Source organism: Mycobacterium sp. BK086 (genome assembly GCA_004362315.1).
Taxonomy (GTDB): Bacteria; Actinomycetota; Actinomycetes; order Mycobacteriales; family Mycobacteriaceae; genus Mycobacterium.
The window spans coordinates 1,939,604-1,997,274 of sequence record SNWL01000003.1; the positions used below are offsets into that span (position 1 = coordinate 1,939,604).

The 57,671-nt window shown below is 67.2% G+C and carries 55 protein-coding genes, 1 tRNA gene and 1 pseudogene (2 of these 57 running past the window's edge); 35 read left to right on the plus strand and 22 right to left on the minus strand.

Going from position 1 to position 57,671, the window contains the following annotated elements; genetic code table 11:
* From rpsK to infA, 4 genes are all read right to left on the minus strand, one after another.
* Nucleotides 1-118, minus strand: partial view of a 30S ribosomal protein S11 gene (gene rpsK / locus EV580_RS09620; RefSeq protein ID WP_005140014.1) — the start only. Its footprint begins 299 nt before the window's first position; only the first 118 of its 417 coding nucleotides appear in the window; its start codon is at nt 116-118; the stop codon falls past the left edge of the window.
* 6 nt (nt 119-124) lie between these two features.
* Entirely contained in the window at nt 125-502 is a 378-nt protein-coding gene (gene rpsM, locus EV580_RS09625; protein ID WP_133690790.1) for a 30S ribosomal protein S13, read from the minus strand.
* A gap of 163 nt (nt 503-665) precedes the next feature.
* Nucleotides 666-779, minus strand: a complete 114-nt coding sequence (gene rpmJ, locus EV580_RS09630; protein ID WP_003879483.1) for a 50S ribosomal protein L36 — start codon at nt 777-779, stop codon at nt 666-668.
* A 68-nt stretch (nt 780-847) separates the two neighbouring features.
* Nucleotides 848-1,069 carry a translation initiation factor IF-1 gene (infA, locus tag EV580_RS09635; protein WP_005140011.1) on the minus strand — a complete coding sequence of 74 codons (222 nt, stop codon included), beginning with the start codon at nt 1,067-1,069 and terminating at the stop codon, nt 848-850.
* 239 nt (nt 1,070-1,308) lie between these two features.
* On the opposite strand from infA, the gene EV580_RS09640 reads away from it, so the two are divergent.
* Genes EV580_RS09640 through EV580_RS09660 form a run of 5 tightly spaced genes read left to right on the plus strand, consistent with a single transcriptional unit; the run spans nt 1,309 to nt 7,125 of the window.
* Nucleotides 1,309-3,009: an NAD(P)/FAD-dependent oxidoreductase gene (locus tag EV580_RS09640; RefSeq protein ID WP_133690791.1), complete on the plus strand. Its 1,701-nt coding sequence runs from the start codon at nt 1,309-1,311 to the stop codon at nt 3,007-3,009.
* A gap of 4 nt (nt 3,010-3,013) precedes the next feature.
* Nucleotides 3,014-4,498 (plus strand): ATP-binding protein, encoded by a 1,485-nt coding sequence (locus EV580_RS09645; RefSeq protein ID WP_133690792.1) that lies wholly within the window; start codon nt 3,014-3,016, stop codon nt 4,496-4,498.
* Nucleotides 4,499-4,527: 29 nt separating this feature from the next.
* Complete coding sequence (locus EV580_RS09650) at nt 4,528-5,361, plus strand: LLM class F420-dependent oxidoreductase (RefSeq protein ID WP_133690793.1); 834 nt, start codon at nt 4,528-4,530, stop codon at nt 5,359-5,361.
* Nucleotides 5,362-5,395: 34 nt separating this feature from the next.
* A complete protein-coding gene (locus EV580_RS09655; protein WP_133690794.1) occupies nt 5,396-6,271 on the plus strand; it encodes an LLM class F420-dependent oxidoreductase in 876 nt (291 codons plus the stop codon).
* Nucleotides 6,268-7,125, plus strand: a complete 858-nt coding sequence (locus EV580_RS09660) for an LLM class F420-dependent oxidoreductase (RefSeq protein ID WP_133690795.1) — start codon at nt 6,268-6,270, stop codon at nt 7,123-7,125. Before EV580_RS09655 ends, EV580_RS09660 begins: the two co-directional genes overlap by 4 nt.
* Here the strand turns inward: EV580_RS09660 and EV580_RS09665 are convergent, their stop codons facing one another.
* Nucleotides 7,126-7,806, minus strand: a complete 681-nt coding sequence (locus EV580_RS09665; RefSeq protein ID WP_133690796.1) for a type III PLP-dependent enzyme domain-containing protein — start codon at nt 7,804-7,806, stop codon at nt 7,126-7,128.
* 290 nt (nt 7,807-8,096) lie between these two features.
* Here EV580_RS09665 and EV580_RS34200 point away from each other — a divergent pair, with 290 nt between their 5' ends.
* The 7 genes from EV580_RS34200 to EV580_RS09705 all read left to right on the plus strand — a co-directional run bounded on the left by EV580_RS34200 (nt 8,097) and on the right by EV580_RS09705 (nt 16,423).
* Entirely contained in the window at nt 8,097-8,186 is a 90-nt protein-coding gene (locus tag EV580_RS34200; protein ID WP_102808100.1) for a potassium-transporting ATPase subunit F, read from the plus strand.
* A 15-nt stretch (nt 8,187-8,201) separates the two neighbouring features.
* Nucleotides 8,202-9,872, plus strand: a complete 1,671-nt coding sequence (gene kdpA / locus EV580_RS09680) for a potassium-transporting ATPase subunit KdpA (RefSeq protein WP_133691124.1) — start codon at nt 8,202-8,204, stop codon at nt 9,870-9,872.
* Nucleotides 9,873-9,874: 2 nt separating this feature from the next.
* A complete protein-coding gene (gene kdpB, locus EV580_RS09685; protein WP_133690797.1) occupies nt 9,875-11,998 on the plus strand; it encodes a potassium-transporting ATPase subunit KdpB in 2,124 nt (707 codons plus the stop codon).
* A 1-nt stretch (nt 11,999) separates the two neighbouring features.
* On the plus strand, nt 12,000-12,872 hold the full coding sequence (locus EV580_RS09690; protein ID WP_133690798.1) for a potassium-transporting ATPase subunit C: 873 nt from the start codon (nt 12,000-12,002) through the stop codon (nt 12,870-12,872).
* 45 nt (nt 12,873-12,917) lie between these two features.
* Entirely contained in the window at nt 12,918-15,473 is a 2,556-nt protein-coding gene (locus EV580_RS09695) for a DUF4118 domain-containing protein (protein WP_133691125.1), read from the plus strand.
* Nucleotides 15,474-15,478: 5 nt separating this feature from the next.
* The gene (locus EV580_RS09700) at nt 15,479-16,156 is read left to right on the plus strand and encodes a response regulator (RefSeq protein ID WP_183504786.1); all 678 of its coding nucleotides are present in this window, start codon (nt 15,479-15,481) and stop codon (nt 16,154-16,156) included.
* Between the two features lie 75 nt (nt 16,157-16,231).
* Nucleotides 16,232-16,423 (plus strand): ferredoxin, encoded by a 192-nt coding sequence (locus EV580_RS09705; RefSeq protein WP_133690800.1) that lies wholly within the window; start codon nt 16,232-16,234, stop codon nt 16,421-16,423.
* Here the strand turns inward: EV580_RS09705 and EV580_RS09710 are convergent.
* Nucleotides 16,416-17,102, minus strand: coding sequence for a response regulator transcription factor (locus tag EV580_RS09710; RefSeq protein ID WP_183503028.1), 687 nt, complete (start codon nt 17,100-17,102; stop codon nt 16,416-16,418). The genes EV580_RS09705 and EV580_RS09710 overlap by 8 nt on opposite strands.
* 36 nt (nt 17,103-17,138) lie before the next feature.
* On the opposite strand from EV580_RS09710, the gene EV580_RS09715 reads away from it, so the two are divergent.
* The 4 genes from EV580_RS09715 (at nt 17,139) to EV580_RS09735 (ending at nt 21,711) form a co-directional block, all read left to right on the plus strand.
* On the plus strand, nt 17,139-18,431 hold the full coding sequence (locus EV580_RS09715; RefSeq protein WP_286171509.1) for a sensor histidine kinase: 1,293 nt from the start codon (nt 17,139-17,141) through the stop codon (nt 18,429-18,431).
* Nucleotides 18,432-18,582: 151 nt separating this feature from the next.
* On the plus strand, nt 18,583-19,857 hold the full coding sequence (locus EV580_RS09720; RefSeq protein WP_133690801.1) for a cytochrome P450: 1,275 nt from the start codon (nt 18,583-18,585) through the stop codon (nt 19,855-19,857).
* 22 nt (nt 19,858-19,879) lie between these two features.
* The gene (locus EV580_RS09725; protein WP_133690802.1) at nt 19,880-20,986 is read left to right on the plus strand and encodes an NDMA-dependent alcohol dehydrogenase; all 1,107 of its coding nucleotides are present in this window, start codon (nt 19,880-19,882) and stop codon (nt 20,984-20,986) included.
* 266 nt (nt 20,987-21,252) lie between these two features.
* Nucleotides 21,253-21,711, plus strand: a complete 459-nt coding sequence (locus tag EV580_RS09735; RefSeq protein WP_255496769.1) for a DUF4383 domain-containing protein — start codon at nt 21,253-21,255, stop codon at nt 21,709-21,711.
* A 3-nt stretch (nt 21,712-21,714) separates the two neighbouring features.
* On the opposite strand, the gene EV580_RS09740 is transcribed toward EV580_RS09735, so the two are convergent.
* From EV580_RS09740 to EV580_RS09760, 5 genes are all read right to left on the minus strand, one after another.
* Nucleotides 21,715-22,596, minus strand: a complete 882-nt coding sequence (locus tag EV580_RS09740; RefSeq protein WP_255496898.1) for a Ppx/GppA phosphatase family protein — start codon at nt 22,594-22,596, stop codon at nt 21,715-21,717.
* A 62-nt stretch (nt 22,597-22,658) separates the two neighbouring features.
* On the minus strand, nt 22,659-23,156 hold the full coding sequence (locus EV580_RS09745; RefSeq protein ID WP_133690804.1) for a DUF501 domain-containing protein: 498 nt from the start codon (nt 23,154-23,156) through the stop codon (nt 22,659-22,661).
* Nucleotides 23,149-23,814 carry a septum formation initiator family protein gene (locus EV580_RS09750; RefSeq protein WP_133690805.1) on the minus strand — a complete coding sequence of 222 codons (666 nt, stop codon included), beginning with the start codon at nt 23,812-23,814 and terminating at the stop codon, nt 23,149-23,151. Before EV580_RS09750 ends, EV580_RS09745 begins: the two co-directional genes overlap by 8 nt.
* Nucleotides 23,815-23,834: 20 nt before the next feature.
* Nucleotides 23,835-25,121, minus strand: coding sequence for a phosphopyruvate hydratase (gene eno / locus EV580_RS09755; protein ID WP_133690806.1), 1,287 nt, complete (start codon nt 25,119-25,121; stop codon nt 23,835-23,837).
* Nucleotides 25,122-25,199: 78 nt separating this feature from the next.
* Complete coding sequence (locus tag EV580_RS09760) at nt 25,200-25,931, minus strand: lytic transglycosylase domain-containing protein (protein WP_133690807.1); 732 nt, start codon at nt 25,929-25,931, stop codon at nt 25,200-25,202.
* Nucleotides 25,932-26,109: 178 nt separating this feature from the next.
* On the opposite strand from EV580_RS09760, the gene efeU reads away from it, so the two are divergent.
* The 3 genes from efeU to efeB all read left to right on the plus strand — a co-directional run bounded on the left by efeU (nt 26,110) and on the right by efeB (nt 29,523).
* Nucleotides 26,110-27,060 carry an iron uptake transporter permease EfeU gene (efeU, locus tag EV580_RS09765; RefSeq protein ID WP_133690808.1) on the plus strand — a complete coding sequence of 317 codons (951 nt, stop codon included), beginning with the start codon at nt 26,110-26,112 and terminating at the stop codon, nt 27,058-27,060.
* A gap of 62 nt (nt 27,061-27,122) precedes the next feature.
* Entirely contained in the window at nt 27,123-28,223 is a 1,101-nt protein-coding gene (gene efeO / locus EV580_RS09770) for an iron uptake system protein EfeO (RefSeq protein WP_255496897.1), read from the plus strand.
* Nucleotides 28,224-28,239: 16 nt separating this feature from the next.
* The gene (gene efeB, locus EV580_RS09775) at nt 28,240-29,523 is read left to right on the plus strand and encodes an iron uptake transporter deferrochelatase/peroxidase subunit (protein WP_133690810.1); all 1,284 of its coding nucleotides are present in this window, start codon (nt 28,240-28,242) and stop codon (nt 29,521-29,523) included.
* Here the strand turns inward: efeB and EV580_RS09780 are convergent.
* The 4 genes from EV580_RS09780 to EV580_RS09795 form a co-directional block, all read right to left on the minus strand.
* Complete coding sequence (locus EV580_RS09780; RefSeq protein WP_133690811.1) at nt 29,496-30,629, minus strand: nucleoside triphosphate pyrophosphohydrolase; 1,134 nt, start codon at nt 30,627-30,629, stop codon at nt 29,496-29,498. The genes efeB and EV580_RS09780 overlap by 28 nt on opposite strands.
* A complete protein-coding gene (gene mfd, locus EV580_RS09785; protein ID WP_133690812.1) occupies nt 30,626-34,288 on the minus strand; it encodes a transcription-repair coupling factor in 3,663 nt (1,220 codons plus the stop codon). Before mfd ends, EV580_RS09780 begins: the two co-directional genes overlap by 4 nt.
* An 85-nt stretch (nt 34,289-34,373) precedes the next feature.
* Entirely contained in the window at nt 34,374-34,901 is a 528-nt protein-coding gene (locus EV580_RS09790) for a GAF domain-containing protein (RefSeq protein WP_133690813.1), read from the minus strand.
* 71 nt (nt 34,902-34,972) lie between these two features.
* Complete coding sequence (locus EV580_RS09795; protein WP_036420722.1) at nt 34,973-35,566, minus strand: TetR/AcrR family transcriptional regulator; 594 nt, start codon at nt 35,564-35,566, stop codon at nt 34,973-34,975.
* A 93-nt stretch (nt 35,567-35,659) separates the two neighbouring features.
* Here EV580_RS09795 and EV580_RS09800 point away from each other — a divergent pair.
* The 9 genes and pseudogenes from EV580_RS09800 to EV580_RS34485 form a co-directional block, all read left to right on the plus strand.
* Nucleotides 35,660-35,731 (plus strand) — tRNA-Gln (locus tag EV580_RS09800).
* A 15-nt stretch (nt 35,732-35,746) separates the two neighbouring features.
* Nucleotides 35,747-37,210 carry a bifunctional UDP-N-acetylglucosamine diphosphorylase/glucosamine-1-phosphate N-acetyltransferase GlmU gene (glmU, locus tag EV580_RS09805; protein WP_133690814.1) on the plus strand — a complete coding sequence of 488 codons (1,464 nt, stop codon included), beginning with the start codon at nt 35,747-35,749 and terminating at the stop codon, nt 37,208-37,210.
* A 94-nt stretch (nt 37,211-37,304) separates the two neighbouring features.
* On the plus strand, nt 37,305-38,285 hold the full coding sequence (locus EV580_RS09810) for a ribose-phosphate diphosphokinase (RefSeq protein WP_133690815.1): 981 nt from the start codon (nt 37,305-37,307) through the stop codon (nt 38,283-38,285).
* Nucleotides 38,286-38,627 (plus strand): arsenate reductase (glutaredoxin), encoded by a 342-nt coding sequence (gene arsC, locus EV580_RS09815; protein WP_133690816.1) that lies wholly within the window; start codon nt 38,286-38,288, stop codon nt 38,625-38,627. It abuts the gene before it with no gap.
* Nucleotides 38,624-39,277, plus strand: a complete 654-nt coding sequence (locus tag EV580_RS09820; RefSeq protein ID WP_286171510.1) for an LpqN/LpqT family lipoprotein — start codon at nt 38,624-38,626, stop codon at nt 39,275-39,277. Before arsC ends, EV580_RS09820 begins: the two co-directional genes overlap by 4 nt.
* Nucleotides 39,278-39,306: 29 nt before the next feature.
* Complete coding sequence (locus tag EV580_RS09825; RefSeq protein WP_133690817.1) at nt 39,307-40,173, plus strand: oxidoreductase; 867 nt, start codon at nt 39,307-39,309, stop codon at nt 40,171-40,173.
* Nucleotides 40,174-40,308: 135 nt separating this feature from the next.
* Nucleotides 40,309-40,974: a 50S ribosomal protein L25/general stress protein Ctc gene (locus tag EV580_RS09830; RefSeq protein ID WP_133690818.1), complete on the plus strand. Its 666-nt coding sequence runs from the start codon at nt 40,309-40,311 to the stop codon at nt 40,972-40,974.
* A 6-nt stretch (nt 40,975-40,980) separates the two neighbouring features.
* Entirely contained in the window at nt 40,981-41,556 is a 576-nt protein-coding gene (pth, locus tag EV580_RS09835) for an aminoacyl-tRNA hydrolase (protein WP_133690819.1), read from the plus strand.
* Nucleotides 41,557-41,641: 85 nt separating this feature from the next.
* A pseudogene (locus tag EV580_RS34485) lies at nt 41,642-42,043 on the plus strand (DUF6611 family protein); the annotation flags it as partial.
* Nucleotides 42,044-42,081: 38 nt separating this feature from the next.
* Here the strand turns inward: EV580_RS34485 and EV580_RS09840 are convergent.
* A complete protein-coding gene (locus EV580_RS09840) occupies nt 42,082-42,738 on the minus strand; it encodes a DUF998 domain-containing protein (RefSeq protein ID WP_133690820.1) in 657 nt (218 codons plus the stop codon).
* A 9-nt stretch (nt 42,739-42,747) separates the two neighbouring features.
* The gene (locus tag EV580_RS09845; protein WP_133690821.1) at nt 42,748-43,773 is read right to left on the minus strand and encodes an epoxyqueuosine reductase; all 1,026 of its coding nucleotides are present in this window, start codon (nt 43,771-43,773) and stop codon (nt 42,748-42,750) included.
* A 136-nt stretch (nt 43,774-43,909) separates the two neighbouring features.
* On the opposite strand from EV580_RS09845, the gene EV580_RS09850 reads away from it, so the two are divergent.
* Nucleotides 43,910-45,922 (plus strand): universal stress protein, encoded by a 2,013-nt coding sequence (locus EV580_RS09850; RefSeq protein WP_133690822.1) that lies wholly within the window; start codon nt 43,910-43,912, stop codon nt 45,920-45,922.
* On the plus strand, nt 45,919-46,569 hold the full coding sequence (locus EV580_RS09855) for an O-methyltransferase (RefSeq protein ID WP_286171511.1): 651 nt from the start codon (nt 45,919-45,921) through the stop codon (nt 46,567-46,569). The genes EV580_RS09850 and EV580_RS09855 overlap by 4 nt, the downstream gene beginning before the upstream one ends.
* Here the strand turns inward: EV580_RS09855 and EV580_RS09860 are convergent, their stop codons facing one another.
* Nucleotides 46,570-48,204 (minus strand): fatty acyl-AMP ligase, encoded by a 1,635-nt coding sequence (locus EV580_RS09860; RefSeq protein WP_133690823.1) that lies wholly within the window; start codon nt 48,202-48,204, stop codon nt 46,570-46,572.
* Nucleotides 48,205-48,545: 341 nt separating this feature from the next.
* A complete protein-coding gene (locus tag EV580_RS09865) occupies nt 48,546-49,490 on the minus strand; it encodes a 4-(cytidine 5'-diphospho)-2-C-methyl-D-erythritol kinase (RefSeq protein WP_133690824.1) in 945 nt (314 codons plus the stop codon).
* Nucleotides 49,491-49,558: 68 nt separating this feature from the next.
* Here EV580_RS09865 and EV580_RS09870 point away from each other — a divergent pair, with 68 nt between their 5' ends.
* On the plus strand, nt 49,559-50,368 hold the full coding sequence (locus EV580_RS09870) for a serine/threonine-protein kinase (RefSeq protein WP_133690825.1): 810 nt from the start codon (nt 49,559-49,561) through the stop codon (nt 50,366-50,368).
* On the opposite strand, the gene rsmA is transcribed toward EV580_RS09870, so the two are convergent.
* The 3 genes from rsmA to EV580_RS09885 form a co-directional block, all read right to left on the minus strand.
* Nucleotides 50,356-51,270: a 16S rRNA (adenine(1518)-N(6)/adenine(1519)-N(6))-dimethyltransferase RsmA gene (gene rsmA, locus EV580_RS09875; protein ID WP_133690826.1), complete on the minus strand. Its 915-nt coding sequence runs from the start codon at nt 51,268-51,270 to the stop codon at nt 50,356-50,358. The two genes, EV580_RS09870 and rsmA, sit on opposite strands and share 13 nt — an antisense overlap.
* Nucleotides 51,267-52,388 (minus strand): resuscitation-promoting factor, encoded by a 1,122-nt coding sequence (locus EV580_RS09880; protein WP_133690827.1) that lies wholly within the window; start codon nt 52,386-52,388, stop codon nt 51,267-51,269. Before EV580_RS09880 ends, rsmA begins: the two co-directional genes overlap by 4 nt.
* Before the next feature lie 126 nt (nt 52,389-52,514).
* On the minus strand, nt 52,515-53,342 hold the full coding sequence (locus EV580_RS09885) for a TatD family hydrolase (RefSeq protein WP_208114582.1): 828 nt from the start codon (nt 53,340-53,342) through the stop codon (nt 52,515-52,517).
* A gap of 28 nt (nt 53,343-53,370) precedes the next feature.
* Between EV580_RS09885 and metG the strand changes: the two genes are divergently transcribed.
* The 4 genes from metG to EV580_RS09905 form a co-directional block, all read left to right on the plus strand.
* Nucleotides 53,371-54,924, plus strand: coding sequence for a methionine--tRNA ligase (gene metG, locus EV580_RS09890; protein WP_133690829.1), 1,554 nt, complete (start codon nt 53,371-53,373; stop codon nt 54,922-54,924).
* Between the two features lie 82 nt (nt 54,925-55,006).
* Nucleotides 55,007-56,179 (plus strand): NAD(P)/FAD-dependent oxidoreductase, encoded by a 1,173-nt coding sequence (locus tag EV580_RS09895; RefSeq protein ID WP_133690830.1) that lies wholly within the window; start codon nt 55,007-55,009, stop codon nt 56,177-56,179.
* On the plus strand, nt 56,176-57,069 hold the full coding sequence (locus tag EV580_RS09900) for an RNA polymerase sigma-70 factor (protein ID WP_133690831.1): 894 nt from the start codon (nt 56,176-56,178) through the stop codon (nt 57,067-57,069). The genes EV580_RS09895 and EV580_RS09900 overlap by 4 nt, the downstream gene beginning before the upstream one ends.
* Nucleotides 57,070-57,109: 40 nt before the next feature.
* Nucleotides 57,110-57,671, plus strand: the start of a protein-coding gene (locus EV580_RS09905; protein ID WP_133690832.1) for an aminodeoxychorismate synthase component I. It continues 674 nt past the right edge of the window; the window shows 562 of its 1,236 coding nt (coding positions 1-562); its start codon is at nt 57,110-57,112; the stop codon falls past the right edge of the window.

Consider the following 57,671-nt stretch of genomic DNA (forward strand, 5'->3'; position numbering starts at 1 on the left):
TCGTGTTGTTGAACGTGCTCTTGATGTGAGCGGCGCCGTGCGGGACGTTCTTCTTTTCCCGGCGACGGGTCTTCTGCCCCTTCTTGGGTGCAGCGCCGCCCTTCTTTGCTTGTGCCATCCGGGGTTACCTGGCCTTCTTCTTGCCGGCGATGGTGCGCTTGGGGCCCTTGCGGGTACGCGCATTGGTCTTGGTCCGCTGGCCACGCACCGGCAGGCCACGGCGGTGCCGCAGGCCCTGGTAGCAGCCGATCTCGATCTTGCGTCGGATGTCAGCCTGAACCTCGCGGCGCAGGTCGCCCTCGACCTTGAGATCGTTGCCCTCGATGTATTCGCGGAGCTGGGTCACCTGATCGTCGGTGAGGTCCTTGCTGCGCAGATCCTTCTCGATACCGGTCGCGGCGAGGATTTCCTGCGAGCGGGTACGGCCGATGCCGTAGATGTAAGTCAGCGCGATCTCCATGCGCTTGTCGCGCGGGAGATCAACGCCCATGAGACGTGCCATCAGGCAGTGATTCCTTCTTCTATGCGGAGGTCTGTTCCCAGTCCGTTCCCGACTGCGTCGGGGCCCGGCCTCCGTTCCGGGCGTAGCTGAGGGCCGTATGCCTTCAGTGGTACTGGGAGGTCTGCATTCAGTTGTGGGTAGTGCTCGCCGTCAGTGGCAGGGCTCAGCCCTGACGCTGCTTGTGGCGCGGATCAGAGCAGATCACCATGACCCGCCCATGCCGGCGGATCACCCTGCACTTGTCGCAGATCGGCTTGACGCTCGGGTTCACCTTCACGGCTGTTCGATCCTTCTAGTTCTCGGTGGTTGTCTTGTTCGTGCGTGCTGGTTCGCGGTCGGTAAGGCTTACTTGTACCGGTACACAATGCGACCCCGGGTCAGGTCGTAGGGAGAGAGCTCCACCACCACCCGGTCCTCGGGAAGGATGCGGATGTAGTGCTGCCGCATCTTGCCGCTGATGTGAGCGAGTACCTTGTGTCCGTTCTCCAGCTCAATGCGAAACATCGCATTGGGCAGGGGCTCGACCACGCGGCCCTCGACCTCGATGGCACCGTCTTTCTTGGCCATAACCTCTCAGATCCTGCATTGTTGGTTTGGGACAGCGTTTGCCCCGACTTCAAAACGTGAGCCGGGATCAGGAAATTCCGAAAATTCCAGGACGAGGCACGCAAGAGTCGGCGCGGATGCCGCACCGCCGGTCTACGATACCCGCTTCGGCGCGCTACTCCAAAACCGTCGCGCAGCCATGCTGACCAGGGGAAGCCCAGCCTCATAACCACTGGACACCCGGCGCATACTGGACAGTGATGACTGGACCCGCCCCCCAGCCCCGCAAACCCGTCATTCTCACCGTTGACGACGACCCGGCCGTGTCGCGCGCTGTCGCTCGCGATCTTCGCCGCCATTACGGCGAGCGATACCGGATCGTCCGTGCAGAATCCGGGCCGGACGCGCTGGAGACGATCAATGAACTGAAGCTCCGCGGCGAGACCGTCGCGGTGTTCGTCGCCGACTACCGGATGCCGCAGATGAGCGGTATCCAGTTCCTCGAAGAGGCGATGGACGTCTACCCGATGGCGCGGCGCGTTCTGCTGACGGCGTACGCCGACACCCACGCCGCGATCGACGCCATCAACGTCGTCGACCTCGACCACTACCTGCTCAAGCCGTGGGATCCGCCGGAGGAAAAGCTGTACCCGGTGATCGACGCGCTGCTGGAGGCCTGGCACGCCACCGGCGACCGGGCGATCCCGCACACCAAGGTGGTCGGGCACCGGTGGAGTGAGCGGTCCTGGGAGGTCCGCCAGTTCCTGGCCCGCAACCAGCACACGTTCCGCGCGTTCAACGCCGACGAACCCAAGGGCAGGCAGCTGCTCGACGCCGCCAGCCTGGACGGAATGCAGCTGCCGGTGGTCATCAGCGAGAAGGGCGAGATCCTGGTCGACCCGACCAACGCCGAACTCGCCACCATGCTGGGACTGTCCACCAACCCGTCGCTGGAGATGTACGACCTCGCCGTCATCGGCGGCGGGCCTGCGGGCCTGGCGGCCGCGGTGTACGGCGCGTCCGAGGGACTCAAGACCGTCCTGATCGAGGAGACGACGACCGGCGGCCAGGCCGGCCGCAGCTCCCGGATCGAGAACTACCTCGGATTCCCCACCGGGGTCTCCGGCGCCGAGCTGACGACGTCGGCCCGACGGCAGGCCGAGCGGTTCGGCGCGGAGGTCATCACCACCCGCAAGGCGGTCAAGCTGGCTGCCGGCGAGGCCGGGACCGCCAGGACCATCGTCTTCGAGGACGGCGGCAGCATCGCCGCGCGAGCGGTCATCCTCGCCACCGGCGTGTCCTACCGCCAGCTCCAGGTCACCGGCTGCTGGGACAACCCCGACGATCCCGCCTGTAACTACGTGGGACGCGGCGTCTACTACGGCGCCTCGGTGTCGGATGCCTCCGAATGCAAGGGCGAGGACGTCTACATCGTCGGCGGGGCCAACTCCGCCGGACAGGCCGCGATGTTCATGTCCCGCGAGGCGAACTCGGTCACCATGCTGGTGCGCGGGCCCTCGCTGGAAGCGTCGATGTCGCACTACCTGATCCAGCAGATCGAGAAGAACCCCAACATCTCCGTGCGCACCTGCACCGAGGTGATCGACACCCTCGGCGAAGACGACCACCTGACCGGTCTGGTGCTGGAGAACCGGCAGACCGGTCAGCGCGAAACCGTCGAGTCCACCCGGATGTGCTGCTTCATCGGCGCCGAGCCGCGGACCAACTGGCTCAAAGAGGTCGTCGCCGTCGACGACCACGGTTTCGTCCTGGCCGGACCCGATCTGGCCAACGTCGCCGGATGGGGCCTGGACCGGCCGCCGCATCACCTGGAAACAAGTGTGCCCGGTGTGTTTGTTGCAGGAGACGTGCGCGCCGAGTCCGCCAAACGGGTGGCAGCCGCCGTCGGCGAAGGGTCGATGGCGGTCATGTTGGTGCATAGGTATCTCGCGGAGGCGTAGTGACATGGGCCAAAACTGCATGCCCGACGAACTGAGGACCCTGTTCCTGTTCGAGAAGCTGTCCGACACACAGCTGCAGACGCTGTGCGACAACGGGCACATCGCAGTGTTCGAGCCCGGTCCCGTGGTCGTCGAGGGTGAGCCGGCCACCTGTTTCTACGTGCTGCTCGACGGCGAGTTGGTGATGTCCAAGCGCTCCGGCGGTGTGGACGTCGAGACCAATCGCACCTCGCAGCGCGGCGTGTACTGCGGAGCCTGGTCGGCCTACATCCCCAACGAGGAGCAGGTGTACCAGGCGTCGGTGCGGGTCACCGAGCCGTCGCGGTTCTTCGTGCTCGACGCCGAGGTGTTCTCCAGCTTCATGAAGTCCGAGTTCCCGATGGCCGTGCATCTGCTCGAGGGCCATATGGTCGGCGGCCGGCGGCAGAGCCAGATCATCGGCCAGCGCCAGAAGCTGCTGGCGCTCGGCACGATCACCGCGGGACTGACCCACCAGCTGAACAACCCGGCAGCGGCCACCGCACGTGCGGTGGCCGATCTGCGCGAGGGCGTCGGCAAGATGCGCTACAAGCTCTCGATGCTGGCCGACGGCAAGTTCACCCCCGAAGCGCTGCGGATGCTGGTCCGGATCCAGGACGAGGTGGCCGAGCAGGTCGCCAAGTCCAAGGCGCAGGAACTGTCCGCGCTGGAGACGTCCGACCGTGAGGATCAGGTCGGCGACTGGCTCGAGGACCACGGCATCGCCAGTGCCTGGGACTACGCGCCGACGTTCGTCGAAGCCGGGCTGGACACCGACTGGCTGGAACGTATCGAGGCGTCCATCGACTCGGTCGACTGCTCGGCCACCCTGCAGAGCGCGATCGGCTGGCTGAAGTACACGATCGACACCGAGCTTCGGATGAACGAGATCGCCGACGCCAGCGAGCGCATCTCCGGCCTGCTCGCCGGGGCGAAGAAGTACTCCCAGATGGACCGGGCCGAATACCAGGTCACCAATGTCCACGAGCTGTTGCACAGCACGGTGAAGACTCTCTTCGGCGACAAGGTAGGCCCCGACAAGCCCATCAAGCTGGTCAAGGACTGGGACAAGTCGATTCCCGAAATCGCTTGCTACCCAGGAAGTTTGAACGAAGTCTGGGATGTGATCATCAACAACGCCATCCAGGCGATGAAGGGCCGCGGCACGCTGACGATCACGACTGCCCGCCAGGGCGATGACATGATCCGCGTCGAGATCGGCGACGACGGCCCGGGGATCCCCGACGAGATCATCGATCGGATCTTCACCGCGTTCTTCACCACCAAGCCGTTCGGCGAGGGCGACGGGCTGGGTCTGGACCTCGCGCGCCGCATCGTTGTCGAGATGCACCAGGGCGATATCCGGGTGCAATCGCAACCCGGCAATACCCGCTTCACCATCCTGCTGCCGCTGGTCGCGATCCCCCCGGTCGCGGCCACGCCAGGTGAACTTTCCGCCGCCGCGGAATAGCCGACCGCGGGCCGCGGGTTGTAGCGGCCATGAGCGCCAAGCCCGATCTCGGCAGGTTCGCATCGTTCGGTATGGGGGTCACCCCCGACGAGGCCACGGCAATCGAAGCGCTCGGCTACGGCGCCGTATGGGTCGCCGGATCGCCGCCCGCGGAACTCGACTGGGTCGAACCGACCCTGGCCGCGACCAGCACGCTGAAAGTCGCCACCGGTATCGTCAACATCTGGACCGCCCGGCCCGACGCGGTCGCGTCGTCCTTCCATCGCATCGAAAGTGCTTATCCCGGACGGTTTCTGCTGGGCGTCGGCGTCGGCCACCCCGAAGCTGATGCACAATTCGCCAAGCCCCTGACCGCACTGAACGACTATTTGGACGTGCTGGACGAGCACAACGTCCCCCGGGAACGACGGGTGCTGGCCGCGCTCGGCCCGCAGGTTCTGAAGCTGTCCGCGCGCCGCAGTGCCGGGGCGCACCCGGTGCTGATCACCCCCGAGCACACCGCGCGGGCACGCGAATTGATGGGCCCGGACGCCTTTCTCGCGCCCGCGATCCCCGTCGTCCCCACCACCGACGCCGAGCAGGCGCGCGCCGTCGGCCGCAAGATGCTCGAGCTTTACCTCGGGCTGAGCAATTACCTCAACAACTGGAAGCGCTTGGGCTTCACTGATTCCGACATCACCCGCCCCGGCAGCGACCGACTGGTGGACTCTGTGCTCGTGTACGGCACGCCCGAGGCCATCGCGTCCCGGCTGTCCGAACACCTCGACGCCGGTGCCGACCACGTGCCGATTCAGCTGTTGACGTCGCCGGACAAGGTCATCGGAACCTTGGCCGAACTCGCCGGCCCGCTCGGGCTGCGCTGACCGGAAGACTGAGTTGATGGAAGAAGGAAGGTCGATGACGGACGCCAAACCAGACCTGGGCCGCTTCGGCTCGTTCGGCCGCGGGGTCACCCCGGCCCAAGCCAAGGAGATCGAGGCGCTCGGCTACGGCGCGGTCTGGGTTGGCGGCTCCCCGCCGGCCGAATTGGACTGGGTGGAGCCGATTTTGGCGAACACCACCACGTTGAAGGTGGCCACCGGAATCGTCAACATCTGGACCGCGGCGCCGGGCCCGGTGGCCGAGTCGTTCCATCGGATCGAGAGCGCTTACCCCGGCCGGTTCCTGCTCGGTATCGGTGTCGGGCATCCCGAAGCCACGAGCGAGTACCAAAAGCCGATCGACGCGCTGCGCGGCTACCTCGACAAACTCGACGAGTACGGCGTCCCCAAGAGCCGGCGCGTGGTCGCCGCGCTCGGGCCGCAGGTACTCAAGCTGTCGGCGGCGCGCGGTGCCGGTGCGCACCCGTACCTCACCACCCCCGAGCACACCGCCGAAGCGCGTGCACTGCTGGGCCCCGAGGCGTTTCTGGCGCCCGAGCACAAGGCGGTCCTCACCACCGACGCGGATCAGGCGCGGGAGGTCGGCCGCAAAGCCCTGGACATCTACCTCAATCTGCAGAACTACCTCAACAGCTGGAAACGCTTGGGATTCACCGACGACGACGTGGCCAAGCCCGGCAGTGACCGGCTGGTCGACGCGGTCGTGGCGTATGGCACACCCGAACAGATCGCGGCCCGGCTCACCGCGCACCTCGACGCCGGGGCCGACCACGTGCCTGTCCAGGTGCTGACGTCTTCTGACAAGCTGGTGGATGCGCTGGCCGCATTGGCCGGCCCACTGGGTCTCAAACAGTTTGGGACTCAAACAACCGTAACGAGAGGTAACTCGTGACCAACCCGTCGCTGCTCAAACCGGACCTCGGCCGCTACGGAGTGTGGACCGGCGGCCCCGTGTCACCGGAGCAGGCCCAAGAGATCGAGCGCCTGGGCTACGGCGCGGTGTGGGTCGGCGCCTCACCCGCGGCGGAGCTGGCATTCGTCGAGCCGATCCTCGAGCGCACCGAGAACCTGACCGTCGCCACCGGGATCGTCAATATCTGGAACGCGCCGGCCGAGGACGTCGCGGCATCCTATGAGCGCATCGAAACTGCTTACCCCGGGCGGTTTTTGCTCGGTGTGGGCGTGGGCCATCCCGAACGCACGCAGGAATACCAGAAGCCGTACGACGCGCTGGTGAGCTACCTCGACAAGCTCGACGACAAGTGCGTGCCGACCAGCCGCCGGGTGATCGCCGCACTCGGCCGCAAGGTGCTGCAGCTGGCCGCGCATCGCAGCGCCGGTGCGCATCCGTACCTGACCACCCCCGAGCACACCGCGCAGGCCCGCGATCTGGTGGGAGCGTCGGTGTTCCTGGCCCCTGAGCACAAGGTGGTGCTGACCACCGATACCGACGAAGCCCGCGCGCTCGGCCGCGACAGCGTCGGCTTCTACTTGGGGCTGAGCAACTACGTCAACAACTGGAAGCGGTTGGGATTCACCGACGCCGACGTCGAGCAGCCGGGCAGCGACAAGCTGATCGACGCGGTGGTGGCCTACGGCACACCCGAGGCGATCGCGGCGCGGCTGAACGAACACCTCGACGCCGGCGCCGACCACGTGACCATCCAAGTGCTGGGCGGTGCGGACAGGTTGTTGCCGACCTTGACCGAATTGGCCGGGCCGCTGGGGTTGACCGCGGACCGGTGATCACGCAGCCATGACGACGGCCGGGCGCGGAAAGCGCAGTGTGGCACAGGCGTCGTCGACAGATTCATCGATCTCCTCGGCAAGATCGCGACGAACGATCGAATTCCCCGCGGCCGCCACGACCAGTCGGGTCAGCACGACGTTGTGACGGCGGCGGATGTCAGCCATCTGGGCGATCATGGCGTCGATCGCAGCCGGACAACTACCGAAATCGTCAGCAGCCGTGCCGATCTCGCAGAGCAGTCCGATGAGGGTGGCCGAGCGGCAGCCGATCACCGCGTCCACCGCCGTCACGCGTGCACTCGGCGACGCGGCATCGGTCATGCGCAACAACACATTCTGCGTCCGGCCGGTCCGCAACGACACGATCTGGTCAGGGCAGCTCAGTACCACCCGGCCCACTCCGGCAGCGCTTGCCCGCCGGATATCGCCGGTGGCCAGATGATCGGCATGGACGGTCATCAACACCGGATGGATGCCGACCGAGATGGCCGAATGCAGCTCGGCGAGAGTACGCACATCGACGCCCAATCGATGTTCACGCAGCCAGCGCGCCACCCTGATGTCGCCCAGCGAGGCGGCCGGGAACGACACCTCAGCGGGTAGGCACGAGTCCCGGTAGCCGATCATCCGGCGTATCTCGGGGTGCTCGGGCTGCAGAAGTTGACGTCTGAGGACCATAGACCGAAATCGTGTCGAGCGTGTCACCGTAAAACCTTCTTCCTGACGCTATCTCGACGGTGCCCGCCCAAACCTTGACGCGGCTCTGACCTGGCTGTGGGCTCGCTGAAACACCGCAGGTGGCAGGAGTCCGTCAAGACGACCGGTCCAGGCGTAAAGAAACCGTCAACGTCGGCGGTAGAGCGCCTTTTCCGGACTTAGCTTCACCACATGAGTGTCCTCATATTCGTCGTGCTGACTGTCGCGATCTTCGCCCTGCTCGGCCTGGTGCAGAAGCTGGTCGAGCGGCTGTGAGCTACGAGAACGTCGTCGGCCTGATCTTGTCCGTGCTGCTGGCCCTGTTCGTCGCCGCGGCCCTGTTGTTCCCCGAGAGGTTCTAAGTGACCACACCACCTTTGACTTCCGGGCTCGCGGGGTTCGTGTTTCTCGTCTTGCTGATCGTCGCGCTGGTGGCCGTACACGTGCCGCTCGGCGACTACATGTTCCGGGTGTACACATCGGAGACGGACAGTCGTGTGGAGCGGGGCATCTACCGGGTGATCGGTGCCGACCCGAAGGCCGAGCAGACCTGGGGCGCGTATGCCCGCAGTGTGCTGGCGTTCTCGGCGGTCAGCATCCTGTTCCTGTTCGTCTTCCAGCTGGTGCAGGGCAGGCTGCCGCTGCACCTCAACGACCCCGCCACGGCCATGACCCCGGCGCTGGCGTGGAACACCGCGGTCAGCTTCGTCACCAACACCAACTGGCAGGCCTATTCCGGTGAGTCCACTCAGGGCCACCTGGTGCAGATGGCCGGGCTGGCGGTGCAGAACTTCGTGTCGGCCGCCGTCGGCATGGCCGTCGCGATCGCCCTGGTGCGCGGGTTCGCCCGCCGCAACACCGGTGAACTCGGCAACTTCTGGGTCGACCTGGTGCGTGGCACCCTGCGCATCCTGCTGCCGATCTCGGTGCTGGCGGCCATCATCCTGCTGGCCGGTGGCACCATCCAGAACTTCCACCTGCACGACCAGATCGTCGACACGCTGGCCGGTGGCCACCAGACGATCACCGGCGGCCCGGTGGCCAGCCAGGAGGCCATCAAGGAGCTGGGCACCAACGGAGGCGGCTTCTACAACGCCAACTCGGCGCATCCGTTCGAGAACCCCACCACGTGGACGAACTGGGTCGAGATCTTCCTGCTGCTGGTGATCAGCTTCTCGCTGCCGCGCACGTTCGGCCGGATGGTCGAGAGCAAGAAGCAAGGCTATGCGATCGCCGCGGTGATGAGCGTGCTCGCACTGATCAGCGTGACCCTGATGCTGAAGTTCCAGCTGCAGGCCCACGGCACGGTGCCCACTGCGGTCGGATCGGCGATGGAAGGTGTGGAACAGCGCTTCGGCGTTGCGGATTCGGCGATCTTCGCCGACGCCACCACCCTGACGTCGACCGGCGCGGTGGACTCGTTCCACGACTCCTACACCAGCCTCGGCGGCATGATGACGATGTTCAACATGCAGCTCGGCGAGGTCGCACCCGGCGGCACCGGATCGGGTCTCTACGGCATGCTGATCCTGGCCGTCATCACGGTATTCGTCGCCGGTCTGATGGTCGGACGCACCCCCGAATACCTGGGCAAGAAGATCACCCCGCGCGAAATCAAGCTGGCGGCAAGCTATTTCCTGGTTACCCCGCTGCTCGTGCTGACCGGCACCGCAGTCGCGATGGCCATGCCCGGCCAGCGGGCCGGCATGCTCAACTCCGGACCGCACGGACTGTCGGAAGTGTTGTACGCCTTCACTTCCGCGGCCAACAACAACGGCTCGGCGTTCGCGGGCATCACCGTCAACACCGAGTGGTACAACACCGCACTGGGATTGGCGATGGTGTTCGGCCGGTTCCTGCCGATCGTGTTGGTACTGGCACTGGCGGGATCGCTGGCCAAACAGGGCCGCACACCGGAGTCGATCGGCACGCTGCCCACCCACCGTCCTCAATTCGTCGGAATGGTCGCCGGGGTGACGCTCATCTTGGTGGCACTGACGTTCCTGCCCATGCTCGCGCTCGGGCCCCTCGCTGAAGGAATCCACTGACCATGGCTGTGATCGAGGCAGACATCGTGCAAACACCCAGTCCCACAAAGAAACAGGTACAGGGCGGTCTACTCGACCCCAAGATGCTCCTGACGTCGCTACCCGACGCGCTGCGCAAGCTGGACCCGCGCACGCTGTGGCGCAACCCGGTGATGTTCATCGTCGAGATCGGCGCCGTCTGGAGCACAATCCTGGCTTTCACGAACCCGAGCTGGTTCGGCTGGCTGATCGTGTTCTGGCTCTGGCTGACTGTGGTGTTCGCCAACCTGGCCGAGGCCGTCGCAGAAGGCCGCGGTAAGGCGCAGGCCGAATCGCTGCGAAAGACCAAGGCCGACACCATGGCTCGGCGACTGACGCCGTCCGGTGCCGAAGAAGAAGTGGCCGCTCCCCTACTGCGCCAGGGCGACATCGTCGTGGTCGAGGCCGGCCAGGTCATACCGGGTGACGGCGACGTGCTGGAAGGCATTGCCTCGGTGGACGAGTCGGCCATCACCGGCGAATCCGCACCGGTGATCCGCGAGTCCGGCGGTGATCGCTCCGCGGTGACGGGCGGCACCACCGTGCTGAGTGACCGCATCGTCGTGAAGATCACCCAGAAGCCTGGTGAGAGCTTCATCGACCGGATGATCGCGCTCGTCGAGGGCGCGAACCGGCAGAAGACACCCAACGAGATCGCGCTGAACATCCTGCTCGCCGCGCTGACGATCATCTTCATCTTCGCCGTCGCGACGCTGCAGCCATTGGCGATCTTCTCGAAGGCCAACAACCCTGGTGTGCCGGACTCGCTTTCGCTGACCGCCAACGGGGTGTCCGGGATCGTGATGGTCTCGCTGCTGGTGTGCCTGATCCCGACGACCATCGGGGCCCTGCTGTCGGCCATCGGCATCGCCGGCATGGACCGGCTGGTGCAACGCAACGTGCTGGCCATGTCCGGCCGCGCCGTCGAAGCCGCAGGCGACGTCAACACGCTGCTGCTGGACAAGACCGGCACGATCACGCTTGGCAACCGGCAGGCGTCGGATTTCGTTCCGCTGGAGGGGGTTTCCCCCGAACAGCTGGCCGACTCCGCGCAGCTGTCCAGCCTTGCCGACGAAACCCCCGAAGGTCGCTCGATCGTGGTGTTCGCCAAGTCGAACTTCGGACTGCGAGCCCGCACCCCGGGTGAGCTGGTCAACGCGCACTGGGTGGAATTCTCCGCCGCCACCAGGATGTCCGGTGTCGACCTGGACAACGGGCACCTGCTGCGCAAGGGCGCGGCCAGCACCGTCGCGCAGTGGGTGCGCGACCAGGGCGGCACGGTGCCCACACAGCTCGGCACCCTGGTCGACGGGATCTCCGCCGGCGGTGGCACCCCACTGGTGGTCGGGCAGGTGGCCGATGGCAAAGCGGAAGTGCTGGGCGTCATCCATCTCAAGGACGTCGTCAAGCAGGGCATGCGGGAACGCTTCGACGAGATGCGCAAGATGGGCATTCGCACGGTGATGATCACCGGCGACAACCCGTTGACCGCCAAGGCGATTGCCGACGAAGCCGGTGTTGACGACTTCCTCGCCGAAGCCACCCCCGAGGACAAACTCGCGCTGATCAAAAAGGAGCAGGCCGGCGGCAAGCTCGTCGCGATGACCGGCGACGGCACCAACGACGCACCGGCACTGGCGCAGGCCGATGTGGGCGTGGCGATGAACACCGGCACCTCGGCGGCCAAAGAGGCCGGCAACATGGTCGATCTGGACTCCGACCCGACGAAGCTCATCGAGATCGTCGAAATCGGCAAGCAGCTGTTGATCACCCGCGGTGCGCTGACCACGTTTTCGATCGCCAACGACATCGCCAAGTACTTCGCCATCATTCCGGCGATGTTCGTGGCCCTGTTCCCCGGCCTGGACCTGCTGAACATCATGCGGCTTCACAGCCCGCAATCGGCGATCCTGTCGGCGGTCATCTTCAACGCGCTGGTCATCATCGCGCTGATTCCGTTGTCGCTCAAGGGTGTTCGATACACCCCGAGCAGCGCGTCCAAGCTGCTGAGCCGCAACCTCTATATCTACGGCCTCGGCGGGATCATCGCCCCGTTCATCGGGATCAAGCTGATCGACCTCGCCATCCAATTCCTCCCAGGGATGTGACATGAATTTCTCGTCTCTCGTTCGTCAACACTGGGCGGCGCTGCGTGCGCTGCTGGTGCTCACCGTCATCGTCGGGATCGGCTATCCGCTGTTTATCTGGCTGGTCGGCCAGATCCCGGGGCTGAACGACAAGGCCAACGGCTCGATCATCGAGTCGGGCGGTAAACCGGTGGGCTCCAGCCTGATCGGTCAGGCCTTCACCGATGACAAGGGCACCGCGCTGCCGCAGTACTTCCAGAGCAGGCCCTCGGCCGCGGGTGACGGCTACGACCCGCTGTCGACCAGCGCGTCGAACTTGGGCCCGGAGAGCATCGTCGACTCTCCTGACAAGCCGAGCCTGCTGACCCAGGTCTGCACCCGCAGCAAGGACATCGGCGAACTGAACGGCGTCGACGGCGCCCGTCCGTTCTGCACCGGCGGCGGCGTGGGTGCGGTGCTCTCGGTCATCGGCCCGCGCGACGCCAGTGGCACCGTGGTGCACCCGACCACCGTGGTCAGCATCAACGAGCCGTGCGACACCACCGCCCGTCCGTTCCTGGACAGCTACGAAGGCGTTCAGGTGCAGTGCGCCAAGCCGGGTGAGGATTATGCGGTCGGCCAGATCGTTCCGGTCAAGGGCGCTGTGCGCACTCCTGTGGTGCCCGCCGACGCGGTGACCGCCAGCGGCAGCGGCCTGGATCCGAACATCTCCCCCGCCTATGCCGATCTGCAGATCGCCCGGGTGGCCAAGGCCCGCGGTGTCGGCGCCGACCAGATCCAGGCCCTGGTGGCCCAGTACACCGACGGCCGCACGCTCGGGTTCTTCGGCGAACCACGGGTCAACGTGCTGAAACTCAACATTGCGCTGGACGAGAAGTTCGGGGCCAAGAGCTGAGAACCGGTGAATGATGATCGTGTGGATACCGTCCATCCGCCCCGGGTGACCAGCGGCGGTGAAGCGCAGCCCGCCTCCTCGAGCCCCCAGCCGAAGCGAGGCGAGTTGCGTATTTACCTCGGCGCCGCACCGGGCGTGGGTAAGACGTTCGCGATGCTCGGTGAGGCGCACCGCCGGCTGGAACGCGGAACGGATCTGGTGGCCGCCGTCGTGGAGACGCACGGCCGCAAGAAGACCGCCGAGTTGCTCGACGGTATCGAAACCATCGCGCCCCGCTACATCGACTACCGCGGCGGCAGCTTTCCCGAACTCGACGTGCCCGCCGTTCTGGCTCGCAAACCGCAGGTGGTCCTGGTCGACGAACTGGCGCACACCAACACCCCGGGCAGTAAGAACCCCAAACGCTGGCAAGACGTCGAAGAACTGCTCGACGCGGGCATCTCGGTGATCTCCACGGTCAACGTCCAGCACCTGGAGAGCCTCAACGACGTCGTCGCGCAGATCACCGGTATCGAACAGCAGGAGACGGTGCCCGACGAGATCGTCCGCGCCGCCTCCCAGATCGAGTTGGTGGACATCACTCCGGAAGCATTGCGGCGCAGGCTTTCTCACGGCAACGTCTACGCACCGGAGAAGGTGGACGCCGCGCTGTCCAACTACTTCCGCCGGGGCAATCTGACCGCGCTGCGCGAGCTCGCCCTGCTGTGGCTGGCCGACCAGGTCGACGCCGCCCTGGCCAAATACCGTGCCGACAACAAGATCACCGCGACGTGGGAGGCCCGCGAACGGGTCGTCGTCGCCGTCACCGGCGGGGCGGAGTCGGAGACGTTGGTGCGCAGGGCATCCCGGATCGCCTCGAAGTCCAGTGCCGAGCTGATGATCGTGCACGTGGTGCGCGGTGACGGACTGTCAGGCGTCTCGGCGCCGCAGATGGGTAAAGTCCGTGAGCTGGCCGCCAGTGTGGGGGCCACCGTGCACACCGTCGTCGGCGACGACGTCGGAAAAGCGTTGCTGGACTTCGCCCGTGAGATGAACGCGACACAGCTGGTGATCGGCACCTCGCGGCGATCCCGGTGGGCCCGGGTGTTCGACGAGGGTATCGGCGCGGCGATCGTCCAGCAGTCCGGCAAGATCGACGTGCACATGGTCACCCACGAGGAGGCCAAGCGCGGGTTCTCGCTGCGGTCCGCCTCGCCGAGGGAACGCCGGGTGATCTCCTGGCTGGCCGCCGTCATCGTGCCCTCGGTGATCTGCGCGGTAACCGCCCTGGCTTTGGACCGATACCTCACCATCGGCGGCGAGAGCGCGCTTTTCGTCGTCGGGGTGCTGGTCGTCGCGCTGCTCGGCGGTGTGGCGCCGGCGGTCCTGTCGGCGATGCTGTCCGGCCTGCTGCTCAATTACTTCCTGACCGAGCCGCGCTACACGTTCACCATCGCCGAGCCCGACGCCGCGATCACCGAGCTCGTGCTGCTGATGCTGGCGGTCGCGGTGGCCGTACTGGTCGACCGGGCGGCCAGCCGGCAGCGCGAGGCCAGACACGCCTCCCAGGAAGCCGAACTGCTGGCCCTGTTCGCCGGCTCGGTGCTGCGCGGCGCGGACCTGGCGACGCTGCTGGAACGGGTGCGGGAAACCTACTCCCAGCGCGCGGTGAGCGTGCTGCGGGTGCGCGGACACGACGAGCAGATCGTCGCGTGCGTAGGCAAGGATCCCTGTGTGACAGTCGATTCCGCGGACACCGCGATCGAGGTCGGCGACGACGAGTTCTGGATGCTGATGTCGGGGCGCAGTCTGCCCGCCCGCGATCGCCGAGTGCTCACCGCGGTCGCTAAACAGGCGGCCGGCCTGGTCCGTCAGCGGGAGCTGGCCGCCGAGGCCAGCAAGGCCGAGGCCATCGAGAAGGCCGACGAACTGCGTCGCTCACTGCTCTCGGCGGTCAGCCATGATCTGCGCACCCCGCTGGCCGCGGCCAAGGCGGCGGTGTCGAGCCTGCGCTCGGACGATATCGGGTTCTCCGAAGAGGACACCGCCGAGTTGTTGGCCACCGTCGAGGAGTCCGTCGACCAGCTGACCGCACTGGTGGACAACCTGCTGGACTCGTCGCGACTGGCTGCCGGTGTCGTACGCCCCGAACTGAAGCGGGTGTACCTCGAAGAGGTGGTGCAGCGCGCACTGCTGAGCATCAGCCGCGGGTCGACGGGGTTCGCCGCCTTGCGGCTGGACCGAATCAAGGTCGACGTCGGGGATGCCGTCGCGCTGGCCGACGCCGGCCTGCTGGAGCGGGTGCTGGCCAACCTGGTGGACAACGCGTTGCGCTACGCACCGGAATCGATCGTGCGGATCAACGCGGGCCGGGTGGGGACCCGGATATTGATCAACGTCGTCGACGAAGGCCCCGGGGTGCCCCGCGGCACCGAGGAGCAGCTGTTCGAGCCGTTCCAGCGCCTTGGCGATCGGAACAACAAATACGGTGTCGGACTGGGGCTTTCGGTGGCCCGCGGGTTCGTCGAGGCGATGGGCGGGACGATCTCGGCCACCGACACCCCCGGCGGCGGCCTCACCGTGATCGTCGACCTCGCCGCACCTCCGGGGGCCGGCCAGTGAGCAAGATCAAGGTGCTGGTGATCGACGACGAGCCGCAGATTCTGCGGGCGTTGCGGATCAATCTGAGTGTGCGCGGCTACGAGGTGATCACCGCCGCGACCGGTGCCGGCGCGTTGAAGGCCGCCGCCGAGCAGCGGCCCGACGTGATCGTGCTGGACCTCGGGCTGCCCGATATGGACGGGATCGAGGTGCTCGGCGGACTGCGCGGGTGGCTGAGCGCACCGGTGATCGTGTTGTCGGCCCGGACCGACTCGGCCGAGAAGGTCGACGCTCTGGACGCCGGCGCCGACGACTACGTGACCAAGCCGTTCGGAATGGACGAATTCCTGGCCAGGCTGCGCGCTGCCGTGCGCCGCGCGGCGTCGGCCTCGGAGACCGACGAGCCCGTGGTCGAAACCGATTCGTTCACAGTCGATCTGGCCGCCAAGAAGGTCGTCAAGAACGGCGCCGAGGTACACCTGACCCCCACCGAGTGGGGCATGCTCGAGATGCTGGTGCGCAACCGCGGCAAGCTGGTGGGCCGCGAGGAATTGCTCAAAGAGGTGTGGGGCCCGGCCTATGCCAAGGAGACCCACTATCTGCGGGTCTACCTGGCGCAGCTGCGCCGCAAACTGGAGGACGACCCGTCACATCCGCGCCACCTGCTGACCGAGGCGGGCATGGGTTATCGCTTCGAGGCCTGAGGTCTGGCCCGCGCAGGCCACAACTGGCTCGCGCGGTCCGCCCGCCGAGCCGTAACCGCTGCCGATACTGACGCTATGCACATCACCGTCGACTACCAGCTGTGTGAGGGCCACGGGCAGTGCCTGATGGCCGCACCCGAACTGTTCGACCTGCCGGACGGCGCCGAGCAGGTTGTGGTGCTCGATCCCGACCCGCCAGAGTCCGAGCGGGATCGTGCGGTACGAGCCGCTGCGATGTGTCCGGCGCTGGCGATCGAAATCAACTGAGCCCCTGGGTATCTGCGAGGTCGTCGAGTAAACGATAGCGACCGGCCATGGCAGCGGCGGCAATCCGGTTCGTCACGCCGAGCTTGTGCAGCAGACCGGCGACCATCCGTTTGGCCGTGCGTTCCGACACCACCATCCGCGCGGCGATATCGGTGGTCTCCATTCCGGTGGCCAGCAGCGTCCACAGCCGCAGGTCCTGGTCGGACAGGCTGTCCAGCAATGTCGACGGCGGCTTGCGGTTACTGGTCAGCAGCGCATCGAGCAGCGTTCGGTCCACAACGCACAGACCTTCGGCGACAGTCCAGAGCGGGCCGGCCAGCGCCTCCGGCCGGGCTGTCTTGGGCAGGAAGCCGTCGGCCCCCGCCCGCAGAGCCTCCTCCGCCAGGCTCGGATCGTCAGTTCCCGACAACGCCAGAATGCGGGTCGCCGGACGGCGCGCCTTGACATGTCGGATCGCGGCCACCCCACCCAACGGCGGCATGGTCAGGTCGATGATCGCCACATCGGCGTCGCAGCTCGCGACCAGGTCGGCGGCCTCCTCCACATATGTGGTCTGGCCACCCACGCTGAACATCTCTCCCCATTCGCGAGTGAGGAGAAGCGCCAACCCCTGGGCGAAGAGCTCATGGTCATCGACGATCACGACGACGATCTTCTTGCCGCCGACGATGCCGCTCATTGCCGCGATGCTAGTGCCAACCCTATGGTCAGCCGGGTGAGACCGCTCGATCACGTCACCGGCATGGCCAACCGGGACGACTTCACCCTGGCCCGGATCGTGGTCGCGGTGCGGACGGTGGTGGTGCTGTCCATCGGCGTCCTTCTCCTCATCGGTCCCGCCTGGGCTCGCCACCATGCGCCGATCACGTTTGCGGTGCTGACCGGTGCGCTTATCTATGCGGCCGTGATGCTGGCGAATCCACAGCTGGAAGTGCGCCGCACCCGCTACTCCTGGCTCGTCAGCGTGTTCGACGGGGCGTTCACCCTGGCGATCATCTGCCTGACGGGCGGTGTGTACAGCCCCGTCCTCTCGGTGCTCGTGCTGGTGCTCGTGGCATCGGCGGCCCGGCTGTCGTTCACCGAGACGCTGGTGGTGGCGGTGCTGCTCGGAGCGGCGCTGGTTCCCGTGGCGATGCTCTGGTCCCCGCCGGCGCCGGTCGGCATCTCCCCGGCGCTACAGGCCGGCTGGTCGGCGCTGTTCCTGGTGTTCGTCGCCATCATCACCGCGGGACTCTCGGCGCTCGCCGAACGCGAACATCGTTCTCGGATAAGCGCTTTGGTGGAGGCCGAGGCCGAGCATGCGGCTGCCGAGGAGGAACGCGACCTCCGGGCCCGGCTGCTGCGGTCCTACGAATCACAGCAGGACGGGCTGCAGGTGCTGGTCCACGAATTCCGCACCCCCATCGCCTCGTTGGAGGCCCTGACCGCAGCACTGACGTCGGGGCGACCGATGTCCCGCTCCGACCAAGAAGTCAGCCTGCAGTTGGCGGATCGCCATGTGCACCACCTGCGCGACATGCTGGACGCGCTGTCCGATGTGGCGTTGAGTCGCCGCCCGACCTTCTCGGACGGGCGCGTGCGCCGGGTCGACGTCGCCGATCTGATCGCGGCCACCGCCGATGCCGTCGGCCTGGCACCGCCACGGCTGCGCCTCATCGTCAACGGCGAGGTGGGTGCCGTGCTCATCAACGCTCAAGGGCTGCGCCGCGTGCTGACGAATCTGATGGAGAACGCGTCCCGGCACGGCAGGGGCGAGCCGGTCGACGTCGTCTGCGATCGCGACGGCGACGAGCTCGTCATCGGGGTACTCGACCGGGGCCCGGGCATTCCCGCCGAGAGCCTTGGTGAATTGACCGCCAAATACGTCAGTGCCGGTGGTCAGCGGGGCACCGCCGGTCTCGGTCTGTGGATCGTGCAACAGATCGTCGAGGCGATGGGCGGACGGGTCGACTTCACTGCGCGCGACGGCGGCGGCCTGGCGGCGACGTTCCGCGCACCCGTCGGGTGACCGCGATGTGCTGATGCTGGCCCGCGCAGGCCAGTGATTGGCACGCACGCCGGTGCCGCAGGCCGGGTTCACCCAACACGATGGGTTCGAACGCCGCAGTGACGCGCACCACAGGTCAGTGCTGTCCCGGCGTGGACTGGAAAGGACAGCCATGACGACAGCCCTGCCCGACACCACCCACGGTGACATCGACCTCAGTGCCCGGTCGTTCTGGACGATGCATCCCGACGAACGCGATCAGGCCTTCGCGGTCCTGCGCAAGGAGAACCCGGTGCCCTGGAGCCGGCCGGCCGAGTCCGACCTGCTGCCCCCGGAGCTCAACACCAAAGGCTTCTGGTCGCTGACCAAGCAGGAGGACATCCGGATGGCCAGCCGGCATCCGGAGATCTTCTCCTCCGCACAGGGCATCACGATGGAGGACTTCGCCCCCGAGGCGATCGAGGTCGCCCAGTCCTTCATCGCGATGGATGCGCCGCGCCACGCCCAATTGCGCGGCATCACGATGGACGCGTTCAAGCCGAAGAACATGCGCCGCCTCGAGGGCTGGATCCGCGGCCACGCACGGGATCTGGTCACCGAGATGGCCCACCTCGGCGAGGGCGACTTCGTCGAACTCGTGTCGGTGAAGTTGCCCGCGCGCATCTTCGGCAGCTTCTTCGGTCTGCCCGAAGGCGAGATCCTTTACAAGGCCACCAACGCCGCCCAGCGCCTGCTGGGCTGGACGGATCCGCGCGTTCGCGGTGACCAGAGCGAGCTGGAACTGTTCATGGGCGCGGTCATGGACCTGCACGCGGTGGCCGGGGAACTCATCCCCCAGCGTCGAGCCAACCCCGGCGAGGATCTGCTGACCTGGATGGTGCAGGCCGAGTTCGACGGCAAGAAGATGACCGATGACGAACTCAAGGCGTTCTTCGTCCTGCTGGCGGTCGCCTCTAACGACACCACCCGGCACGCCTCGGCCCACGCCATCTACGCCTTCTCTCGTTTTCCGGATCAGAAGGCACTGCTCATCGAGGACATCGAGGGACGGATCGATACCGCTGTCGAGGAGGTGCTGCGGTGGTCCTCGCCGCTGCTGCACATGCGGCGCACCGCAACCCAGGACGTCACCGTGCGCGGCTCGCAGATCAAGGCCGGCGACAAAGTCGTGTTGTGGTACATCTCCGGCAATCGCGACGAAGACGTCTTCACCGCCCCGTTCACATTCGACATCCTGCGTAACCCCAATCCGCACATCGCATTCGGTGGCGGAGGCCCGCACTTCTGTCTCGGCGGGGCGCTGGCACGAACGATGCTGCGTTCGTTGCTGACGGAGGTGTACACCCGCATCCCGGACATTTCCGCACCCAATCCCGAGTTTCAGATCGCCAACTTCATCAACGGCATCAACAGCCTGCCGGCGACCTGGACACCGGAAAAGCGCTGAGACACAAGGAGACGACAAGAACATGAAGACCAAGGCCGCAGTGCTGTGGGGATTGCATCAGAAGTGGGAAGTCGAGGAAGTCGATCTCGACGGGCCCAAGGAGAACGAGGTATTGGTCAAGTTGACCGCCAGCGGCCTGTGCCACTCCGATGACCACCTGGTCACCGGCGACATGCCCATGCAGCTTCCGGTCGTCGGTGGTCACGAGGGCGCCGGGGTGATCGTCGAGGTCGGACCTGGCGTCAAGGAAGTCACTGAAGGTGACCCGGTGGTACTGAGCTTCATTCCGGCGTGCGGTCGCTGTGAGCCGTGCGCACGCGGGATGAGCAACCTCTGCGTCCTGGGCGCGGCGATCATCGCCGGTCCGCAACTGGACGGCACGTTCCGTTTCCACGCCAGAGGTCAGGGACTGGGCCAGATGTGTGTGCTGGGAACGTTTTCGGAGTACACGGTGGTTCCGGTGTCCTCGGTGGTCAAGGTGGATCCGGCGATCGCGTTGGACACCGCCGCACTGGTCGGCTGCGGCGTCACCACCGGTTACGGTAGCGCCGTGCGCACCGGCGAAACTCGTGACGGCGACACCGTGGTGGTCATGGGTGTCGGCGGTATCGGCATGAACGCGATACAGGGTGCCCGGATCGCCGGTGCCCGGGTGATCGTCGCCCTCGACCCGATCGAGTACAAGCGCAGCCGGTCACTGGAGTTCGGCGCAACACACACGGCCGCCAGTCTGGAAGAAGCGCAAGCGCTCGTGACCGATCTGACTCGTGGGGCGATGGCCGATGTATGCGTGGTGACAACCGATTCCGCGGAGGGCGCCTACGTGGCACACGGCTTGAGTCTCGTCGGCAAGCGGGGCCGGGTGGTGATGACGGCGATTCCGCATCCGACCGACACAACCGTGGACATGTCGCTCTTCGATCTCACGCTGTACGAAAAGCAGGTTCGCGGATCGCTGTTCGGATCCTCCAACCCGCGGCGCGACATCCCGCGACTGCTCGATCTGCACCGGGATGGCCAGTTGAAGCTCGACGAGCTCGTCACCCGCGAATACACCCTCGAAGAGGTCAACCAGGGCTACGCCGACATGCACGCCGGGGTGAACATCCGAGGCTTGATCCGGTTCTGATCAGGCCCTCGCGATAAAGGCCGCGCAGATCCACCGACTCCCTGACACGCCGGATGCCGCGAACTATCGTGAGGCCATCAGGGCGAAGGAGATGATCTGTCATGAACGAGCCCAAACACACCGGTGGTTGTACGTGTCGCTGTAACGCCTGCGACGGCGGCCATCACTGTCACAACATCGGCAGCGGCTGCAAGGTCAAGCTTTAACCCCGAATTTCCATGCACGTCCCGGGTTGACCGCCGGAATTGACGGGTATGCCAACGGCCATGGAGACCACCCATATCGGCTGGCTCCAGCGACCCCGGGTAGGCCTGCTGGCAGTCCAGGTTGCCGCGTTGCTGGTCGCTGCGGCATTCGTCTTGATCGCGATCGCCGGATTCATCCCCGGCCTGACGGTCCGGGGTGAACTGTTCGGGGTATTCAGGATGTCGGTGCTGCACAACGTGGCGCACCTGGTTTTCGGTGTGGCCGGCCTGCTGCTCGCCCGCACGTTCGCATGTGCCCGCGCCTACCTCATCGGCGGCGGCCTGATCTACCTCGGGCTGTGGGTGTACGGACTGCTGGCCGATCCATCCGCGCTGCCAAATATCTTGCCGCTCAACAATGCCGACAACTGGTTGCATCTCTCGATCGGCGTGGTGATGACGGTGCTCGGCCTCACGCTGGCGGGCAGCCGGGTTCCGACCGGCGCCGACGGTGAGCCGTTGATCGATCCCGAGGAGTGACGCTCAGGCGATCGACAGCGCGATCCCGTCCAGGATGTCGTGCTCGCTGACCACCAATTCGGTGATACCGGCCCGCTGCCCCAGCGCATCCGCCAATTCTTCGACGACGATCGAACCGCCACCGATGACGTCGACGCGGCCCTCGTGCATCGGACCCAACGCCGCGCGCTGCTTGCGCGTCATCCCGATGAGCTGCTCACACACGGCGAGCAGATCGCCGAAACCGACGCGCGACAGGTGGATGGCGTCGGGGTCGTAGACGGTCATGTGCTGGGCCAGCGCCGCGAGCGTGGTGAAGGTTCCCGCCACGCCAACCCAGGTTGTGGCCTGGTCCACCGGGACCACTCGCAACGCCTCACCAAGGCGTTCCCGCACCACCTCTCGCGCGGCGGCCACCTCCGCGGCCGTCGGCGGATCCGAATGCAGGCAGCGCTCGGTGAGCCGCACGCAGCCGATATCCGCCGAGAAGCTGGCGTGCACACCGCCGCCGTCACCCAGCACCACTTCGGTGGAGCCGCCACCGAGATCGACCACCACGAATGGTGCTGCGGCACTGTCGAGTTCACCGACCGCACCGTTGAACGACAGCTCGGCCTCCTCCTGCCCGCTGATCACCTCGGCGATCGCGCCGGGAACCGCGGGATCCAGCACCTCGGCGGTCATCGCGAAGAACTCGTCGCGGTTGGACGCGTCGCGGGTCGCCGACGTCGCCACCATGCGCACCTTGGCGACGTCGAAACGTTTCATCAGCGCGGCGTAGTCGGCCAGTGCCGCCCGGGTGCGAGCCAGCGCGTCGGGCGCGAATTGCCCTGTGGCGTCAACACCTTGGCCGAGTCGCACGATGCGCATCTCCCGGTGGACATCGTGCAGGCGCCCGCCGGCCATGTCGGCGATCAGCAGCCGGATGGAGTTGGTGCCGCAGTCGACGGCCGCCACCCGGTTGGTCTCTACGTTGATGTCCACTCCCCCTTGTCCAGAATTCCCGCCATCCCGGGCTCGACGGCCAGCACCGCCAACGCCTCGTCGCCGAACGGGTTGACACCCGGCCCTTTCGCCAGCGAATGGGCGATCAACACGTGCAGGCACTTGATCCGGTCGGGCATGCCACCGCCCGAGAACGTCGTCCCCAGCGGCTCGATCGCATCCCGCTCGGCCAGATACGACTCGTGGGCCCGGCGGTAGGCCTCGGCCACCTCCGAATCCTGTTGCAGCCGTTCACTCATCTCCCGCATCAGCCCGTCGGATTCCAGCCTGCTCGCGGCGGCGGTCAGCGCCGGATGAGTGAGGTAGTACAGCGTCGGGAACGGGGTGCCGTCGGGCAGCCGCGGGGCGGTCTTGACCACGGCCGGTTCACCATTGGGGCAGCGATAGGCGATCTCCAGGACGCCGCGCGGCTCGCGCCCCAGCTGCCGCGCTACCGCGTCGAGATCGGCGGGATCAACCACCGGGCGCCGGTGGTGGAGCGCCGGGATCAGGCGGCGGCGCCTCCGGTTGGGCCGGGTCGACGGCGGGAGCCACCGGCGGAGGGCCGTGCGGGGTATCGGCGATGGTGTGCCACAACGAGGTGTACCACGGGTCGGTGTTGCGCACCGCCGTCGCCTGCGGGCCGGTGTCGGTGGTGACGGCGGCGCCCGCAGGCAGCTGCACCTGGTACGGAATGTCGCCTGGCATAACGAATCCCAGCCGCTCGCGGGCCTGCGCGGCGATGTACACCGGATCGCCGAGCTTGGTCTTCTGCGACTCCAGGTCGGCGATCTGCTTGCGCAGCGCCTCTTCGGAGGCGTGCAGTTGCTTCATCTCGGTGCGCTGGGCGAAATATGTGCGAACCGGTCCGGCGATGGTCAGCGTGAGCACGCAGACCAGTGCCGCCAAGATCGCCGCGCGGCGTGCGGTGAAACCCAGCCGCTGTTCGCTCTGCTGCTCCACCGCCTCCGCGACCGCACGCCTGATCGGCTCGATGACGCTCACCGGCTCCGCGACCGTGCGCGCCTCAGCGGGTTTCGGCTTGGCCACGGGTGACGTGCGCGAGCGGACTCGACCCGAACCCCCCGGCCGGGAGGCCGGGGAGCGTCGCTTCGAGTCGGGCCGCTTGCTTTCCGCCACAATGACGTCCTACGCGGCGCCTACTCGCCGACCGCGAACCGCGGGAAGGCCAGATCGCCTGCGTAGCGCGCGGCGTCGCCGAGCGCCTCCTCGATACGAAGCAGCTGGTTGTACTTGGCCACCCGCTCGCTACGGGCCGGAGCGCCGGTCTTGATCTGACCGCTGCCGACAGCCACCGCCAGATCGGCGATCGTGGTGTCCTCGGTCTCGCCGCTGCGGTGGCTCATCATCGTGCGGTAGCCGCTGTTGTGGGCCAGCGCGACGGCGTCGAGCGTCTCGGTCAGCGTGCCGATCTGGTTCACCTTCACCAGAAGTGCGTTGCCCGCACCTCGCTCGATACCTTCCTCGAGCCGCTCGGGGTTGGTGACGAACAGGTCGTCGCCGACCAGCTGCACCCGGTCGCCGATCGCGGTGGTGAGCTCGATCCAGCCGTCCCAGTCGTCCTCGGACAGCGGGTCCTCGATCGAGACCAACGGGTAGGAGTCGAGCAATCCGGCGTAGAACTCCGCCATCTGCGCGGCCGTGCGAGTCTCCTTCTCGAAGGCGTAACCCGTTCCGGCGGTGAAGAATTCGGTGGCCGCGACATCGAGGGCCAGCGCCACCTCGGTGCCGACCTTGAGACCGGCTCCCTCGATCGCGGTGCCGATCAGATCCAGCGCGGCCTTGGTGCCGGGCAGGTCGGGGGCGAAGCCGCCCTCGTCGCCCAGCCCCGTGGACAAACCCTGCTTCTTGAGCACCGACTTCAGCGAGTGGTAGACCTCGGCACCCCAGCGCAGCGCCTCCTTGAAGCTCGGCGCGCCGATCGGGGCGATCATGAACTCCTGGACATCGACGCCGGTGTCGGCGTGCGCGCCGCCGTTGATGATGTTCATCATCGGCACCGGCAGGATGTGCGCGTTGGGCCCGCCGAGGTAACGGAACAACGGGAGCCCGGCACTGTCGGCGGCAGCCTTGGCCACCGCCAGCGAGACGCCGAGGATCGCGTTGGCGCCCAGCCGCGACTTGTCGGGGGTGCCGTCCAGGTCGAGCAGCGCCTGGTCGACCAGCCGCTGATCGTCGGCGGACAGTCCGATGACGGCCGGAGCGATCTCGTCGAGTACCGCCTCGACGGCCTTCTCCACGCCCTTACCGCCGTAGCGGGCGGCGCCATCGCGCAGCTCGACGGCTTCGTGCTCGCCGGTCGACGCGCCGGACGGGACAGCGGCACGGGCGAAGGTGCCGTCGATCAGGGCCACCTCGACCTCGACGGTCGGGTTGCCGCGGGAGTCGAGAATCTCGCGGGCCGCGACCTGCTCGATGATGGGCACTTGGCTGTCTCCTTAGCGTCGAGGTGTGCGACGAATAGCCTAGATGGTCAACGGTGCGGAAGCCGCTTGGAGCTTGGGTTAGAGCGCATGGCCCTGGGCGTACGCCGTCGCCCAGTCCCGGACGGTGCGGGCGTACTGGTCGGAGTGGTTGTAGGCGTGCAACGCGTTCATCCAGCCTCGCGGTGACGCCAGGTCCTTGCCGCGGAAGCACAGATACCCCGCCGCCGACAGCGCGGCGTCGTCGATGTTGTCCGGGCTGATCACTCCGTCGTTGTTGGCGTCGACGCCGTAGAGCCGCCAGGTCTCCGGGATGAACTGCATGGGCCCCATCGCCCGGGCATACGCGGGTTCGTCGTTGGCCACGGTCGGATCCTCGTCGATGATCTCGAGGTTGCCGTTGGTCCCGTCGAGGTGCACGCCGCGGATCGGGGGGCTGACGTCCCCGTTGGGCGCGACGATCGCGTCCCGGTAGGTGCCGTGGTGGCTTTCGACCATGCCGATCCCGGCAAGCGTCGTCCAGGCCAGATGGCAGTTGGGGTTCTCCACCTCGGCCACCCGCGCGGCGTAGGCGTACGCCTCCAACGCTGTGATCGGGATACCCAACGCGGGTGCGCGCTGCGCCGCCCAGTCGTGCAATTGGTCGGCGGGCCGGCCCTTGGCGTGGGTGTCGACCGCGGGCACCGGATCGCCCGGCGGCGGTGGCACACCGTCGGGAATCGGCGTCCCGAGCTGCCACGAACAGCTCGCGGCCAGCAGCATGGCAGCCGCCGCAATGACGGCGACAGCCCGCAGCCAACGCGTTGACAACACAGCACTCCTCGAACGCAATGAACCTCGTTCATCGTCCCATGCGTTCGGTGTCCTTAGTCCCCACCACCGATGCCAAGGAGCGATAACTTCGTTACCTCCGCTCTGTTAAGGTGAGCCGAACCTAGGTTTGGTAAGCCTTGCTTACCTGGGATTTTCCGAAGTTAGGTAGGACTCGCCAATGACCGTCGTGGCGGACATCTCGACCGGCATCCAGACAACATTCAGCGCGGCTGCCCCGAATGTCACCGCCCAGCTGTTCGGCAGCGGTCTCATCGGCGTCCGCGAAGGTCTCGAGGCTGGGATCATCGTGATGATCCTGATCGCGTTCCTGGTCAAATCCGACCGTCGCGACGCGCTCAAGTGGGTGTGGCTCGGTGTCGGTGCGGCGGTCCTGATGACGGTCGCCGTGTTCCTCACCATTCAGTACGGCGCCTACACGGTGACGGGCCTGGCCGCCGAGGCCATCGCCGGAGTGGCCTCGCTGGTGGCCGTCGTGATCGTCACCTCGATGGTGCTGTGGATGCGTAAGGCGTCGGCCAGCATGTCCGGTGAGCTGCGGGCCGGGATGTCGAAAGCTCTCGAGACGGGCGCGTTCGCCGTCTTCGCGCTGGCGTTCCTGGCCGTGGGCCGGGAGGGCGTCGAGACCGCGTTGTTCATGGTCGGCTTCGCCGAAGCCGAGACCTCCTGGCCGCTGCTCGGGTTGCTGATCGGCGTGCTGGTGGCGGCTGCGATCGCCTGCGGCATGTACGCCGGCGCGGTGCGGATCAACCTGTCCAAGTTCTTCAAGTACACCGGCGTCTTCCTGATCCTGGTCGCCGCGGGTGTCCTGTCGTACGGCATCGGCGCGCTGCAGACCGTGGGCTGGCTGCCCGGCCTGGGCTCCAAAGCCTTCGACATCAGCTCGGAACACTGGTCAGCCTGGTACGGCGAGATCATCCAGGGCATCTTCAACATCACCCCCACCCCGACGGTGCTTCAGCTGATCTGCTGGCTGGCCTACATCGTCATCGTGCTGGCGCTGTTCCTGCGCCCCACCACGTTCGCGCCCAAGCCGGCGCCCGACGTTTCCACCGACAGTGCTGCCGAAGACTCGGCGCACACCACCCTCTCCGAAAGGTCCAATCAGTGACGCTCACCCACGGCATCAAGACCGGTACTGCCGCCGCCGCGGCGATCCTGGCCGGCGTTTCCATGGCTGCCTGCACCGCCAAGGAGACCAAGTCCGCGGATTCGAGCACCAAGGCGGCGTCCGAGATCACCGTCAACGCCTCCGACACCGAGTGCAAGCTGTCGGGCACGCAGGCCGCCACCGGGCCGAGCACGTTCGTCATCACCAACAACGGCACCAAGGTCACCGAGTTCTACGTGTACGGCGAGGGCGAGCGGGTGATGGGTGAGGTCGAGAACATCTCCCCCGGACTGCAGCGCAAGCTGGTCGTCCAGCTCGCCGAGCCCGGCACCTACAAGACGGCGTGCAAGCCCGGCATGATCGGCGACGGCATCCGCAACGATTTCACCGTGACCGGTAACGCCGTCGCGGTCGACGAAAAGGGCGAGTTCAAGGAAGCCAGCGAAAGCTACAAGCGCTACGTCAACAGCCAGACCGACGCCCTGATCCCGGCCACCCAGGTGTTCGTCGACGCCGTCAAGAAGGGTGACGTCGCGGCGGCCAAGGCGCAGTACCCGATCGCGCGCACCTACTACGAGCGCATCGAGCCGGTGGCCGAGTCGTTCCCCAACGACCTCGACCCGCGCATCGACCTTCGTGAGGCCGATCTGGAGCCCGGCCAGAAGTGGACCGGCTTCCACGCGCTGGAGAAGCAGCTGTGGGTCACCGGCCTGCAGCCCGACGCCGGCGCCCTGGCCGACCAGCTGATGGCCGACGTCAAGGAGCTCAACGACGGCGTCAAGGCCCCGGACTGGACCATCGACTCCACCCAGATCGCCGGTGGCGCACAGGGTCTGCTCGACGAGATCGCGGCAAGCAAGATCAGCGGTGAAGAGGACATCTTCAGCCACACCGACCTGTGGGATTTCGACGCCAACGTCCAGGGTTCGCAGACCGCGGTGGCCTCGGTCCGCCCGATCCTGGACAGCCGCAATGCCGAGCTGGGCAAGCAGGTCGACAAGGGCTTCGCCGATGTCGAGGCATTGCTGGCCAAGTACCGCAAGGGTGACGGGTTCGTGCTCTACGACACGGTGACCGAACCTCAGCGCCAAGAACTTTCACGCGCGATCGACGCGCTGAGCAAGAATGTGAGCCAGGTGCAGGGTGTCATCGCTCCCCAGTAATCCGGACGAGGCGAAGGTGGAACAACCGACTCGGCCTGTTGCGCCAGGTCTGTCTCGACGCAAACTGTTCGGTGCGGCCGGCGTGACCGCCGCGGTGGTCGGCGCGGCCGGCGCCGGGGCGCTGGCCGGGCGGGCCTCGGCGGCCGACACACACCTCGGCGGCATGGACAAGCCGGTGCCGTTCCGCGGTGAACACCAGGCCGGGATCGTCACCCCGGCCCAGGACCGGATGCACTTCGCGACATTCGACGTCACGACCGAATCCAAGGCCGATCTCGTCGCCATGCTCAAAGAGTGGACGGGCATGGCCGAGCGGATGACCGAGGGCCACGAGACCGTCCACGACGGGGCCGTCGGACTCAATCCCTATGCCCCGCCGTCAGATACCGGTGAGGCACTGGGTCTGCCCGCCTCGCAGCTGACGCTCACCATCGGGTTCGGCCCGTCGTTCTTCCTCAAGGATGGCAAGGACCGCTTCGGCATTGCCGGCCAGAAGCCCGCGCTGCTGGAGAACCTGCCGAAGTTCCCCAACGAGACGATGGACCCCGCCCGCTGCGGTGGCGACATCGTCGTCCAGGCCTGCGCGAACGACCCCCAGGTCGCGGTGCACGCCATCCGCAACCTGGCCCGGGTCGGGTTCGGCACGGTGGCGGTGCGCTACTCCCAGCTGGGCTTCGGCCGCACCTCGTCGACCACCCGTGAGCAGGCCACCCCGCGAAACCTGTTCGGGTTCAAGGACGGAACCAACAACATCAAGGCCGAGGACACCGATACCCTGCGCGACCAGGTGTGGGTGGAAAAGGGCGACGGACCGGACTGGATGACCGGCGGCAGCTACATGATCAGCCGCCGAATCCGGATGCGCATCGAATCCTGGGACCGCACAACACTTCTCGAGCAGGAACGGGTGATCGGCCGGCAGAAGGGCACCGGCGCGCCGAACGGGCTCAAGCAGGAGTTCGAGGAGCTCAACCTCGACATCGTCGACGACAAGAACACCCCGCTGATCGACGTCGACGCCCACGTGCGGCTGGCATCGCATCAGCACCTCAACGGCATCCGGATCCTGCGCCGCGGCTACAACTTCACCGACGGGTCAGACGGGTTCGGGCATCTGGACGCCGGGCTGTTCTTCATCGCGTTCGTGCGCAACCCGGCGACTCAGTTCATCCCCATGCAGATGGAACTGGCTCGCCGTGACGCGCTCAACGAGTACATCACCCACAACGGCAGCGCGATCTTCGCCATCCCGCCGGGCCTGCACGACGGCGACTACTGGGGTTCGACGCTGTTCGGCTGATCGGCCGGCTCGTCCAGATCGACGTCGTCGACCGCGAGTTCGGGCACGTCGAATCCTTCGTCGCCCGAGTCCACGAGCACGATGTCGACATCGTCGAGCAGGTCGTCGTCCCCGGACACCACGTCGGGCACCAGCGGCAGCTCAAGTGGTTCGCCGGCCGGCTCATCGATTAGGGCAGGCCAATGCCTGCGCCACTCGTCGGCGCTGACCGCACCCAGCGGCGCGGCCACGTCGAGCTGGCTGGGCACATCGGCGTCACGCCGGTTCGCCGCGATCGCGCGTTCGACGGCGCGCACGGTGTCCATGAACACCAGAACCTCGGTGCGCAGCTCGTTTTCGGCATCCTTCTCGGCCGCCACCGTGACCGTCACGATCGACGCCGGGATGAACTCCGCGGGTAGCCCGGCGTTCAGCACCCGCGCAATCACCTTCTGCGCCAACGCAAGAGCGGGCTGGCCGGTCGGGACCTCGTCGACGCAGGACACGCGTTTGCTCGTCTCGAGCGCCTTGCGTTCCTCCCACTGGGCGAGCTGGTCCTCCAGCGAGATCGACTCGCCGGCCAACACCGCGGGCACCCGGTGGCCGAGCTTACGCACCAACGCGTCGGCGACATCGTCGATGGTGAACGCCTTGTGCGACGCCTCTTCGGCGATCCGGGCGTGAAACAGCACCTGCAGCAACACATCTCCGAGCTCGTCGCGCAACTCGTGGAGGTCGCCGCCGCGGACCGCGTCGAACAGCTCGTAGGTCTCCTCGAGCAGGTAACGCCGCAGCGAGTCGTGGGTCTGTTCGCTCTCCCACGGGCCTGCGGTGCGCAGCTTGTCCATGATCGCCACCGCATCGACCAGCCGCTCACCGGGCTGCGGATCCGGTGCGGCGATCAGCCGCTCCCCGGCGGCCAACCGGGCCCGCACCTCGGGGTGCTGACGATCGGAGGAGAGCAGCACCGGAGCGTCCTCGCCGGTGAAGACCGGCCGCGCCGATGGCAGCGACCACGGCACTTTGACCGGCATCTCCTCGGTGTATTGCACATCGCCGCCGAGCAGTTCGACCGCATCGACGGGCACCATTGACGGGCGGCGCGGATCGACCAGGATGACGGTCACCGCTCTCCCTTCTGCGCGCCGGCCGGTAGATGCGTCGTTATATCAAGCTCGCCGTGCGGCTGTCCGTCAAGTGCGAGAAGCAGATCGGCGACCATCTGCACCAGTTCCAGGTCCCGGATCCGCGGGGCGCCGACCCCGCCGCCCGATCGGGGAATCGGCACCGTCACCGTCGAGGTCGTCGCGCGATAGCCGGCGCCGGGATACACCCGCTTCAGGCGCAGCTGCGCCGAATCGGGAAGCGTCATCGGCGACACACGAATCGTTGTGGCAGAACCACTTCCGGTGGCGGCCACCTCGGTCACCCCGTAGCCGCGGCACAGCAGCCGCAGCCGCGCCACCGCCAGCAGGCGCTGGGCGGGCTCGGGCAGCGGACCGTAGCGGTCGGTCAGCTCCTCCACCACCGACGCGATGCCCGCATCGTCGGCCGCGGCGGCCAGCCTGCGATAGGCCTCCAGCCGCAGGCGGTCACTCGCGATATAGTCCGGCGGCAGATGGGCGTCGACCGGCAGGTCGATGCGCACATCCTTGGGTTCTTCGGCGGTGGTGACCATCTTTCCGTCGGCCGCGGCCCGATACGCCTCAACCGCCTCGCCCACCAGCCGGACATACAGGTCGAATCCGACGCCGGCGACGTGACCGGACTGCTCGACACCGAGCACATTGCCCGCGCCGCGAATCTCCAAGTCTTTCAACGCCACTGCCATACCCGCACCGAGTTCGTTGTTCTGCGCGATGGTCGCCAGCCGGTCGTAGGCGGTCTCGGTGAGCGGCATCTCCTTGGGGTACAGGAAGTAGGCATAGCCGCGCTCACGGCTGCGGCCGACGCGCCCGCGCAGCTGGTGGAGCTGGGACAGGCCGAAGGTGTCGGCGCGTTCGACGATGAGCGTGTTGGCATTCGAGATGTCCAGGCCGGTCTCGACGATCGTGGTGCAGACCAGGATGTCGTACTCCCGGTTCCAGAACCCTTCGACCGTGCGCTCCAACAGCTCTTCGGGCATCTGGCCGTGCGCGACCACCACTCGCGCCTCGGGCACCAGCTGACGCACGCGCGCGGCCGCGTTGTCGATGCTGGCGACCCGGTTGTGGATGTAGAACGCCTGCCCGTCGCGCAGGAGCTCGCGGCGCAGCGCGGCGGCGACCTGCTTGTCGTCGTGCCCGCCGACGTAGGTCAGCACCGGGTAGCGCTCCTCGGGCGGGGTGAGGATGGTCGACATCTCCCGGATGCCGGCCAGGCTCATCTCCAGCGTCCGTGGGATCGGGGTGGCGCTCATCGTCAGCACGTCGACGTGGGTGCGCAGGCTCTTGATGTGTTCCTTGTGCTCCACACCGAAACGCTGTTCCTCGTCGACCACCACGAGGCCGAGGTCCTTCCAGCGCACCGCGGTCTGCAGCAGCCGGTGCGTGCCGATCACGATGTCGACGCTGCCGTCGGCCATCCCTTCGACGACCGCGCGCGATTCGGCGGGATCGGTGAACCGCGACAGGCCTTTCACGGTTACCGGGAACCCGGCCATCCGCGCGGTGAACGTCTGCAGATGCTGGTCGGCCAGCAGTGTGGTGGGCACCAGGACCGCAACCTGCTTGCCGTCCTGCACGGCCTTGAACGCCGCCCGCACCGCGATCTCGGTCTTGCCGTAGCCGACGTCACCGCAGATCACCCGGTCCATCGGGACCGGCTTTTCCATATCGCTCTTGACCTCGTGGATGGCGGTCAGCTGGTCGATGGTCTCGGTGAAGCCGAACGCGTCCTCCATCTCGGCCTGCCACGGGGTGTCCGGGCCGAAGGCGTGCCCGGGGGCGGCCTGGCGCTTGGCGTAGAGCGTGACCAGCTCGCTGGCGATTTCGCGAACCGCCTTGCGCGCCTTGGTTTTCGTGTTCGTCCAGTCGCTGCCGCCGAGCTTGCTCAGGCTGGGTTCCTGGCCGCCGACATAGCGGGACAGCTGATCCAGGGAGTCCATCGGCACGAACAGCTTGTCCGAGCCGCCACCGCGCTTGGCCGAGGCGTACTCCAGCACCAGGTATTCGCGGCGCGCCCCACCGACCGTGCGCTCGACCATCTCGACGAACCGGCCGATGCCGTGCTGGTCGTGCACCACCAGATCACCGGCGGTCAGCGCCAGCGGGTCGACGGTGTTGCGGCGTTTGGCGGCCAGCCGCTTGCCTTCGGTGGCGGTCACCCGGTTGCCGGTGAGGTCGGTCTCGGTGATCACCACCAGATTGGCGCCGGGCACGATGATGCCGTCGTGCAGCGGACCCTTGAGCACGCCGACCACACCCGGCTTGGGGGCCTGGCCGGATTCGAGCATGGCGGCCGGCGTATCCCGCTCGCCGAGCTGCTCGACGACCCGGTGCGCGGTACCGGTGCCCGGCGCCACGACTGCGGCGTTGCCGCCGGTGAGGACGTGGGCGCGCAGCATCGCGAAGATCTCGTCGACGTTGCTCTGCTGCCCCCGCGCTGACGGCGCCGGCCGCACGTCGAGTTCGGTGGCGTCCTCGGCGGCGAGCTGGCTCAACGTCCACCACGGGTGGCCGGCGGCGCGGGCAGCCTCGCGCACCTCGTCGAGCTCTCGGAACCCGGACCCGCCGAGTTCTTCGACGTCGATCGGGGCGTCCCCGCCGATCGCGGCCACCGACCAGGACGCCTCGAGGAATTCCCGGCCGGTCTTGATCAGGTCGGCCGCGCGGGTGCGCACCTTCTCCGGGTCGCACACCAGCAGCGGGGTGCCATCGGGCAGGTGATCGATGAGCAGAGTCAGCTCGTCGGGCCGCAGCACCGGCTGCAGCGCTTCCATCCCGTCGACGGGAATGCCCTCGGCCAGCTTGGCCAGCATGTCGCCGACGCTGCCGCTGACCTGGTTGTCCTCGCCCCGCGGCCGGCCGGCGAGCAGTGCGGCGGCGTGCGTGCGGACCTCGTCGGTGAGCAGCAGCTCGCGGCACGGCACCGCGATCACGGCGTCGACGTCGATCTCGGGGATCGAGCGCTGGTCGGCCACCGAGAACATCCGCATCTCGCTGACTTCGTCACCCCAGAACTCGACACGAACCGGGTGCTCGGCGGTTGGCGGGAACAGGTCCAGAATGCCGCCGCGAACGGCGAATTCGCCACGCTTGCCGACCATGTCGACCCGGGTGTAGGCCAATTCGACCAGCCGCGCGATCAGCTGATCGAAGTCGAACTCGGCGCCGGGTACCAAGGTCACCGGCTCGATGTCGGCCACGTCAGGCGCCATCGGCTGCAGCAACGAGCGCACCGTGGTGACCACCACGCGCAGCGGTGGACCCAGCCGGGCATCGTCGGGGTGGGCCAGCCGGCGCAGCAGCATCAGCCGCGCGCCGACGGTGTCCACGCCGGGCGACAGCCGCTCGTGCGGCAGCGTCTCCCAGGACGGGAACATCGCCGCGGCGTCACCGAAGACACCGCGCAGCTCGGCGGTCAGGTCGTCGGCCACCCGGCCGGTCGCGGTGACCACCAGCAGCGGGCCGCCCCGGGCCAGCGCGCACGCGGTGTACAGCTGCGAACTCGCCGGTCCGACCAGGGTGAGTTCTGCCGGACGTTCGGCGGCGCGCTCGGTGAGTTGGACGAACTCCGGCGCCGTCAGCGCCAAATCCACCAGCCCCGCGATCGGGGTCTGGACATACTGGTGCCCCGGTGCGGTCATGATCCCCCCATTCTAGGCAAGACCACCGAAGACGTTGCGGCGGGCCGCGATTCGCCCGTCCGCTGTGACGCAGGTCGCGCCGCGGCTATTCGCCGCTGGCCGCCCTGAGGCTGGCGACCTTGAAACCGGGTTCGGGAATGCCCTCGGGGAAGCGCTCCAGCGCCACTACGGCGAGGCGGGCCAGGCGTTGCAGCGACTCGACGACGCTGGGGTCCGGCTGGCCTGGCCGTGCCCAATACACCCCGATCGCACCCACCGGATCGGGCCCCAGCATCGGAACCATGACCAGGCTGCGCACGAACGTCGGGCGGTAGGCCTCCTGCGGGATACGAAGGTCCCGTCGCGTGTCGGGGATCGTCACCGCCGCGCGGTGGATCATCGCCCAGCCGCTGATGCAGTCCGAGACCGGGAAGCGTTGTCCCTTCCACAGCGGACTCATCGAATCCTCGTCCGCGTAGTAACACATATCGTGGTCCAGCAGCACGAAGGTCGCACCGTGCGCATCGGCGAGCCGGCGCGCGGCAACCTTCACCACCTGCTGGACGTCCTCGAGCCGCTCGGCGGCCATCAGCCGAGCCCTGATCTGGTCGAAAATCTCCCCATTGCCGACCACTGCGTCGTCCCCTCCTGTCAGCCCCCGACAGCTCTGTGCGACGTTCGATGCATTATCGCAGCTTTTCGCCGCTATTCGCCTTCCAACTGGGGATCGGCTTCCAGATGGGTCAGCCCGTTCCACATCAGGTTCACCAGATGGGCGGCGACCATTTCCTTCTTCGGCTCCCGGGTGTCCAGCCACCATTGCGCGGTCATCGACACCGAACCGACCAAAGCCTGGGCATAGAGCGGGGCCAGCCCGGGGTCCAATCCGCGGCGGGCGAAGTCGCCGGCCAGGATCGAAGACACCTGGCCGACGGCGTCGTTGAGCAGGCTGGAGTAGGTACCGGTGCTGATCGCGGCCGGCGAGTCGCGAATCAGGATGCGGAAGCCGTCGGTGCGTTCCTCGACGTAGGTCAGCAGCGCCAGGGCCACCCGCTCGACGCGCACCCGGGAGCGGTTGTTGGTCAGCGACGACGTGATGCCGTCGAGCAATGCCGACATCTCGCGGTCGACGACCACGGCGTACAGGCCCTCTTTGCCGCCGAAGTGCTCGTAGACCACGGGCTTGGAGACGTTGGCGCGCTGGGCGATCTCCTCGATCGAGGTGCCTTCGTAACCGCGCTCGGCGAACAGGGTTCGGGCCACGTCGATCAGCTGGCGCCGGCGCTCGGTGCCAGTCATCCGAGCCCGCGGCGCCTTCGGCTCCTTCTCCGGTGCTGCCACGGCTTGAGAGTATCGGCTTGCACTAGAGTCTCAGGCGGACATTTCGGCCAGTCCGTCGTGGTGTAATCGGCAGCACCTCTGATTTTGGTTCAGATAGTTCAGGTTCGAGTCCTGGCGACGGAGCAGATGGAGGTCTCAATGACCACACATACCGATGCCGCCGTCCTGGTTCTGGCGGCCGGGGCCGGAACCCGGATGCGTTCGGAAACCCCCAAGGTGCTGCACACCCTCGGCGGTCGCAGCATGCTCGCCCACGCCCTGCACGCGGTGGCCAAGGTCGCGCCCCAGCATCTGGTCGCGGTTCTCGGCAAGGACCGCGAGCGCATCGCCCCGGTGGTCGCCGGGCTGGCCGAGGAATTGGGCCGCACCATCGAGGTGGCGGTCCAGGACCAACAGTTGGGCACCGGGCACGCGGTGCTGTGCGGCCTGTCCGGGCTGCCCGACGATTTCGCCGGGACCGTGGTGGTGACGTCGGGTGACGTGCCGCTGCTGGACGCCGAAACCCTGGCCGAGCTGATCGCGATCCACCGCGGCCAGCACGCGGCGGCGACCATCGTGACCACGACGCTGCCCAACTCGACCGGCTACGGCCGGGTCCTGCGCACGCAGGACGGCGAGGTCATCGCGATCGTCGAGGAGACCGACGCCACCCCGCAGCAGCGCGCGATCCGCGAGGTCAACGCCGGCGTGTATGCCTTCGACATCACCGAGCTGCGCTCAGCGCTGAGCCGGCTGTCCTCCGACAACGCCCAGCACGAGCTCTACCTGACCGACGTGATCTCGATCCTGCGCGAGGCCCATCGCGTGGTGCACGCCAAGCACGTCGACGACGCGGCCCTGGTCGCCGGGGTCAACGACCGGGTGCAGCTCTCCGAGCTGGCCCGCGAACTCAACCGCCGCGTGGTGGCCGCCCACCAGCGCGCCGGTGTCACCGTGATCGACCCGATGTCCACCTGGATCGACGTCGACGTCACCATCGGCGGCGACACCGTGATCCGGCCCGGCACCCAGCTGCTCGGCGCCACCCGCATCGGCGCCCGCTGCGAGATCGGGCCGGACACCACGCTCACCGACGTCAGCGTGGGCGACGAGGCCTCCGTGGTCCGCACTCACGGCAGCGACTCGGCGATCGGCGACCGGGCGACCGTCGGACCGTTCACCTTCCTGCGCCCCGGCACCGAGCTCGGGGCGGCCGGCAAGCTCGGGACCTTCGTCGAGACCAAGAACGCGGTGATCGGGGCGGGCACCAAGGTTCCGCACCTGACCTATGTCGGCGACGCCGACATCGGCGAGCACAGCAATATCGGCGCCTCCAGCGTGTTCGTCAACTACGACGGTGAGAACAAGAGCCGCACCACGATCGGCTCGCACGTGCGCACCGGCTCGGACACCATGTTCGTCGCCCCGGTCACGGTCGGCGACGGTGCCTACACGGGTGCGGGCACCGTGGTGCGCGAGGACGTGCCGCCCGGCGCGCTTGCCGTCTCGGCCGGACCCCAGCGCAATGTCGAGGACTGGGTGCTGCGCAAGCGCCCCGGCAGCGCCGCAGCGGAGGCTGCCGCCAGGGCCAAGCAGGCCGAGTCGGACGACGCATCCGAGTGATCGGCGTCGCCAGATGTTGCCTTTTTGGTAACCCGGGGACCTAGCACCGTACGATTGGCCCGTATCGATCTCCGACCGGCAAGGGCAGCACACAGTGGGCACGGACTGGACCGACAACCGCAAAAACCTGATGCTCTTCTCGGGCCGCGCGCACCCGGAGTTGGCCGAGCAGGTCGCCAAAGAGCTCGACATCGAGGTCACCGCGCAGACCGCACGAGACTTCGCCAACGGCGAGATCTTCGTCCGCTTCGACGAATCAGTCCGTGGCTGCGACGCTTTCGTCCTGCAGTCGCATCCCGCGCCGCTGAACAAGTGGCTGATGGAACAGCTGATCATGATCGACGCGCTCAAGCGCGGCAGCGCCAAGCGCATCACCGCGATCCTGCCGTTCTATCCCTACGCCCGCCAGGACAAGAAGCACCGCGGCCGCGAGCCGATCTCGGCCCGCCTGGTCGCCGACCTCTACAAGACCGCGGGTGCGGACCGCATCGTCACCGTGGACCTGCACACCGACCAGATCCAGGGCTTCTTCGACGGCCCGGTCGACCACATGCGCGCCCAGCCGCTGCTGACCGGCTACATCAGGGACAACTACAACTGCGAGAACGTCGTGGTGGTCTCGCCGGACTCCGGCCGGGTGCGGGTGGCCGAGAAGTGGGCCGACGCGCTGGGCGGCACGCCGCTGGCGTTCATCCACAAGACCCGCGACCCCAAGGTCCCCAACCAGGTGAAGTCCAACCGGGTCGTCGGTGACGTGGCGGGCAAGACCTGCGTGCTGACCGACGACATGATCGACACCGGCGGCACCATCGCCGGCGCGGTCAAGCTACTGCACGACGACGGCGCCAAGGACGTCATCATCGCCGCCACCCACGGCGTGCTGTCCGACCCGGCCCGGGAACGGCTCGCCGACAGCGGTGCCCGCGAGGTGATCGTCACCAACACCCTGCCGATCGACGACGCCAAGCGCTTCCCGCAGTTGACGGTGCTCTCCATCGCCCCGCTGCTGGCCCGCACCATCCGCGCGGTCTTCGAAAACGGTTCGGTGACAGGCCTTTTCGACGGAGACGCGTAGTTGTCGAGCACCATCTACCACAACCCGCGCTGCAGCACCTCCCGCAAGACTCTGGACCTGCTGCGCGACAACGGCATTGAGCCCACCGTCGTCGAATATCTGAAGACGCCGCCGTCACGGGCCGAGATCGCCAAGCTGATCGCCGATGCCGGTATCGACGTGCGCACGGCGGTCCGCAAGCGTGAATCGCTCTACTCAGAGCTGAATCTCGCCGATGCCGGTGACGACGAACTGCTCGACGCGATGGCGGCCAACCCGATCCTCATCGAGCGGCCGTTCGTGGTGACGCCCAAGGGCACCCGCTTGGCCCGGCCGATCGAATCGGTACACGAAATTCTGTGAAAGCGCGTCGCGCAGCCCTTCTTCTCGCGCTGGCCATGATCGTGGCGGCGTGCGGGTCGAAGCCGCCGGACTACTCCTCGGTGTGGTCGACCCCCGCAACGACAACGACAACCGCGGCGGCGGCGCCCACCAGCTCCGACGCCCCCCTGCCGATCGTCGAATTCCTCTACGGCCATCAGGTTGTCGGTGAGCAGGTTCCGCTGGACAAGCTCACCGACATCGCGGTGACGCTCGTGGCGCCGCCAGGCTGGATCAGGCCCGCCAAGACGAACTTCTCCCCCGGCACCGAGGTCATCGCAAAGCCTGGCACCGATTCGTTGGCGACGGTGATCGTGCTGAAGCTCAGCGGCAACTTCGATGTCGGTGAGGCGCTCAAACATGCCAACGTCGACGCCGAAAAGTCGAAGAACTTCACCAAACTCAACGCCTCGACCGCCGACTTCGACGGGTTCCCGTCCTCGATGATCGAGGGCAGCTACGACACCGACACCAAGCGGCTGCACACTTACCGCCGCGTGGTCATCCCGGTGACCGCGGCCTTCCAGCGCTATCTGGTGCTGTTCTCGGTGACGACGGCGGCTGACCAGACCGTGACCCAAGCCGGCGACGTCGAGGCGATCATCAAAGGCTTCTCGGTCAAGCTGAAGTAGGCGGGCCGGTCAAAGATAAGGTGGTCCGCATGAGTTGGACCGCTGCAGATCTGCCGTCGTTCGCCGGACGCACCGTCATCGTCACCGGAGCCAACAGCGGGTTGGGTCTGGTCACCGCGCGCGAGCTCGCCCGAGTCGGCGGAAACGTGATCCTGGCCTGCCGCAACGAGACCAAAGGCGCCGAGGCCGCGGCGACCATGACCGGCAACGTCGAGGTACGCGGTCTCGATCTGCAGGACCTGGCCTCGATCAAAGAGTTCGCCGATGGCGTCCAGAGCGTCGATGTGCTGATCAACAACGCGGGCATCATGGCCGTCCCGTACGCCGTCACCAAGGACGGCTTCGAAAGTCAGATCGGCACCAATCACCTCGGCCACTTCGCGCTGACCAACCTGCTGCTGCCCAAGGTGACCGACCGCGTGGTCACGGTGTCCTCGTTCATGCACCTGCTCGGCAAGATCAGCCTCAAGGACCTCAATTGGAAGGCCCGGCCGTACTCGGCCTGGCTGGCCTACGGCCAATCCAAACTGGCCAACCTCCTGTTCACCAGTGAGCTGCAAAACCGCCTGGATGCCGCCGGCTCGACGATCAAGTCCCACGCCGCGCACCCCGGCTACTCGGCGACCAACCTGCAGGGTCACACCGGCAACCGGATGGGCACCAGGGTCTGGGACGCCGGCAACGCGCTGGTGGCCACCAGCGCCGACTTCGGTGCCCGCCAGACGCTGTACGCGGCCAGCCAGGAGCTGCCGGGCAACAGCTTCATCGGCCCCCGCTTCGCCATGCGCGGGCCGACCGGCCAGTCGCCGCGCAGCCCGCTTGCCAGCAACCAGGCCACCGCCAACGCGCTCTGGCGGCTATCCGAGCAGCTCACAGCCGTCGAATTTCCACTCTGAGGCTCTCGTCGGCTACCCTGGTGCCCGCGTCACGGCGAGGGTGGTCCAGCCACCGTTATCGACGAGGCTTCCGCTAATCGGTGCCTGCCTTCCCCGTGCGAACGACCGGACAAGGCAACTACAGGAGCACCGATCATGGCCAAAGGCACCACCAACAATCTGACCGCCGCTGTGCGGGAAAAGACCGGCAAGGGCGCATCGCGCCAGGCCCGTCGCGACGGCAAGGTTCCCGTCGTCCTCTACGGCCACGGTGCCGATCCGCAGCACCTCGAGATCAACGCCCACGACTACGCCGCCGTCCTGCGTAACTCCGGCACCAACGCCGTGCTGACCCTGGACATCAACGGCAAGGAACAGCTGGCGCTGACCAAGGCCATCACCGTGCACCCGATCCGTCGCAACATCCAGCACGCCGACCTCGTGATCGTCCGTCGTGGCGAGAAGGTGACCGTCGAGGTGAACGTCCACCTCGAGGGCGAAGCCGCCTCCGGCACCCTGGTCACCCAGGACGCCACCGCCATCGAGATCGAGGCCGAGGCGCTGTCGATCCCCGAGAGCCTGAGCGTGTCGATCGAAGGCGCCGAGGAAGGCACCCAGATCACGGCCGGCCAGATCGAGCTGCCCAAGGGCGTCACGCTGGTCAGCGACCCCGAGATGTTGGTCGTCAACATCGTCACCGCCCCGTCGGCCGAGGAGCTGGAGTCCGAGGGCGGCGGCGAGTCGCTCGAGGAGCAGGCCGCCGACGCTGCCGAGGCAGCCGGAGAGGCCGAGGGCGAGGGCGAGTCGGCCGAGGCCGAGTAAGCCCGGATGGCCGAACCCCTGCTGGTTGTCGGCCTCGGCAACCCGGGTCCGCAATACGCCAAGACCCGGCACAACCTCGGCTTCATGGTGGCCGACCTGCTGGCCGCCCGCATGGGCGGACAGTTCAAGGTGCACAAGCGTTCTGGCGCGGAGATCGTGACCGGCAGGCTCGGCCATCGTCCGGTCGTGCTGGCCAAACCGCGCACGTACATGAACGAGTCGGGGCGACAGGTCGGTCCCCTGGCGAAGTTCTATTCGGTGATGCCGGCCGACCTGATCGTCATCCATGACGAGCTCGACATCGACTTCGGCCGGATCCGGCTGAAGCTCGGTGGCGGCGAGGGGGGCCACAACGGACTGCGTTCGGTGGCGAATTCGCTGGGCACCAAGAACTTTCAGCGGGTTCGCATCGGGGTCGGCCGACCGCCGGGGCGCAAGGATCCGGCGGCCTATGTCCTGGAGACCTTCACCTCGACCGAGCGCCCGGAGGTGCCGGCGATCTGCGAGCAGGCCGCCGACGCCACCGAGATGCTGATCGAACTCGGCCTCGAGACCGCGCAGAATCAGGTGCACGCCTGGTGAGCACGTCGTAAGGATTCGCCGCCGAGGCGTCAGGATTCCGTAGAGATCGCTGCTTCGGAGTCGCATCCGGCATAGACCTGAATGCGTGAGTATTTCCCGTGTTTGGGGTTCCTACGCCGTCTACCCGGCCCGCTATGGCGTCGCCCGCTACCGGCTGGTGGTGTTCCCGCCCGGTATGACCACCGCCGAACGACGGATGCTGCGGCTCTGGCGGGGCTGGCCGCTGTGGGGTGCGACATTGTGGCTTGGCCTGCAGATCGGCGGCGAGTTGGCCGGCATGCCCGAGACAGCGCTGATCGCCGGCTCGATGGTCTACATCGCCGCGGGCGCGTTGACGTTCGCGCTGGCCGGTGAGACCCGGATGCGGGTGCGCACCTTGAGCGCCGTCACGATCGCCGGCCACGAGGACGTCGACCGGCGTTGTTCGATGCTGCGGGTGATAGCGCGCGCGCTGGATCATGCCGACCTCGACCTGGAGGAAGGCCGGATCGGTCCGCTACAGCACGAGGCACGCTGGTGGCAGGTCTACGACGTTCTCGACGCGGTGGCGCGCACGGCCTCGTCGTCGCGTGCCAGCCACACCCCCAGCGCGATCAACGCGGCGACCTCGAATCCGGCGATCCCGCGTTCCACCAAGCCCAGCGGGATCAACGTCCACCACCGTTGATCGGTCGCCAGGCCGACGGCGATCGCCCCGAACAACACTGTCAGCCAGCCGATTCCGATCACGGCGAGCCATCGTGCCGCCCGGGCGGCGCCAGCCTGGCCGCGAGCGATCAGCAGCACAGCGATCGGCAGTGCGATGAACGCGATCAACGTCGCATACCGGTGAACCGTGCCGGACATACTCGGCCCGGTGACCCAGTTGTGTTTGGGGAACGCGACGATGGCAGCCAGACTGACCACCCACAGCGCCAGCAACACCGATCCCACCGATAGCGACCGCACCGTTCCGGCACGGATCAAGCCGTACAACAACACGGCCGAGGTACCGGCCAGCATCAGCACGGCGACGACGAAAGCCCAACTGCCCGAGGTGTACACATACTCGGAGATGGTGGCCGCGCGGAGCTCTCCCCCGCGCCGGTGCCGCTGCCCGCCGAGCGTGGCGTCCAGAGCCAGCACGATGACCATCGCCAGCACCGCACCGGACACACCGATCCAGCCGAGCGTGCGCACCATCGGCCCAGCCTACGCGCGCCCCCGGACCCCGCTGTCCACGACTTTGACGGGCTTGTGCGGGTAGCGCTTCTCGGCGTGTGCCTTGGCCGCCGAATTCGGCAGTACGTAAAGGGTTTCGGACTTCTCTTGCAGCGGCCTCAGGACAAGGTCCATGAACCCCTTGCGGTCCTCGAGATAGGGCTCGATGACATCCTCGCCGGCCGGGCAGACCGCGAGGCAGTAGGCGGCCTTGTAGTTGGCCTTGAACGACAGGCTCTGCCACATCGACGCGTTCTCTGAATCGGTGACGCGGGAACGGAAGTCCGCGGCATCCTCGCTGTCGGCGATCGTCTGCACCCAGTCGGTGAAACCGCCCATGAATTCGCGATAGTTGTGCACCGAGCAGGCCATGAAGTCGAACTCGCCGTCCTTCTTGATGGCGCCCACCGGGCACGCCGCGACGCACAGTTTGCACTCCAGGCATGGCGAATAGTCCAGTGGTGCACCGTAATTGCTGACGGGCGCGTCGATCACAATGGTGGCCAGCAGGATGAAGTTGCCGAACTTGGGGTGGATGACGTTGCGGTGGATCCCCATCACGCCAAGGCCCGCGGCCACCGCGACAGGCTTGTGCGCGATCACCCAGATCCGGCCCGGATACCGGTCCATCTCCATCGGAAAGGTGGCCGACGGGTTGACCACCCGGCGCCCGCTGTCCTGCAAGGCCCGCGTGATCCGGTGGGCGGCCTCATTGATCAGCTCGCCGGTCCGGTGGAACTCCTGGTTGGCCACACTCCGCGCAACCGAGCGCACGTTGTCGCGGTTCATCCGCACCACCAGGCTGATGTAGCTCTTGGCCCCCGGCAGTGCCGCCTCCGCGTGCTCGCGTTCACTGGCCAGCTCCGGATTGTCCACGCTGGCGAACGCCACATCGTCGGCCCCGGCAGCCAGGCACAGCTCGCGCAACCAGTCGGCGTCGATCACCGGTGCCGGCTCGGACCGCCTGCGGGCACGCACCGCCTGCACGGTCGGATGGTCGGCAATTCGCGGGTTCATAGCTGAGTACAGTACACCAGACTCAGCTAGGCGCCTATCGGCATCCGGTGACCTAGGCCACGCCACGTGGCGGAATATTGATTACCTAAGTAAAGTTCTTTGAATTCATGTTCTTTCTAGCCACGCCTCCGACCTGATGCGCCAGGGCCCGCTCGCCGGACGCTATCCGGCGGTCGCCGCGATGGTCACGCTCGCGCTGATCCCCTACCTCGCGCTGTCGGCGGCGCTGGACCCGCTCGTCCCGATCATCTCCGAGCAACTGCACATGACAACTCAGGAGATGGCCTTGAGTTCCGGATTGGGCAACGCCGCGTACGCGGTGGGCACGGTTCTCGCCGTGCAGTTCGCCCAGCATCTCCCCCAGCGCCGGATGTTGCTCGTGTACGCGGTGGTGCTCGTCGTGGGCTCGGTCATCGCGGCGGCCGCACCCAACGCGACGGCGTTCATCGGCGGCCACGTCCTGCAAGGCCTGGCGACGAGCATGTTGTTGATCGCCGCCGCACCACCGCTGACCATCGGCTTCCCGCGCGACAGGCTCCGCAATACCGCGGTGATCATGAACATGTGCGTTTTCGGGGCCGTCGCTCTCGGACCGTTCGTCGGCGGCGTGCAAGCCGAGGCGCATGCCTGGCGGCCGCTGTTCTGGATCGTCGCCGCGATCGCGCTGCTCGCTCTGGTGCTGGCCGCGCTGACCTTTGACGACGCGCCGCCGGCCGATCCCAGCGCACCGCTCGATCTGACCGCGATCGCATTGGCCACCGTCGGGTGCACGGCCGCGTTCGTCGGCGCCGCGATGCTGACCACCCACGAGATCTCCGACCTCGCAGTGACCGTGCCGATGTTCGGCGGGCTGGCCTTGATCGTGGTGCTCATCGTCTATCAGTTCCGGGCCCGCCGGCCGCTGCTGACGATCCGCACGATGATGACGAGCGCGATCCCGGTCGCCGGCGTCGGCGTCGCGCTGTTCGCCGCGGCAGCGTCGGTGGCAGCGACCGCACTGACCGCGTCGGTCTTCATGCAGCACTTCAGCCCAGTCCAGGTCGGGCTTCTGTACCTGCCCGAACTCGGCGGCGCACTGGTGATGGCCGTGGTGTTCGGCATCGTCATCTCCCGGCGTGCCATGCACTTCCTTCCGCTGGTCGGCATGTTCCTGCTGGCGGCCGGCATTGCGGTGTTCCGCGCATCCCTGCCCGCGAATGTGCCACTGGCACTTGTCGGTTCGGCGTTGACGGGACTGGCGCTGGGGGCCACGGTCGCGCCCGCGCTGTTCGTCGCCGGATTCTCGCTGCAGTCCAACAGCCTGCAGCGGGTGTTCGCGATCATCGAACTACTGCGCGCGGTCGCGGCGTTCATGGTGGCCCCGATCTTCGCCCACCTCGCCACCCGGTACTCCGGTGATCTCTTGGAGGGCACCGGCGTCGCGCTGTGGGTCGGCTTCGCCCTCGCCCTCGGCGGGGCGCTGTTCGGGGTGGCGGTCTACGTCCTCAGCGGTGCGCGTCCCCAGACCCCCGACCTCGACGAGTTCCTCGACGGCGACTCCCCTGCCTGGTATTCGCCGCCGCTGTTGGCTCGGCTGCGTTCCGGCGTGCCGCCACCCCTGCTCGCCACCGCGGGCCGGACGGCAGCTGTCGCACACCACCACCCCTTCAGTCCCACCGGGCCCGTGCTGTTCGCCTACGACGGTTCGGAACTGGCCGGTCATGCGATCGACCAAGCCGCCGAACAACTTTCGCCGCGCGAGGCTGTCGTGGTCTGCGTCTGGCAGCCCGTCGACGTCGGCTTCACACCGGCCGACGGCCAGCCGTTCGACACCGATCGAGCCAGCCAGGTGCGACTGGCTGCCGAGCGGACGGCAGCCCACGGCGCGGCGCTGGCCGACGCTGCGGGGTTCCGATCGTGCAGCGTGGCGATCGAAGCGTCCCCGACCTGGAAGGGCATCGTCGAGGCCGCGGCGCGGCACCGGGCCAGCATGATCGTGCTCGGACCGCATCGCCGCAACGGCCTGCTCGGCCACCTTCAAGGAAGCGTCGCCGCGGCCGTCGTGGCGCACACCGACACCCCGGTTCTGCTCGTCCCCCAGCCGTCGGGCGACCGCCCGAAGGAGACACCCCTACCCCGACAGGTTGCGCGAGTACCCTCGGCGCCATGAACACGCTGCGCGAGGAGAAGGTGGCCGCGGTCATCGATCGTATGTACGCCGAAGCAAGCGACCAGATGAGCAAGTTCCGCGAGCGCGGCGCCGAAATTCAGGCGGCGAAGACAGCACAGGAGCGCGCCGACGCCTTCCGCGAGTTCTACCTGCCGGTCACCCCGGAGTCCGGGCAACTGCTCTACACGCTGGTGCGCGCGACCCGTCCCGCACTGGTGGTGGAGTTCGGAATGTCGTTGGGGCTCTCCGCAATTCATCTTGCAAGCGCGGTGCGCGACAACGGCGTCGGGCGGGTCGTCACGACCGAGCTCAGCGCCGACAAGGTGGTTGCCGCCAAGGCCAGCTTCGCCGAGGTCGGCCTCGACGACCTCATCACCGTCTTGGAGGGTGACGCGACCGAGACGCTGGCCGCGATCGACGAGCCGGTCAACTTCGTTCTGCTCGATGGCTGGAAAGACCTGTACGTCCCGGTGATCGAGCTACTGGGGCCCAAGCTGAGCCCTGGCGCACTCGTCATCGCCGACAACACCGGCTTGGCGGACGCGGCGCCGTACGTCGACTACATCCGCGATCCGGCGAATGGCTATGTGGGCGTGAGCTTTCCGGTCCGCAACTCCGACGCCATGGAGATCAGCTGCCGCGCCTGACTAGGTGACCAGCGCCACGGAGTTCGCGCGACGCAGCTTGCCCGACGGGGTCTTCGGGATGGTGCCCGGCCCGAGGACCACGACATTGCGCGGCCGCACGTCGACCTCGGTGACCACCTCGTGGGCGACCTCGTGCTCGATCCGCCGTACCGCGGCAGGATCCTGCCAGGCGTTGGATTCGACGGCCACCGCGAATGTCTCGCGCGAATGGCCCGCGTCGAGCCGCACCGCCACCGCGCATCCGGGGCGCACCCCGTCGACACGGCTGGCCGCCCGCTCGATATCGGTCGGGTAGATGTTGCGCCCGGCCATGATGATGACGTCCTTGACGCGACCGCACACCACGACGTGGCCGTTCTCCAGCAGGTAGCCGAGGTCACCGGTGTCGTACCAGCCGTTCTCATCCTGGGCCGGCACGAAGCCGCCCATGGTGATGTAGCCCGGGGTCAGCGATTCGCCGCGCAGCTCGATGATGCCCACGCCGCGCTCCGGCAACACGTTGCCGTCCTCGTCGACGATGCGCGCCTCGAGGTCGGTCAGCAGCGGGCCCAGCGTGGCCAGCCGGCGGGTGTTGCCCTTGGACGCGGGCACCGCGCGGCGCAGGGCGGCCAGCAGGTCGGCGTCGACCTCGTCGACCACGAGTCCGGCGTCGCATTCGGAGAAGGACACCGCCAGCGTGGTCTCGGCCATGCCGTAGGCCGGCAGAATCGCCGATTCGCGCAGACCGAACGGCTTACCGGCGTCCAGTAGGTCCTCGACGTCGGCAGGCTCGACGGGCTCGGCGCCCGACAGGGCGAACCGCAGGGTGGACAGATCGAACTCGCCGGGCTTGGCCTGGCGGCGCAGCCGCTTGGCGAACAGCGCGTAGGCGAAGTTCGGCGCCGCGGTCATGGTGCCCTTGTACTTGTCGATGAGCTTGGCCCACAGCAGCGTGTCGCGCAGGAAGTCCATCGGGGTGACCTTGACCAGCTCGGCCCCGAAGTACATCGGGATCGTCAGGAAGCCGACCATGCCCATGTCATGGAAGCAGGGCAGCCAGCTGACCATGACGTCGTTCTCGATGTCGTACTTGGCGCCGATGAACATCGCCTCGGCGTTGGAGTGGATGTTGCGGTGGGTGATCACCACGGCCTTGGGAGAGCCGGTCGACCCGGACGTCAGCTGCATCAGCGCGACATCGTCTTCGGAGGTCTCGATCGGGTCGATGGGCTCGGCGGCCAGCAGCGCCTCGACCGTGAGCACCTTGACGCCGCGCTCCTCGAGCACCGGGACGGCGACCAGGAACGGGTCGGAGACGATGACGGCCTTGGCCTCGATCATGTCGATGACGGTGGCGGTGTCCTTGGCCCACTGCTCCAGATCGGTGCGCGGCGTGGGCTGGTGCAGCATCGTCAGGCTCGCGCCACGCATCCACAGAGCCTGGGCCGCCGGCGCGATCTCCACCGGAGCACCGGCCAGGACGCCTACCGCGTCACCGAGGCCGATTCCCGCAGCCTCCAGGCCGCCCGCGATACGACGTGCACGCTCGTGCACCTCCCACCACGTGTGCCGGACCGGCTCATGAGGCTCCCCAGTGACCATGCCCTTGGTGCTGACCATGGCGTTGTGGAACATCTTGTCGGTGAAACGGCTCACGACGACCTCCTCGGCATCCGGAGCTGGGTGATCAGCGACGTTGAATTCATGCTCCACCTGCCGCAACGCACTGCATAGGAGGCACGCCAGTACGACTGGGGAGCGGTTCGGTCTCGAAATGGTGATGGAGCGGAAAAACTGCTGGTACCGCTGCGCCACCGCCCGCCCCGGATCGGGGTGGGCGACTCGCACGTAGCCAGTGCCAGGCCGCTAGTCATCACCGCCGATCATCTTAAACTTCCCTTAAGTTACTGCCAAGTTTTCGAGGCTAATGAGAAGCGCGTCACACATGATCCGGAGGGCAGGAGCGCAGCGACCCGGGAAATCGACACAGTGGTGACTCAACTGGAAACGATGCGGGCGCCGTGCACCGGACCGCTGGCAACCCGCACGGTGCGACACACATCCGCACCGGCCAGTTCGGTGCCGACGTCGACCGCCGCAGCGGCCGATTCGCACAGAAACGCGCAGGTCGGGCCCGATCCGGACACGATGCCGGCCAGCGCCCCGGCTTCGGCTCCGGCGCGCAGCGTCCGGCGCAGACCAGGGTTGAGACTCAGTGCGGCCGCCTGGAGATCGTTACCCAGCAGCGCGGCCAGCTCGCGGGGGTTACCGCTTGCAAGTGCACCCAGTAGCGGCTCGGGATCACTCAGCCGCGGTGGATCCCCGCTCTCGCGCAGTCGATCGATCTCGTTGTAGACCTGCGCCGTCGACAGTCCACCCAGCCCGAAGGCCAGCACCCAGTGAAACGTGTTGCGGGCCAAGACCGTCGCCAACTCCTCGCCCCGGCCGGTGCCCAGCGCCGTGCCGCCGTGCAGCGCGAAGGGGACGTCACTGCCCAGCTGTGCGGCCAGGGCGTGCAGGTCGCGGCGCGGCACGCCCAGCTCCCAGAGGTTGTTCATCGCGACCAGGACGGCCGCGGCATTGGCGCTCCCGCCGGCCATCCCGCCGGCCACCGGGATCGACTTCTCGATGGTGATGTCCACATCGGGCGCGCGTCCGACGTGCTCGGCCATCAGCTCAGCCGCCTGCCAGGCGATATTGCGCTCGTCCACGGGCAGGTCGTCGGCGCCCTCCCCCACCACCCGCAGCGACAGGACGTCGGCGTTGCGCACCGTCACCTCGTCGACCAGGGAAACGGCATGGAAGACGGTGACGAGTTCGTGATAGCCGTCGTCGCGGCGGTCGCCGACCTCCAGATAGAGGTTCACCTTGCCCGGCACGCGCACGGTCACCGACCCGGTGGGCACCCATTCGGACGCGGTGGAGCCGTTGGACGGGGGCACCGGACGAGACTATCGCGCCTCACGCGATTCCCCGTCCCGTCACCGGCCCGCGAATCTAGGGTCAAAGCGTGGTGCATCCCGGGCAGACGTTCGCGGGCTATGCGATCGAGAACCTGTTGGGCCGCGGCGGCCAGGCAGCGGTCTACCTCGCCCGCGATGCGACCCAGCGGCATCCGGTCGTCGCGCTGAAGGTGCTTGACGAGCAGCACCGCGACCACATGGGCACCGCCCGGCTGGCCCGGGAGTTCCGCATCGCAGATCGGCTGCGGCACCGCCACATCGTGACCGTTTACGACCACGGCGAGCACTGGATGACGATGCAGTACGTCGACGGCGGCAATGCGGCCCGGCTGGCATCACTGGACGACAAGCTCACCGCACTCGGCCAGATCGCCGCCGCACTCGATCACGCCCATCACGACGGCGTCGTGCACAGCGACGTGAAGCCTGCGAATATTCTTGTCCATCAAGACTTTTCGGAGCACGGCGCAGTGCTGATCGACTTCGGCGTCGCGCATGTGCTCGCCGAGGACGTCTGGCATCGCCCCACCCAGGTGGTGGCGTCGTTGCCCTATGCCGCTCCTGAACTCTTGGCGGGGCGCCTGCCGCAGGCCGCGACCGACGAATACGCGCTCGCCTGCACAGCCCTGGAGTTGCTCACCGGCGCACCACCGTTCGCCGCGGACGATCCGTTGACGCTCATCGATGCACACCTACATGCGCCGCCACCGGAGTTGTCGCGGCAGATCCCTTGGCTGACAAGGTCATTCGACATGGTCCTGGCCAGAGCCATCGCGAAAGACCCAGACCGCAGGTACCCGTCATGCACCGAGTTGGTGCATCAATTCGCCGAGGTTGTGCGCGCTCAGAACACCTGAGCGGGCCGCGACGGGCCTTCGGAGGTGTCGGTCGCGCCGGTGAAGTCGGCAGAGCGCTGCAGCAGCCGGACGAAATCGGCGACGGTCAGCGTCTCCCCACGACGGGCCGGGTCGATGCTGGCGGCCAGCAGGCGCTCGGCGGACTCGTTGCCCGTGCCGGCCCATTCCAGGAACGCGTTGCGCGCGGTCTTGCGGCGTTGCGCGAAGGCGATGTCGATCAGATCGAAGACGCTCTGCCGGAAGTTGTCGTCCTCGGGCCACGGCGAGGTCTCGTGACGGTCGATGCGGACCAGACCGGAGTACACCCGCGGGATGGGCCAGAAGACCGTCGGCGACACCATGCCATAGCGCCGGACCTTGCCGAAGAAGCGCACCTTGACGCTGGGCACCCCGTAGTCCTTGCCGCCGGGCTCGGCCGCGAGCCGCTCGGCCACCTCGGCCTGGACCATCACCATCACGGTGCGGATCGAGGGGAATTCGGCCAGCAGGTGCAGCAGCGCGGGAACCGCGATGTTGTACGGCAGGTTGGCGACCACGGCGGTGGGCTGCTCGATGAGATCGGACCGCTCGATGCCGAGGATGTCCCGGTTGAGCACGGTCAGCCGGTGGATCTCGCTGTGCGAGTGCTCCGCAACCGTCTTGGGCAGACGCTGGGCAAGCACCGGATCGATCTCGATGGCGCTCACGGTGGCACCGCGATCCAGCAACGCCAGGGTCAGCGAGCCCAGGCCGGGCCCGACCTCGAGAACATGGTCGTGCTTGTTAATGCCAGACGCCGAGACAATACGACGCACGGTATTTGCGTCGTGTACGAAATTCTGGCCCAGAGATTTACGCGGCTTGAAGTCGAGTTCTTTGGCCAGATTTCTGATCTCGGTACGTCCGAGTAGACGAATTGTCACGATGCACCCCTACCACACACGGGCCACGCTCCCCAGCCTTGTCGCGATCGCGTTACTTCAGCAATTGCGATTTGTTCTTCTCTTGTTGCCAGATCGGCACGGCTAGCATAGCGCAGTCCGCCGTTTCTTTCCCAGGTGTTTTGATCAAATTGCACACCGCCGTAGTAACCGTTGCCGGTATTGATCGCCCAGTTACCACCGGCTTCGCACCTGGAAATGGCATCCCAGATAGGACCGTTTTCAACGACCGGCACCTCGGTACCCGGCTTGGTACCGACCCGGAGAACCGAATCACGTGCGGGGACAAGCACAGAATTGGCAACGGGCAGCCGTCCGGTTTCCACACCGTTGACCGTCGCGACAGCAAAAGTTACGTCTTGCAGTCCGGGCGTCCCGGGATCTTGAACGACCTGACGGCTCATGTTCATGGTCGGATCCTCGATCCGCTGCGCAACCGGAACCAGCGGCATCTGCTGAGTGACCTTCTGGACCCTGGTCCGCGTCACCTGGATCTGCATCCCGGCGATGACCGGGGACGACGCCGCGGGAACGACCGAGTCGGCCTGCTCCAGCGGAACACCGGCGGCGTCAAGCAGGCCGGCCACGTTCGGGGCGGCCAGGTGGACCGTGCTGACCACACCGCCGTCATTGATCTGCACCGTCTTGGCGCTGACCACGGGAAGAGCCATGCCCTCCAGCGGCAGGCGGCTGCCGCGCGAGGCCGCGGCCGGCGCGGTATCGGTCATCCGCAGCTGGGCCAGGGCCTCGTCCACCGTCGACGCGGTGGTCCACACCTGCTTGGAATCCTGGCCGTCCAGCGAGATCTGCAGCGGGCGGCTGCGTCGCAGCACGATCGTCTCGGCATCGTTCACCGACTGGTTGGCGCCGGGAAAGAGATCGTCCTTGTCGCCGACGGAGTAGCCGTTCTCCTCGATGACGTCGATCACCCGCGACTTCATCGTGCTGACCTTCAGCTGGGTGCCGTCGATGTTGAGCGTCACGGTCTTCTCGGAGATCACCGCGAACACCCCGGCACCGGCCAGCGTGAGCAGCACTGCGGCGACGACGAGACGGAGGATCGGTGACGGCGACTGATGGAGCTTGGTCAACGCATTCAAGAGTTTCGGTCCTGCCTAGGCACTAACAAACAAACAGGGGCGCCAATGTGGCTCCCCTTTGATCACAAGACGGTAACGAACCGGACCGGACCCGAGCAACCCGGGCTCGCGGCTCTCAACAGTCTCTTAGAGACCGTAGACCCGCCGCGCGGTGGCCGATGACTGCTCTGCCAGCAACCCCGCCGGGCGGTCGACCACCTCGGCCAGCGCCCGCACGGTGTAGGGCAGGCAATACGGCTCGTTGGGCGCCCCGCGGTACGGATGCGGGGTCAGAAACGGGGCGTCGGTCTCGACCAGAAGTTGGTCTGGCGGGATCAGCGTGGCCGCCTCTCGCAGGTCGCGAGCGTTCTTGAAGCTGACCGTTCCCGACAGGCTGAGCACCCAGCCCTCATCGACGCACGTCCGCGCCATCTCGGGACCTGAAGAGAAGCAGTGGAAGATGACGGTGTCCGGGGCGCCCTCGGCGCGCAGCACGTCGAGTACCTCGGTGTCGGCGTCGCGGTTGTGGATCATCAGCGGTTTGCCGGTGCGTTTGGCCAGGTCGATATGCCACGCGAAGGATTCCCGCTGAACCGAAGGGTCGGCACAGCCGTCGAGCTTGCCCGGCCAGTAGAGGTCCATGCCGGTCTCCCCGACCGCCACCACGCGCTCGTGGGCGGCCAGCCGTTCCAGCTCGGCGCGGGCGTCGTCGTCCAGCGCGTTGGCACGGGTCGGGTGCAAGGCGACCGCGGCGTAGACCCGCGGGTCCCAGGTGGCGGCTTGCGCGGCCCACCGCGCGGCGTCGAGGTCGTCGGCGATGGTGACGACGGCCTGCACGCCGGCGGCCTGCGCGCGATCGAGGATCGCGCGGACGTCATCGGCGTCGCGGGCTCCGCAGGCGTCCAGGTGGGTGTGGGCGTCGATCAGCGGGGTCAACGGCTCCGGCAGCGGCGGTGGCTCACGACGGTTGCTCACGTTCACACACCTTAAAGTTGTGTCTCAAATGACCAAGTCCCCGTACTACCTCACCACCGCGATCGCCTATCCCAACGGTGCGCCGCACATCGGGCACGCCTACGAGTACATCGCGACCGATGCGATCGCGCGCTTCAAGCGGCTCGACGGCTTCGACGTGCGCTATCTGACCGGGACCGACGAGCACGGGCTGAAGATGGCGCAGACCGCCGCCGCGGAGGGCATCCCCACCGCCGAGCTGGCGCGCCGCAATTCCGATGCGTTCCAGGCGATGCAGGAGAAGCTCGGGGCGTCCTTCGACCGTTTCATCCGGACCACCGACGCCGACCATATCGACGCGTCGATCGAGATCTGGAAGCGGATGGACGCCGCCGGCGACATCTATCTCGACTCGTACTCCGGCTGGTACTCGGTGCGCGACGAACGCTTCTACACCGAGGACGAGCTCGAGACGCGCGCCGACGGCAACAAGTACTCACTCGAGACCGGCACGCCGGTGACGTGGACCGAGGAACAGACCTACTTCTTCCGGCTGTCGGCCTATGCCGAGCGGCTGCTGGCCCTCTACGAGTCGCACCCGGAGTTCATCGCTCCCGACGTGCGCCGCAACGAGGTCGTCAGCTTCGTCTCCGGCGGGCTGCGCGATCTGTCGATCTCCCGCACCACGTTCGACTGGGGAGTTCCCGTGCCTGGCCATCCCGATCACGTCATGTACGTGTGGGTGGACGCGCTGACCAACTACCTCACCGGCGCCGGATTCCCCGACACCGATTCCGAGTCGTTCCGCAAGTACTGGCCCGCCGACCTGCACATGATCGGCAAGGACATCATCCGGTTCCACACCGTGTACTGGCCCGCGTTCCTCATGTCGGCGGGCATCGAGCTGCCGCGACGGGTTTTCGTCCACGGCTTCCTGCTCAACAGCGGCGAGAAGATGAGTAAGTCGGTGGGCAACGTCGTCGATCCGTTTGCGCTCATCGACGCCTTCGGCCTGGACCAGGTCCGGTATTTCCTGCTGCGTGAGGTGCCGTTCGGCCAGGACGGCAGCTACAGCGAGGATGCCATCATCGGCCGGATCAACGCCGACCTCGCCAACGAATTCGGCAACCTGGCGCAGCGCTCGCTGTCGATGGTCAACAAGAACCTCGAGGCGCAGGTTCCGGAGCCCGGTGAGTTCACCGACGCCGACCGGGAATTGCTCACGCTGGCCGACGAGCTGTTGCCGAAGGTGCGCGCACATTTCGACGTGCCCGCCATGCACCTTGCGCTGGAAGCGATCTGGGCGATGCTCGGCGCGGCCAACCGGTACTTCTCCGCCCAGGAACCGTGGGTGCTGCGCAAGTCGGAGGTGGCGGGCGATCAGGAGCGGTTCAGGACGGTTCTGTACGTGACGCTCGAGGTGGTCCGGATCGCGGCGCTACTGGTGCAACCGGTCATGCCGACGTCGGCGGCCACCCTGCTCGATCTGCTGGGCCAGCCCGAGTCGGAGCGCGATTTCGGCGCGGTCGCGGTGCGCATCGCGCCAGGCACCGCGCTGCCGGCGCCGACAGGGGTGTTCCCGAGGTACCAGCCGGCCGAGTGAGCTGCGTCACGTAGCGTCACATTTGGGGGGCACCTGGTGTCTCGAGGTCAGCACGCTCAAGCGACCTCAAAGGAGAGATGTGATGACCGAGCAACGAGCCCGAGTTGTGGTGATCGGCGGCGGCTACGCCGGAGTGATCGCGGCCAACCACCTGCGGCTGCGCCCCGACGTGGACATCACCCTGGTGAACCCCCGTCCGGACTTCGTCGAGCGGATCCGGCTGCACCAGCTGATCACCGGTTCCGACGATGCCGTCGTGGAGTTCGCCGACATTCTCGGCGCGGGCATCGAGCTGGTGGTCGACGCCGCCACCCGCATCGACACGCAGGCGCGGCAGGTGGAACTGATCAGCGGCCCGCCGCTGCCCTATGACTACCTGATCTACGCGGTCGGCAGCGGTTCGGCTGCGCCGGCCGTGCCGGGAGCCGACGAATTCGCTTATCCCATCGCCGATCTCGAGGAAGCGCAGCGACTGACCGCCGCGCTGAACGACCTGCACTACGGCGCGCCGGTGTGCGTTGTCGGCGCCGGCCCGACCGGGATCGAGACCGCGGCCGAACTGGCCGAGCAGGGCCGCACCGTCACGCTGGTGTGCGGTGCGGTCCTCGGCCCGTACCTGAGCACCCCGGGCCGCCGGTCGGTGGCCAAGCGGTTGCGCAAGCTCGGCGTCGAGATCGTCGACGGGCCGCACGCCATGGTGACCGCAGTGGCCGCCGACGCGGTGACGCTGGGTGATGGACGCCGGCTGCCCAGCTACGTGACGATCTGGACGGCAGGGTTCGGTGTTCCCGATCTGGCCGCCCGGTCCGGGCTGCGCACCGACGCGATGGGCCGCCTGCTCACCGACGAGACGCTGACCAGCGTGGACAGCGACAGGATCGTCGCCGCCGGCGACGCTGCCGCCCCGTCGAACCAGCCACTGCGGATGAGCTGCCAGGCCGCGATCCCATTGGGCGCTCAGGCCGCCAACACCGTGCTGGCCCGCATCGCCGGCGAGCGGCCTGCGGTGATCAGCCAGGCGTTCACCGGCCAGTGCATCAGCCTGGGCCGCACTGGGGCCACGATCCAGATCGCCCGCACCAACGACGTGCCGTTGCCGCTGTACATCGGCGGACGCACCGCGGCGACGATCAAAGAGGCGGTCTGCAAGGGGACGATCAGCTTCCTGCGCAAGGAGGCCCGCAAGCCGGGGTCCTACTTCTGGCTCAAGGGTGGCGGGAAGCGCCCCGCACCGCAGCCGGTGGTCACCAAGTGACCGCCGCCGACGAACACGCCGACCGGTTCACTCTGCTGCGGCCACTGCTGTTCACCATCGCCTACGAGATCCTGGGCTCGGCCACCGAGGCCGACGATGTCTTACAGGACAGCTATCTGCGTTGGGCGACAGTGGATTTGGATGAGGTGCGGGACACCAAGGCCTATCTGGCTCAACTGGTCACCCGGCAGGCACTGAACACGCTGCGCAGCCAGGCTCGCCGCAGGGAGGACTACGTCGGTCCGTGGCTGCCCGAGCCGCTGCTGCTCGACGAACGCGACGGTGCCGCGGATGTCGTTCTGGCCGAATCGGTCTCGATGGCCATGCTGGTGGTGTTGGAGACGCTGACGCCCGACGAGCGCGCGGTGTTCGTGCTGCGCGAGGTGTTCGGCTTCAGCCACGACGAAATCGCGGACGCCATCGGCAAATCCACGGTCGCGGTGCGCCAGATGGCGCATCGCGCCCGTGAGCACGTGCACTCGCGACGCCGCCGGTTCGAGCCACTGGACCCGCAGCAGTCCGAACAGATCACCACCCAGTTCCTGATGGCGGCCGCGACGGGCGATCTGGACGGCTTGATGAGCTTGCTGGCACCCGATGTGGTGTTCACCTCCGACAGCGACGGGAAGGCCAGCGCGGCGCGGCGGCCGGTGCTGGGACCCGCCAAGGTCGCGAGGCTGATCATCGGACTGTTCCGCCAAGCGACCCCCGAGTACCGGATCGAAGGTGCGAACTACAACGGCGCTCCGGCGATCGTCGTCTACCGCGGCGATCAGGCCGAGTCGGTGATGTTGGTCGAGATCACCGACGGGACGATCACGAACTTCTACGCGATGCGCAACCCGGAGAAGCTCGCGACCGTGACGGTGCGCCGGGAGATCAGTCGCTGACGCCTTTGCGTCTGCTGGCCCCAGGCGTCAGGCTATGGCCATGCGCACCGACCGGCTCGGGGATCTCGGCACCGCCGCCGATGTTCTGCGCGCCGTGGCAGGCGGCGCGGAGCGGCACCGGCTGGCGCCGCCGGCCGCGCTCGTCGGCGAATGGTTCGGCGCGAGCGCGCTGATCGCCCCGGCCGTGTCGGTGCGGGCGGTCGACTCCGCCGAGGTGTTCGCCGTGCCACCCGGCAATTCCGGGGACGCGGTCGGGGGCGGGTGGATCGGCTACCTGTCCTACCCCGACGCCGCATCCGACGGCGCGCCGCCGCGGATCCCGGAGGCGGCAGGCGGCTGGACCGACAGCGTGCTTCGACAGGACCATGACGGCTACTGGTGGCACGAAAGCCTTTCCGGCGCACCGATTGCGGGATGGGTCTCCGACGCACTCTCGTCTCCCCCGCCGCGCAGCACGTACGAAATCGACTGGGAAGAACCTGATTTCGCACGCCACCAAGACGGTGTGCTGGCCGCCCTTGCCGCGATCGGCGCCGGTGAGATCTACCAGGCCTGCGTGTGTACGCAATTCACCGGCACGCTGCACGGCTCGTCGCTGGAGT

Coding starts and splice junctions, on each gene's coding strand:
- EV580_RS09710 (WP_183503028.1), bottom strand. CDS start 17,102: ATGAGCGGCATCGTCGGCGGCAAGAAGATCGTCGTCGTGATCGTCGAT.
- EV580_RS09655 (WP_133690794.1), top strand. CDS start 5,396: ATGACGGACGCCAAACCAGACCTGGGCCGCTTCGGCTCGTTCGGCCGC.
- EV580_RS09665 (WP_133690796.1), bottom strand. CDS start 7,806: ATGGTCCTCAGACGTCAACTTCTGCAGCCCGAGCACCCCGAGATACGC.
- EV580_RS09720 (WP_133690801.1), top strand. CDS start 18,583: ATGACGACAGCCCTGCCCGACACCACCCACGGTGACATCGACCTCAGT.
- EV580_RS09830 (WP_133690818.1), top strand. CDS start 40,309: ATGGCCAAAGGCACCACCAACAATCTGACCGCCGCTGTGCGGGAAAAG.
- EV580_RS09895 (WP_133690830.1), top strand. CDS start 55,007: ATGACCGAGCAACGAGCCCGAGTTGTGGTGATCGGCGGCGGCTACGCC.
- EV580_RS09740 (WP_255496898.1), bottom strand. CDS start 22,596: ATGGCCGGCGGGCGCCTGCACGATGTCCACCGGGAGATGCGCATCGTG.
- efeU (WP_133690808.1), top strand. CDS start 26,110: ATGACCGTCGTGGCGGACATCTCGACCGGCATCCAGACAACATTCAGC.
- metG (WP_133690829.1), top strand. CDS start 53,371: ATGACCAAGTCCCCGTACTACCTCACCACCGCGATCGCCTATCCCAAC.
- infA (WP_005140011.1), bottom strand. CDS start 1,069: ATGGCCAAGAAAGACGGTGCCATCGAGGTCGAGGGCCGCGTGGTCGAG.
- kdpB (WP_133690797.1), top strand. CDS start 9,875: ATGGCTGTGATCGAGGCAGACATCGTGCAAACACCCAGTCCCACAAAG.
- EV580_RS09725 (WP_133690802.1), top strand. CDS start 19,880: ATGAAGACCAAGGCCGCAGTGCTGTGGGGATTGCATCAGAAGTGGGAA.
- EV580_RS09795 (WP_036420722.1), bottom strand. CDS start 35,566: ATGACTGGCACCGAGCGCCGGCGCCAGCTGATCGACGTGGCCCGAACC.
- EV580_RS09855 (WP_286171511.1), top strand. CDS start 45,919: ATGAACACGCTGCGCGAGGAGAAGGTGGCCGCGGTCATCGATCGTATG.
- rpsM (WP_133690790.1), bottom strand. CDS start 502: ATGGCACGTCTCATGGGCGTTGATCTCCCGCGCGACAAGCGCATGGAG.
- glmU (WP_133690814.1), top strand. CDS start 35,747: ATGACCACACATACCGATGCCGCCGTCCTGGTTCTGGCGGCCGGGGCC.
- EV580_RS09845 (WP_133690821.1), bottom strand. CDS start 43,773: ATGAACCCGCGAATTGCCGACCATCCGACCGTGCAGGCGGTGCGTGCC.
- EV580_RS09705 (WP_133690800.1), top strand. CDS start 16,232: ATGCACATCACCGTCGACTACCAGCTGTGTGAGGGCCACGGGCAGTGC.
- EV580_RS09825 (WP_133690817.1), top strand. CDS start 39,307: ATGAGTTGGACCGCTGCAGATCTGCCGTCGTTCGCCGGACGCACCGTC.
- EV580_RS09690 (WP_133690798.1), top strand. CDS start 12,000: ATGAATTTCTCGTCTCTCGTTCGTCAACACTGGGCGGCGCTGCGTGCG.
- efeO (WP_255496897.1), top strand. CDS start 27,123: ATGGCTGCCTGCACCGCCAAGGAGACCAAGTCCGCGGATTCGAGCACC.
- pth (WP_133690819.1), top strand. CDS start 40,981: ATGGCCGAACCCCTGCTGGTTGTCGGCCTCGGCAACCCGGGTCCGCAA.
- EV580_RS09735 (WP_255496769.1), top strand. CDS start 21,253: ATGGAGACCACCCATATCGGCTGGCTCCAGCGACCCCGGGTAGGCCTG.
- EV580_RS09650 (WP_133690793.1), top strand. CDS start 4,528: ATGAGCGCCAAGCCCGATCTCGGCAGGTTCGCATCGTTCGGTATGGGG.
- EV580_RS09850 (WP_133690822.1), top strand. CDS start 43,910: ATGCGCCAGGGCCCGCTCGCCGGACGCTATCCGGCGGTCGCCGCGATG.
- mfd (WP_133690812.1), bottom strand. CDS start 34,288: ATGACCGCACCGGGGCACCAGTATGTCCAGACCCCGATCGCGGGGCTG.
- EV580_RS09840 (WP_133690820.1), bottom strand. CDS start 42,738: ATGGTGCGCACGCTCGGCTGGATCGGTGTGTCCGGTGCGGTGCTGGCG.
- EV580_RS09645 (WP_133690792.1), top strand. CDS start 3,014: ATGGGCCAAAACTGCATGCCCGACGAACTGAGGACCCTGTTCCTGTTC.
- EV580_RS09640 (WP_133690791.1), top strand. CDS start 1,309: ATGACTGGACCCGCCCCCCAGCCCCGCAAACCCGTCATTCTCACCGTT.